This window comes from Frigoribacterium sp. CFBP 13712 (assembly GCF_014842255.1).
Taxonomy (GTDB): domain Bacteria; phylum Actinomycetota; class Actinomycetes; order Actinomycetales; family Microbacteriaceae; genus Frigoribacterium.
The window spans coordinates 1-57,671 of the sequence record NZ_JACYVH010000001.1 but is presented as its reverse complement, the minus strand read 5'-3'; the positions used below and the strand labels follow the sequence as shown (position 1 = coordinate 57,671).

At 70.8% G+C, this 57,671-nt stretch carries 52 protein-coding genes and 3 tRNA genes (1 of these 55 running past the window's edge); 42 read left to right on the top strand and 13 right to left on the bottom strand.

Annotation, left to right across the window (positions count from 1 at the left end):
• Positions 1-31, top strand: the end of a protein-coding gene (holA, locus tag IFT51_RS00280; protein WP_192057969.1) for a DNA polymerase III subunit delta. It extends 1,004 nt beyond the left edge of the window; 31 of the gene's 1,035 nt are visible here — the last part of the coding sequence; the start codon falls outside the window, past its left edge; it ends in the stop codon at positions 29-31.
• 131 nt (positions 32-162) lie between these two features.
• On the opposite strand, the gene rpsT is transcribed toward holA, so the two are convergent.
• Positions 163-423, bottom strand: coding sequence for a 30S ribosomal protein S20 (gene rpsT / locus IFT51_RS00275; RefSeq protein ID WP_192057967.1), 261 nt, complete (start codon positions 421-423; stop codon positions 163-165).
• A 244-nt stretch (positions 424-667) separates the two neighbouring features.
• On the opposite strand from rpsT, the gene IFT51_RS00270 reads away from it, so the two are divergent.
• The 4 genes from IFT51_RS00270 to hemW all read left to right on the top strand — a co-directional run bounded on the left by IFT51_RS00270 (position 668) and on the right by hemW (position 5,719).
• Entirely contained in the window at positions 668-1,813 is a 1,146-nt protein-coding gene (locus IFT51_RS00270) for a pyridoxal phosphate-dependent aminotransferase (protein ID WP_192057965.1), read from the top strand.
• 66 nt (positions 1,814-1,879) lie between these two features.
• Positions 1,880-3,730, top strand: a complete 1,851-nt coding sequence (gene lepA / locus IFT51_RS00265) for a translation elongation factor 4 (RefSeq protein ID WP_192057963.1) — start codon at positions 1,880-1,882, stop codon at positions 3,728-3,730.
• Between the two features lie 4 nt (positions 3,731-3,734).
• The gene (locus IFT51_RS00260; RefSeq protein WP_192057960.1) at positions 3,735-4,490 is read left to right on the top strand and encodes a DUF1990 family protein; all 756 of its coding nucleotides are present in this window, start codon (positions 3,735-3,737) and stop codon (positions 4,488-4,490) included.
• A 2-nt stretch (positions 4,491-4,492) separates the two neighbouring features.
• Complete coding sequence (gene hemW / locus IFT51_RS00255) at positions 4,493-5,719, top strand: radical SAM family heme chaperone HemW (RefSeq protein WP_192057958.1); 1,227 nt, start codon at positions 4,493-4,495, stop codon at positions 5,717-5,719.
• Positions 5,720-5,805: 86 nt separating this feature from the next.
• On the opposite strand, the gene IFT51_RS00250 is transcribed toward hemW, so the two are convergent.
• On the bottom strand, positions 5,806-6,279 hold the full coding sequence (locus tag IFT51_RS00250; protein ID WP_371740626.1) for a DUF4870 domain-containing protein: 474 nt from the start codon (positions 6,277-6,279) through the stop codon (positions 5,806-5,808).
• A 143-nt stretch (positions 6,280-6,422) separates the two neighbouring features.
• Here IFT51_RS00250 and hrcA point away from each other — a divergent pair, with 143 nt between their 5' ends.
• From hrcA to leuA, 11 genes are all read left to right on the top strand, one after another.
• Positions 6,423-7,445, top strand: coding sequence for a heat-inducible transcriptional repressor HrcA (gene hrcA / locus IFT51_RS00245; RefSeq protein WP_192057956.1), 1,023 nt, complete (start codon positions 6,423-6,425; stop codon positions 7,443-7,445).
• Between the two features lie 77 nt (positions 7,446-7,522).
• Positions 7,523-8,638, top strand: a complete 1,116-nt coding sequence (gene dnaJ, locus IFT51_RS00240; RefSeq protein WP_192057953.1) for a molecular chaperone DnaJ — start codon at positions 7,523-7,525, stop codon at positions 8,636-8,638.
• Between the two features lie 2 nt (positions 8,639-8,640).
• The gene (locus IFT51_RS00235) at positions 8,641-9,372 is read left to right on the top strand and encodes a 16S rRNA (uracil(1498)-N(3))-methyltransferase (protein ID WP_192057951.1); all 732 of its coding nucleotides are present in this window, start codon (positions 8,641-8,643) and stop codon (positions 9,370-9,372) included.
• A gap of 116 nt (positions 9,373-9,488) precedes the next feature.
• Complete coding sequence (locus tag IFT51_RS00230; protein WP_192057949.1) at positions 9,489-9,890, top strand: histidine triad nucleotide-binding protein; 402 nt, start codon at positions 9,489-9,491, stop codon at positions 9,888-9,890.
• A complete protein-coding gene (locus IFT51_RS00225; RefSeq protein WP_371740625.1) occupies positions 9,880-10,935 on the top strand; it encodes a PhoH family protein in 1,056 nt (351 codons plus the stop codon). Before IFT51_RS00230 ends, IFT51_RS00225 begins: the two co-directional genes overlap by 11 nt.
• Positions 10,932-11,393 carry an rRNA maturation RNase YbeY gene (ybeY, locus tag IFT51_RS00220; protein ID WP_192057945.1) on the top strand — a complete coding sequence of 154 codons (462 nt, stop codon included), beginning with the start codon at positions 10,932-10,934 and terminating at the stop codon, positions 11,391-11,393. Before IFT51_RS00225 ends, ybeY begins: the two co-directional genes overlap by 4 nt.
• A 7-nt stretch (positions 11,394-11,400) precedes the next feature.
• Positions 11,401-12,753, top strand: coding sequence for a hemolysin family protein (locus IFT51_RS00215; RefSeq protein WP_192059182.1), 1,353 nt, complete (start codon positions 11,401-11,403; stop codon positions 12,751-12,753).
• Positions 12,750-13,694, top strand: coding sequence for a GTPase Era (era, locus tag IFT51_RS00210; RefSeq protein ID WP_192057943.1), 945 nt, complete (start codon positions 12,750-12,752; stop codon positions 13,692-13,694). The genes IFT51_RS00215 and era overlap by 4 nt, the downstream gene beginning before the upstream one ends.
• A gap of 96 nt (positions 13,695-13,790) precedes the next feature.
• Positions 13,791-15,059 (top strand): histidine kinase, encoded by a 1,269-nt coding sequence (locus IFT51_RS00205; protein WP_192057940.1) that lies wholly within the window; start codon positions 13,791-13,793, stop codon positions 15,057-15,059.
• On the top strand, positions 15,056-15,724 hold the full coding sequence (locus tag IFT51_RS00200; protein ID WP_308196255.1) for a response regulator transcription factor: 669 nt from the start codon (positions 15,056-15,058) through the stop codon (positions 15,722-15,724). Before IFT51_RS00205 ends, IFT51_RS00200 begins: the two co-directional genes overlap by 4 nt.
• 211 nt (positions 15,725-15,935) lie before the next feature.
• Positions 15,936-17,693 (top strand): 2-isopropylmalate synthase, encoded by a 1,758-nt coding sequence (gene leuA / locus IFT51_RS00195; RefSeq protein WP_192057938.1) that lies wholly within the window; start codon positions 15,936-15,938, stop codon positions 17,691-17,693.
• A gap of 486 nt (positions 17,694-18,179) precedes the next feature.
• Here the strand turns inward: leuA and IFT51_RS00190 are convergent, their stop codons facing one another.
• Positions 18,180-18,842 carry a trimeric intracellular cation channel family protein gene (locus IFT51_RS00190; protein ID WP_192057937.1) on the bottom strand — a complete coding sequence of 221 codons (663 nt, stop codon included), beginning with the start codon at positions 18,840-18,842 and terminating at the stop codon, positions 18,180-18,182.
• Between the two features lie 34 nt (positions 18,843-18,876).
• Here IFT51_RS00190 and recO point away from each other — a divergent pair, with 34 nt between their 5' ends.
• Both recO and IFT51_RS00180 read left to right on the top strand, forming a co-directional pair.
• Entirely contained in the window at positions 18,877-19,668 is a 792-nt protein-coding gene (gene recO, locus IFT51_RS00185; protein ID WP_192057936.1) for a DNA repair protein RecO, read from the top strand.
• Positions 19,665-20,459, top strand: coding sequence for an isoprenyl transferase (locus tag IFT51_RS00180; protein ID WP_192057935.1), 795 nt, complete (start codon positions 19,665-19,667; stop codon positions 20,457-20,459). The genes recO and IFT51_RS00180 overlap by 4 nt, the downstream gene beginning before the upstream one ends.
• 65 nt (positions 20,460-20,524) lie before the next feature.
• Here IFT51_RS00180 and IFT51_RS00175 read toward each other — a convergent pair whose 3' ends face one another.
• Positions 20,525-21,178 carry a hypothetical protein gene (locus IFT51_RS00175; RefSeq protein ID WP_192057934.1) on the bottom strand — a complete coding sequence of 218 codons (654 nt, stop codon included), beginning with the start codon at positions 21,176-21,178 and terminating at the stop codon, positions 20,525-20,527.
• 33 nt (positions 21,179-21,211) lie between these two features.
• On the bottom strand, positions 21,212-22,162 hold the full coding sequence (locus tag IFT51_RS00170; RefSeq protein ID WP_192057933.1) for a LysR family transcriptional regulator: 951 nt from the start codon (positions 22,160-22,162) through the stop codon (positions 21,212-21,214).
• An 81-nt stretch (positions 22,163-22,243) separates the two neighbouring features.
• Between IFT51_RS00170 and IFT51_RS00165 the strand changes: the two genes are divergently transcribed.
• From IFT51_RS00165 to IFT51_RS00150, 4 genes are all read left to right on the top strand, one after another.
• Positions 22,244-23,314, top strand: coding sequence for an aminotransferase class V-fold PLP-dependent enzyme (locus IFT51_RS00165; protein ID WP_192057932.1), 1,071 nt, complete (start codon positions 22,244-22,246; stop codon positions 23,312-23,314).
• A gap of 79 nt (positions 23,315-23,393) precedes the next feature.
• Positions 23,394-24,779 (top strand): glycine--tRNA ligase, encoded by a 1,386-nt coding sequence (locus IFT51_RS00160; protein WP_243216380.1) that lies wholly within the window; start codon positions 23,394-23,396, stop codon positions 24,777-24,779.
• 614 nt (positions 24,780-25,393) lie between these two features.
• Complete coding sequence (locus IFT51_RS00155) at positions 25,394-26,533, top strand: glycyl-tRNA synthetase (protein WP_192057930.1); 1,140 nt, start codon at positions 25,394-25,396, stop codon at positions 26,531-26,533.
• Positions 26,530-27,189 (top strand): DsbA family protein, encoded by a 660-nt coding sequence (locus tag IFT51_RS00150; protein ID WP_192057929.1) that lies wholly within the window; start codon positions 26,530-26,532, stop codon positions 27,187-27,189. Before IFT51_RS00155 ends, IFT51_RS00150 begins: the two co-directional genes overlap by 4 nt.
• Before the next feature lie 215 nt (positions 27,190-27,404).
• On the opposite strand, the gene IFT51_RS00145 is transcribed toward IFT51_RS00150, so the two are convergent.
• A complete protein-coding gene (locus IFT51_RS00145) occupies positions 27,405-27,881 on the bottom strand; it encodes an aminoacyl-tRNA deacylase (RefSeq protein WP_192057928.1) in 477 nt (158 codons plus the stop codon).
• A 15-nt stretch (positions 27,882-27,896) separates the two neighbouring features.
• Between IFT51_RS00145 and dusB the strand changes: the two genes are divergently transcribed.
• From dusB to IFT51_RS00095, 10 genes are all read left to right on the top strand, one after another.
• On the top strand, positions 27,897-29,054 hold the full coding sequence (gene dusB / locus IFT51_RS00140) for a tRNA dihydrouridine synthase DusB (RefSeq protein ID WP_192057927.1): 1,158 nt from the start codon (positions 27,897-27,899) through the stop codon (positions 29,052-29,054).
• Between the two features lie 61 nt (positions 29,055-29,115).
• Positions 29,116-30,402, top strand: coding sequence for a deoxyguanosinetriphosphate triphosphohydrolase (locus tag IFT51_RS00135; RefSeq protein WP_192057926.1), 1,287 nt, complete (start codon positions 29,116-29,118; stop codon positions 30,400-30,402).
• Between the two features lie 75 nt (positions 30,403-30,477).
• Positions 30,478-32,385 carry a DNA primase gene (dnaG, locus tag IFT51_RS00130; protein ID WP_192057925.1) on the top strand — a complete coding sequence of 636 codons (1,908 nt, stop codon included), beginning with the start codon at positions 30,478-30,480 and terminating at the stop codon, positions 32,383-32,385.
• 250 nt (positions 32,386-32,635) lie between these two features.
• On the top strand, positions 32,636-34,258 hold the full coding sequence (locus IFT51_RS00125) for an ABC transporter substrate-binding protein (protein ID WP_192057924.1): 1,623 nt from the start codon (positions 32,636-32,638) through the stop codon (positions 34,256-34,258).
• Positions 34,259-34,378: 120 nt separating this feature from the next.
• A complete protein-coding gene (locus IFT51_RS00120) occupies positions 34,379-35,476 on the top strand; it encodes an ABC transporter permease subunit (protein ID WP_192057923.1) in 1,098 nt (365 codons plus the stop codon).
• A 2-nt stretch (positions 35,477-35,478) separates the two neighbouring features.
• A complete protein-coding gene (locus tag IFT51_RS00115; protein ID WP_192057922.1) occupies positions 35,479-36,519 on the top strand; it encodes an ABC transporter permease in 1,041 nt (346 codons plus the stop codon).
• 101 nt (positions 36,520-36,620) lie between these two features.
• A complete protein-coding gene (locus IFT51_RS00110; RefSeq protein ID WP_192059177.1) occupies positions 36,621-38,294 on the top strand; it encodes a dipeptide ABC transporter ATP-binding protein in 1,674 nt (557 codons plus the stop codon).
• Positions 38,294-39,145, top strand: coding sequence for an ATP-binding cassette domain-containing protein (locus IFT51_RS00105; protein ID WP_244636757.1), 852 nt, complete (start codon positions 38,294-38,296; stop codon positions 39,143-39,145). Before IFT51_RS00110 ends, IFT51_RS00105 begins: the two co-directional genes overlap by 1 nt.
• Positions 39,142-40,140: an NAD(P)-dependent oxidoreductase gene (locus IFT51_RS00100; RefSeq protein ID WP_192057921.1), complete on the top strand. Its 999-nt coding sequence runs from the start codon at positions 39,142-39,144 to the stop codon at positions 40,138-40,140. The genes IFT51_RS00105 and IFT51_RS00100 overlap by 4 nt, the downstream gene beginning before the upstream one ends.
• A 90-nt stretch (positions 40,141-40,230) precedes the next feature.
• A tRNA-Asn gene (locus tag IFT51_RS00095) sits at positions 40,231-40,303 on the top strand.
• A 148-nt stretch (positions 40,304-40,451) separates the two neighbouring features.
• Here the strand turns inward: IFT51_RS00095 and def are convergent.
• Complete coding sequence (def, locus tag IFT51_RS00090) at positions 40,452-41,018, bottom strand: peptide deformylase (protein WP_192057919.1); 567 nt, start codon at positions 41,016-41,018, stop codon at positions 40,452-40,454.
• Positions 41,019-41,059: 41 nt separating this feature from the next.
• Between def and IFT51_RS00085 the strand changes: the two genes are divergently transcribed.
• The 8 genes from IFT51_RS00085 to IFT51_RS00050 all read left to right on the top strand — a co-directional run bounded on the left by IFT51_RS00085 (position 41,060) and on the right by IFT51_RS00050 (position 48,786).
• Positions 41,060-41,974: a DMT family transporter gene (locus IFT51_RS00085; RefSeq protein WP_192057917.1), complete on the top strand. Its 915-nt coding sequence runs from the start codon at positions 41,060-41,062 to the stop codon at positions 41,972-41,974.
• A gap of 74 nt (positions 41,975-42,048) precedes the next feature.
• Entirely contained in the window at positions 42,049-43,299 is a 1,251-nt protein-coding gene (locus tag IFT51_RS00080) for a glycosyltransferase (RefSeq protein WP_320478520.1), read from the top strand.
• 33 nt (positions 43,300-43,332) lie between these two features.
• A tRNA-Ile gene (locus IFT51_RS00075) sits at positions 43,333-43,406 on the top strand.
• 55 nt (positions 43,407-43,461) lie between these two features.
• Positions 43,462-43,788 (top strand): hypothetical protein, encoded by a 327-nt coding sequence (locus IFT51_RS00070; RefSeq protein ID WP_192057915.1) that lies wholly within the window; start codon positions 43,462-43,464, stop codon positions 43,786-43,788.
• Positions 43,789-44,608: 820 nt separating this feature from the next.
• Positions 44,609-45,724: an LLM class flavin-dependent oxidoreductase gene (locus IFT51_RS00065; protein WP_192057913.1), complete on the top strand. Its 1,116-nt coding sequence runs from the start codon at positions 44,609-44,611 to the stop codon at positions 45,722-45,724.
• Between the two features lie 16 nt (positions 45,725-45,740).
• Positions 45,741-46,373 (top strand): FMN reductase, encoded by a 633-nt coding sequence (locus IFT51_RS00060; protein WP_192057911.1) that lies wholly within the window; start codon positions 45,741-45,743, stop codon positions 46,371-46,373.
• An 87-nt stretch (positions 46,374-46,460) separates the two neighbouring features.
• Positions 46,461-48,110 (top strand): bifunctional 3'-5' exonuclease/DNA polymerase, encoded by a 1,650-nt coding sequence (locus IFT51_RS00055; protein WP_192057909.1) that lies wholly within the window; start codon positions 46,461-46,463, stop codon positions 48,108-48,110.
• 184 nt (positions 48,111-48,294) lie between these two features.
• Positions 48,295-48,786: a DUF3145 domain-containing protein gene (locus IFT51_RS00050; RefSeq protein ID WP_192059171.1), complete on the top strand. Its 492-nt coding sequence runs from the start codon at positions 48,295-48,297 to the stop codon at positions 48,784-48,786.
• An 85-nt stretch (positions 48,787-48,871) separates the two neighbouring features.
• On the opposite strand, the gene IFT51_RS00045 is transcribed toward IFT51_RS00050, so the two are convergent.
• The 6 genes from IFT51_RS00045 to aceE all read right to left on the bottom strand — a co-directional run bounded on the left by IFT51_RS00045 (position 48,872) and on the right by aceE (position 56,579).
• Complete coding sequence (locus tag IFT51_RS00045; protein WP_192057907.1) at positions 48,872-50,110, bottom strand: beta-ketoacyl synthase; 1,239 nt, start codon at positions 50,108-50,110, stop codon at positions 48,872-48,874.
• A gap of 113 nt (positions 50,111-50,223) precedes the next feature.
• Positions 50,224-50,472, bottom strand: coding sequence for an acyl carrier protein (locus tag IFT51_RS00040; protein ID WP_055797067.1), 249 nt, complete (start codon positions 50,470-50,472; stop codon positions 50,224-50,226).
• Positions 50,473-50,550: 78 nt separating this feature from the next.
• On the bottom strand, positions 50,551-51,561 hold the full coding sequence (locus tag IFT51_RS00035) for a beta-ketoacyl-ACP synthase III (RefSeq protein ID WP_192057905.1): 1,011 nt from the start codon (positions 51,559-51,561) through the stop codon (positions 50,551-50,553).
• Positions 51,558-52,478, bottom strand: coding sequence for an acyltransferase domain-containing protein (locus IFT51_RS00030; protein WP_192057903.1), 921 nt, complete (start codon positions 52,476-52,478; stop codon positions 51,558-51,560). Before IFT51_RS00030 ends, IFT51_RS00035 begins: the two co-directional genes overlap by 4 nt.
• Before the next feature lie 112 nt (positions 52,479-52,590).
• The gene (locus IFT51_RS00025; protein WP_192057901.1) at positions 52,591-53,796 is read right to left on the bottom strand and encodes a CdaR family transcriptional regulator; all 1,206 of its coding nucleotides are present in this window, start codon (positions 53,794-53,796) and stop codon (positions 52,591-52,593) included.
• Between the two features lie 38 nt (positions 53,797-53,834).
• Positions 53,835-56,579, bottom strand: coding sequence for a pyruvate dehydrogenase (acetyl-transferring), homodimeric type (gene aceE, locus IFT51_RS00020; protein ID WP_192057899.1), 2,745 nt, complete (start codon positions 56,577-56,579; stop codon positions 53,835-53,837).
• Positions 56,580-56,850: 271 nt separating this feature from the next.
• Here aceE and IFT51_RS00015 point away from each other — a divergent pair, with 271 nt between their 5' ends.
• The gene (locus IFT51_RS00015; RefSeq protein ID WP_192057889.1) at positions 56,851-57,324 is read left to right on the top strand and encodes a peroxiredoxin; all 474 of its coding nucleotides are present in this window, start codon (positions 56,851-56,853) and stop codon (positions 57,322-57,324) included.
• A 79-nt stretch (positions 57,325-57,403) separates the two neighbouring features.
• Positions 57,404-57,479, top strand: a tRNA-Val gene (locus IFT51_RS00010).
• Positions 57,480-57,671 lie beyond the last annotated feature (192 nt).

The following is a 57,671-nucleotide window of genomic DNA, read 5'->3' as shown; positions in this document are numbered from 1 at the left end:
CATCTCGATGCGAGGCGACCGCCCCCGCTGACCCGCCCCCGCTGACCCGGCCCCGCTGACCCGGCCCCGCCCCTGTGGCCCCGCCTCGGCGGCGGTGCGGCCCCCGAGAACGACGAAGGCCCCGTCTCGATCGAGACGGGGCCTTCGTACGGGGGGAGCGACTCAGAGAGCGCCGACCTGCTTCGCGATCGACGACTTGCGGTTCGCGGCCTGGTTCTGGTGGATGACACCCTTGCTGGCGGCCTTGTCGAGCTTCTTCGACGCGACGAGGAGGGCCGAGGTGGCCTTGTCCTTGTCGCCGGCGGTGATCGCCTCGCGCGTCGCGCGGACGGCGGTCTTGAGCTCGCTCTTGACCGCGCGGTTGCGGTCCTGGGCCTTCTTGTTGGTGCCGATGCGCTTGATCTGCGACTTGATGTTTGCCACGTGAACTACTTTCTGGATTCTGTGTCTCGGACGGATGTGCGCCAGCCGAGCGACCGATCGACTCTCGTCGATCGACCCGGTGCTGCCGCCGGTGATGGCCACCGGAGCGGCTCTCGGCTGCGATCGCGTTCCGCCCGTGCAGACGTAACGCGTAAGCCAACAGGCAACGTTACCAGCAGGCGGCCCGAGTCTCAACGAACAGCCGTCGGGCGGCGCGCCGTGTCGTGCGTAGTACCGTGCCATCATGCCGCAGCTCGCCCCGCACATGACCTCCGTCCCCGCCTCCGGCATCCGTCGCGTCTTCGAGATCGCCGCGCAGCTCGACGACGTCGACATGCTCGTGATCGGCGAGCCCGACGTGCCGGTCGCCCGGCACATCGGCGACGCCGCCCGCCGGGCGTGGTCAGAAGACCGCACGAACTACACGCCGAACGGCGGCATCGCGCCGCTGCGCGAGGCGCTGGTCGCGAAGCTCGCCCGCGAGAACGACATCCACGTCGACGTCGAGCAGGTCTGGGTGACGATCGGCGGCACGCAGGCGCTGCACCAGACCATGGGGCTGCTGCTCGCCGCCGGCGACGAGGTGCTCGTGCCCGACCCGGGTTACACGACCTTCACGATGAACGCCCACATGCTCGACGCGGTCCCGGTGCCCTACACGCTCGCCCCCGCCGCCGACTTCGTGCCCGACAACGACGAGCTCGACCGGCTGGTCGGCGACCGGACGCGCGCGATCGTGGTCAACTCGCCCTCCAATCCGCTCGGCGTCGTGTACTCGGAAGAGACCCTGGTGCGCCTCCTCGACTTCGCCCGTCGGCACGACCTCTGGGTGATCAGCGACGAGGTCTACGAGTACTTCACCTACGGGTCGAAGCACGTCAGCCTCGCCTCGCTCGATCACGACGACCGCGTCTTCAGCGTCTTCTCGCTGAGCAAGACGTACGCCATGACCGGTGTCCGGGTCGGCTACCTCGTGACCCCGAAGGGGCTGGCCGACACGATGCGGACCGTGCAGGAGGCGCAGATCAGCTGCGTCGCCGAACCCGACCAGCACGCGGCCCTCGCCGCCGTCGTGGGCGATCATCAGCCGGTCGCCGACGCCCGCGACCACTACCGCCAGAACCTCGAGCTCGCGACCTCCCTGCTCGACGAGCGGGGCATCCGCTACCTCGAGCCGACCGGCGCCTTCTACCTGTGGATCGACATGTCGCACGCCTCCGGCGGGGACGTGGCCTCGTGGGCCGAGCGGCTGCTGCTGACCGAGCGCGTGGCCGTCGCACCGGGCAGCGCCTTCGGCCGGAGCGGCGAGGGCTGGATCCGCGTCTGCCTCGCGACGGAGCCCGAGGTGCTCACCCGCGGCCTGTCGAAGCTCCCGGCGCCGACCGCCTAGACCCGGTTTCCCGCCCCGGCGTGGGAGAATCGACGCGCCCCCCGCCCAACACCCCCTGAGGATCGTGTGAGCCCCCTAGCCTCCCGTGCACTGCAACCGGCGTCGACACCGCCCGCGTCGCTCCGCAACTTCTGCATCATCGCCCACATCGACCACGGCAAGTCGACGCTGGCCGACCGCATGCTGGGCATCACCGGCGTCGTCGAAGACCGCGCGATGCGCGCCCAGTACCTCGACCGCATGGACATCGAGCGCGAGCGCGGCATCACGATCAAGAGCCAGGCCGTCCGCATGCCGTGGGAGCGCAACGGCGAGACCTTCGCCCTGAACATGATCGACACCCCCGGGCACGTCGACTTCAGCTACGAGGTCAGCCGATCGCTCGCGGCCTGCGAGGGCGCGATCCTCCTCGTCGACGCGGCGCAGGGTATCGAGGCGCAGACGCTCGCGAACCTGTACCTCGCCCTCGAGAACGATCTCGAGATCATCCCCGTCCTGAACAAGATCGACCTCCCCGCCGCCGACCCCGAGAAGTACGCGGCCGAGCTGGCCGGTCTGATCGGCGGCGACCCCGACGACGTCCTGCGGGTCAGCGGCAAGACGGGCATGGGCGTCGAAGAGCTGCTCGACCGCGTCGTCGACCGCATCCCGTCGCCGACGGGCGACTTCGACGCCTCGCCGCGCGCCATGATCTTCGACTCGGTCTACGACAGCTACCGCGGGGTCGTGACCTACATCCGCATGATCGATGGCACGCTGAACCCGCGCGAGAAGGTCCAGATGATGTCGACGAAGTCGACGCACGAGATCCTCGAGATCGGGGTGTCGTCGCCCGAGCCCACGCCGAGCCAGGGGCTCTCGGTCGGCGAGGTCGGCTATCTCATCACCGGTGTCAAAGACGTGCGGCTCTCGAAGGTGGGCGACACCGTCACGACGGCGGCGAAGCCCGCGACGGAGGCGCTGGCCGGCTACGTCGAGCCCCTCCCGATGGTCTACTCGGGCCTCTACCCGATCGACGGCAGCGACTACCCAGACCTCCGCGAGGCGCTCGACAAGCTGAAGCTGTCTGACGCCGCGCTGGTCTACGAGCCCGAGACGTCCGTCGCGCTCGGCTTCGGCTTCCGCTGCGGGTTCCTGGGGCTGCTGCACCTCGAGATCATCACCGAGCGCCTCGAGCGCGAGTTCGGCCTCGACCTCATCACCACGGCCCCGAGCGTCGTCTACGAGGTCATGACCGACGACAAGAAGACCATCACCGTGACGAACCCGAGCGAGTTCCCCGGGGGCAAGATCGCGAGCGTCAGCGAGCCCATGGTGAAGGCCGCGATCCTGGCGCCGAAAGACTACGTCGGCGTCATCATGGAGCTCTGCCAGCAGCGCCGGGGCAATCTGCTCGGCATGGAGTACCTCGGCGAAGACCGGGTCGAGATCCGCTACTCGATCCCGCTCGGCGAGATCGTCTTCGACTTCTTCGACAGCCTCAAGTCGAAGACGGCCGGTTACGCGAGCCTCGACTACGAGCCCATCGGCGACCAGGAGGCGGACCTCGTCAAGGTCGACATCCTGCTGCAGGGCGAGACGGTCGACGCCTTCAGCGCGATCGTGCACCGCGACAAGGCGTACGCCTACGGGGTGCTCATGACCGGTCGCCTCCGCGAGCTGATCCCTCGTCAGCAGTTCGAGGTCCCCATCCAGGCCGCCATCGGAGCGCGCATCATCGCGCGCGAGAGCATCCGCGCCATGCGGAAGGACGTCCTCGCGAAGTGCTACGGCGGCGACATCTCTCGAAAGCGCAAGCTGCTCGAGAAGCAGAAGGAGGGCAAGAAGCGCATGAAGACCATCGGTCGCGTGGAGGTGCCGCAAGAGGCGTTCATCGCCGCCCTCTCGGGCGACACCGAGAAGAAAGACAAGAAGTAGTCGCATGAGACGCGCGACGTACACCGAGACCCGCACGACGTACGGCGAGGTCGGGGCCACGCAGGCTCCCGACCTGATGCAGTACCCGCCGACGGGCTTCACGCCCGCCGAGTACCGCACCCGCGTCGGTCACGGCGATGCCCGGTTCGAGGCGGCCTGGATCGCGACGATGACCTGGCAGATCCAGCGCCGCAGCGGCATCGAGGTCCGGGTCGACGCCGTCCCGCCCCTCGAGGAGGGCGGCTACACGCCCGTCACCTTCGACGAGAACGGCGCCCCGATCGACCCGGCGCACTGGTCGCGCTCGCCCGACGAGGCGCGCTTCGCCCCCGACGGCACGCCCCTGCTCACGGCCGGGACGACTGCGACGCTCACCATCGAGGCCTACGGGCGCAAGGTGGAGGCACCGGTCCGGGTGGTCTACGTGATCGACGAGCCCAAGCGCAAGGGCTTCGCCTACGGCACCCTCGACGGGCACCCCGAGAGCGGGGAGGAGTCGTGGATCGTCGATCAGACCGACGACGGCTCGGTCTGGCTCTCGATCCGCTCGTTCTCGCGCCCGTCGTCGCTGCGCTGGAAGCTCGTCGAGCCGTTCATGAAGCGCACCCAGGCCCTGTACACGCGTCGCTATCTCCGGGCGCTGTCGATCAGCGAGCCCGGCCCCGAGCCCGAGACGGACCTCGACGCCGCGGCGATCACGGCGGCCGAGTCGCCCGAGACCGCTCCCGAAGACCCGACCCTCCGTCGGCTGGACGACTGAGGGTGCCGAGCACCCTCCCGCTCGGCGACCCCGCGCCCGTCGACGGCGGTCTCCCGTCGTCGGTCGTCGCAGGGGCCGACCAGCGCAACTTCGGCGTCTACCTGCACGTCCCGTTCTGCCGTGTCCGCTGCGGCTACTGCGACTTCAACACGTACACCGGCGACGAGCTGCGGGGCGCCAAGCGCGACGACTACGCCGGGCAGGCCGTCGCCGAGGTCGCGCTCGGCGGTCGCGTCCTCGCCGAGGCGGGTCTGCCGGCGCGACCCGCGTCGACCGTCTTCTTCGGCGGCGGGACGCCGACGATGCTGCCGCAGTCCGATCTGGCCGAGATGCTGCACGCGGTCGTCGACACCTGGGGTCTCGTCGACGGCGCCGAGGTGACCACCGAGGCGAATCCGGACAGCGTCGACGCCGACTACCTGCGGGCGCTCAAGGCGTCCGGCTTCACCCGGGTCAGCTTCGGCATGCAGTCGGCCGTGCCGAGCGTGCTGGCGACCCTAGAGCGCACCCACGACCCCGAACGCATCCCGCTGGTCGTCGAGTGGGCGCGTGATGCGGGCCTCGACGTCAGCCTCGACCTGATCTACGGCACCCCCGGCGAGACGCTCGACGACTGGAAGCGCTCGCTCGACGTCGCGATCGCGCAGCAGCCCGACCACCTCTCGGCGTACGCGCTCATCGTCGAGGACGGCACGAAGCTGGCCCGCCAGATCCGCCGCGGCGAGGTCGCGACGCCCGACGACGACCTAGCGGCCGACATGTACGAGGTGGCCGACGACCGCCTGGCGGCCGACGGCTACGACTGGTACGAGGTGAGCAACTGGTCGCGCGGGGTCGACCACCGCTCGCGGCACAATCTCGCCTATTGGCAAGGCCACGACTGGTGGGGCGTCGGCCCGGGCGCGCACAGTCACGTCGGGGGAGTCCGCTGGTGGAACGTCAAGCACCCGGCCGCCTACCAGCAGCGCATGGCGGCCGAGCAGTCGCCGGGCGCCGGTCGCGAGACCCTCGACGACGAGACGCGTCGGGTCGAGCGGGTCCTCCTCGGCGTCCGCATCCGCGAGGGTCTGCCGGTGTCCGAGCTCGACCACGACGGTCGCCAGGCCGTCGCCGGGCTCATCGCCGACGGCTGGGTCGAGGGGCGCCCCGCCCTGCAGGGTCGGGTCGTCCTCACCCGTGAGGGCCGCCTCATGGCCGACGCGGTCGTCCGCCGACTCCTGCCGTCGTAGAGCGGGCCCCGTGACCGTCGCGAGCTCGACGGACGACGAAGGGCGCGCCTCCTTCAGGAGGTGCGCCCTTCGTTCGGTGCCGTGCGTCAGTTCTTGATGAACTCGAACGTCAGCGGGTACTTGTAGTACTGGCCGCGGTTGGCGGCGACGGCGGCGATGATCGAGAAGATCACGATGACGACGCCGGCGGCGAAGCCGGTGATGGCGCCGATCACGATGACGCTGAGCAGACCCGACGCGACCAGCACGATGGCCATGGTGATCTGGAAGTTCAGGGCGGCACGGGTGTGCTCGCGGATGAACGGGCCGCGGTCCTTCAGGACGAGGTAACCCACCAGTGCGGGGACGATCCAGAACAGGATGCCGCCGAGGTGGATCAGCGTGGCCCAGAGCTTCTCGTCCTCCGGACGCATCGGCGGGACGGACGGCTGCCCCTGGTGACCGTAGGGCGGCTGGCCGTTCGGCTGCTGGCTGTAGGGCGGCTGGCCGTTCGGCTGCTGGCCGAAGGGCTGCTGGCCCGCGCGGGGGTCGTTCGGTTGCGAAGGAGGCATGTCGGTCATGGCCTCACCCTAGGGCAGACCACCCCGCGGGCAGTAGGGAGCTCCGGATGCCGAGTACGCCGGGTGTAGGTCGCGTGGCGCACGTGACGTAGGATTGGCAGTCTGGTACGGCGAGTGCCAGACAGTCGGAAGAGAGGTGCGTCGTGGTCTCGGAACGCGGACTCGAAGTCCTCCGTGTCATCGTGCACGACTACGTCGCCTCCCGTGAGCCCGTCGGCTCGAAGTCGATCGTCGAGCGGCACCAGTTCGGCGTGTCGGCCGCGACGATCCGCAACGACATGGCCCTCCTCGAAGAGGAGGAGCTGATCACGGCGCCTCACACGTCGTCGGGCCGGGTCCCGACCGACAAGGGCTACCGCCTCTTCGTCAACGAGCTGGCCGATCTGCGTCCGCTCACCTCGGCGCAGCGTCAGGCCATCGAGACCTTCCTCGGCGACTCGACCGATCTCGACGAGGTCCTCGGGCGCACGGTCCGACTCCTCTCGCAGCTGACCAACCAGGTCGCGCTCGTGCAGTACCCCTCGTTCTCGCGGGCACGCGTGCGGCACATCGAGCTGGTCAGCCTCGGCGAGACGCGGGTGATGACCGTCCTCATCACCGACAGCGGCCAGGTCGAGCAGCGCCTGATCGATCTGCCCACGCCCGTCGACGAGGTGTTCCTCTCCGAGCTGCGGGCGTCGGTCAACGCCGTCGTCGGGGGCGCCGCGCTCAGCGACGCCGCCCGATCGCTCAGCGACCTGCCGGAGCGCTTCCGGCCCGACCTCGCGGCCATCGTGCGTCGCGTCGTCGCGAGCCTCGTCGAACAGCTGGCCGCGGGCCGCCAAGACCGTCTCGTCATGTCGGGCGCGGCGAATCTCGTCCGTACCGGCGACGACTTCAGCGGCAACCTCTATCCTGTGCTCGAGGCCATCGAAGAACAGGTCGCGCTGCTCCGGCTCTTCGGCGAGATGCAACTCGACGCCGTCGACGTGGTGGCCAGCATCGGTCGCGAGAACGCCTCGTTCGGGCTCGCGCAGACCTCGGTCCTGGCGAGCGGCTACACCTCGTCGGGCAGCGAGATCGCCCGCATCGGCGTGCTCGGCCCCCTGCGGATGGACTACTCGTCGAACATGGCGGCCGTCCGCGCGGTGGCCCGCTACCTGTCGTCGACGCTAGCCGAGCGCTGAGACCCGACCCGCGCCTCCTCGGCCTCCCCTTCTTCCCCCCAACTTCCAGCTACGACACCAAGAGGTAGACGAAACAAGTGGCAGATCATTACGACGTGCTCGGAGTCGACCGGTCGGCGACGCCCGAAGAGATCAAGAAGGCGTACCGCAGACTCGCCCGCGAGCTGCACCCCGACGTGAACCCGAGCGCCGACGCGTCCGAGCGCTTCAAAGACGTCACGCACGCCTACGACGTCCTGAGCGACCCGCAGCAGCGTGAGCGCTACGACCTCGGCCCGCAGGCCGGGTTCGGCGGCGGGGGCGGCGGCGGGGCCGCGGGCTTCGGCGACATCTTCGACGCGTTCTTCGGCGGCGGGGGCGGCGGTCAGCGGCAGGGTCCGCGATCGCGGCGCGAGCGCGGTCAGGACGCGCTGCTGCGCCTCGAGGTCGAGCTCGACGACATCGTCTTCGGCACGCAGCGCGACATCGAGGTCGACACGGCCGTGCTCTGCGAGACCTGCAACGGCTCATGCTGTGCGCCCGGCACCTCGCCGCAGACCTGCGACATCTGCAACGGATCGGGTCAGATCCAGCGCACCGTCCGCTCGCTGCTCGGCAACGTCATGACGTCGAGCCCCTGCGGTACCTGCCGCGGCTACGGCACGGTCATCCCCAACCCCTGCGCCACCTGCCAGGGGCAGGGTCGCGTCCGTGCCCGCCGCACCATCCCGATCGACATCCCCGCGGGCGTCGACACGGGGCTCCGACTGCAGCTGCCCGGCCAGGGCGAGGTCGGTCAGGCCGGCGGTCCGAACGGAGACCTCTACCTCGAGGTCAAGGTGAAGCACCACGACACCTACAGCCGCGACGGCGACGACCTGCTGGCGACGCTCGAGGTGCAGATGGCCGACGCGATCCTCGGCACGTCGACGACGCTGACCGGCATCGACGGCGAGGTCGAGCTCGAGATCAAGCCCGGCACCCAGAGCGCCGACATCATCACCATCCGCGACCGCGGCATCACCAAGCTGCGCGGCACCGGCCGGGGCGACCTGAAGATCGGCGTCCAGGTGGTGACCCCGACCAAGCTCAGCCACAAAGAGCGCGAGCTCATCGAGAAGTTCGCGTCGGGTCGCCGCGGTCAGGGGCCCGAGCTGTCGCAGTTCCAGCAGGGGCTCTTCGGCAAGCTGCGCGACCGGTTCCTGAACTTCTGATCGTGGCGCACTCGTACCTCGTCGAGTCGCTCGACGACGCGTCGGTCGGCGGCGACGTCGTCCTGACCGGCGCGGAGGCGCGGCACGCGGTGACCGTCAGCCGCCTGCGGGTCGGCGACCCGCTGCGGGTCGGCAACGGTCGAGGGCTCGTCGCCGAGGGGATCGTGCAGGAGGCGCGGGCCGACCTCGTCGTCATGCTCACCGAGTCCGTCACGCACCACCCGCGCCCCGTGGTGACGCTCGGTCTCGTGCAGGCCCTCGCCAAGGGGGACCGCGACGAGCTCGCCGTCCAGGCGGCGACGGAGCTCGGGGTCGACGAGGTCGTGCCCTGGGCGGCGGCGCGCAGCGTCTCGCGCTGGGAGGGCCCCAAGATCGAGAAGGGGCTGACCCGGTGGCGCGCCATCACCCGCGAGGCCACCAAGCAGGCCGTCCGCGCCTGGGGCCCCGAGGTCGGCGGCCTCGCCACGACGAAGGCGATCGCGGCCCGGGCCGGCGGCGCGCGGGTGCTCGTGCTCGAGCCGAGCGCCGAGGTCGCGCTCTCCGCGGTCGACCTGACCGGCGCCTCCTCGGTGCTGGTGGTCGTCGGGCCCGAGGGCGGGATCTCGCCCGGCGAGCTCGAGACGCTCGCGGCCGCGGGGGCGACCCCGGTGCGGCTGGGCGACTCCGTGCTGCGCACGTCGACGGCCGGGCCGGCGGCGATCGCCGTGCTCAGCGTTCGGCTCGGGCGCTGGTAGGCCTGCGGCCGCCCGTGGCCGTGCCTGCGGCTGCGGCCAGGACCGTGGCCGTGCCTGCGGCTGCGGCCGTCCCCTCGACCGGCGAAGTGTCGGGGGTCGCCGGTACGATGGCGTCCATGTCCGATCAGCAGAACCCCGACGCCGAGCCGAGCGTCTTCAGCCGCATCGTCTCGCGTGAGATCCCCGCAGACATCGTCTTCGAGAACGACCGGCTCATCGCCTTCCGAGACATCCAGCCCCAGGCGCCGGTGCACCTCCTGGTCGTCCCCAAGACGTCGTCGTACCGAGACGTCGTCGAGCTCGCTGCGGGCGATCCCGCCCTTCTCGCCGAGCTCGTCTCGACCGCGTCCGCCCTCGCCGCCGACCCGGCGGTGTTCCATGACGCCGAGGGTCGGCGGTTCGACGGCTCGTCGTTCCGACTGATCTTCAACACCGGCGAGTCCGCCGGCCAGACCGTTTTCCATGTCCACGCCCACGTCCTGGGCGGCCCCCTCCAGGAAGGCACCCTTGCCCACTAGCGACACTCGCCCCTCCGAGCCCCGCGGCGACGACGCCGCCGACATCGTCCGCGTCGACATGCAGGTCGACGGCGTGGCCATGGTGCAGCTGCTCGGTCCGCAAGACCGCCTGCTCAAGACCGTCGAGAAGCAGTACCCCGACGTGCGCGTGCTCGTCCGAGGCAACGAGGTCGTGCTCGAGGGCCCCGCGGACCCGGTCCGCCGTGCGCGCGGTCTGGTCGACGAGCTCGTGGCCATGGTGCGCGGCGGGCACGATCTCGCTCCCGCCGAGGTCGAGACCTCCGCGCGGGTGCTCGATGCCGGTCAGAGCACGCCCTCCGCCATGTTCGGCGACCCCATCGTGTCGGGCAAGGGCAAGCCGATCCGCGCCAAGACCCCCGGTCAGCGCGAGTACGTCGACGCGATCGACGAGCACACGATCACGTTCGGCATCGGTCCGGCCGGCACCGGCAAGACCTACCTGGCGATGGCGAAGGCGGTGCAGGCCCTGCAGCGCCGCGAGGTGCAGCGCATCATCCTCACCCGGCCGGCCGTCGAGGCGGGCGAGCGGCTCGGGTTCCTCCCCGGCACGCTCACCGACAAGATCGACCCGTACCTCCGGCCGCTCTACGACGCCCTGAACGAGATGATGGACCCTGAGATCGTGCCCAAGCTGCTCGCAGCGGGCACCGTCGAGGTGGCTCCGCTGGCGTACATGCGCGGGCGCACGCTCAACGACGCCTTCGTCGTGCTCGACGAGGCCCAGAACACCACGCCCGAGCAGATGAAGATGTTCCTGACCCGACTCGGCTTCGGCTCCAAGATGGTCATCACCGGCGATGTCACGCAGATCGACCTGCCCACCGGGGCGAGCGGCCTGCAGCTGGTCACGCGGGTGCTCGATCGGATCGACGACATCCACTTCTCCCGGCTGACCAGCGACGACGTCGTGCGGCACACCCTCGTGGGTCGCATCGTCGACGCGTACACGACGTTCGACGCCGAACGGCAGGCGCAGCAGTTCGCCCGCTCCGAGAACCGTCCGTCCGAGAGAGGAACCCGATGAGCATCGAGGTCAACAACGAGTCGGGTGTCGAGGTCGACGAGGCCGCCATCCAGCGTCTGGCGACGTTCGCACTCGATCAGATGCACGTCCACCCCGAGGCCGAGCTCGCGATCGTCTTCGTCGACGAGGCGGCGATGGAGCAGCTGCACGTCCAGTGGATGGACGAGCCCGGCCCCACCGACGTCCTCAGCTTCCCGATGGACGAACTGCGGCCCGGCACCGAAGAGGACCCGACCCCGGCCGGTCTGCTCGGCGACATCGTGGTCTGCCCGCAGGTCGCCGTCGCCCAGGCGGCGACCGCGGGTCACAGCCCGCTCGACGAGATGCAGCTGCTGACCTGCCACGGCATCCTCCACCTGCTCGGCTTCGATCACGCCGAACCGGACGACGAGCGCGAGATGTTCGGCCTGCAACGCGAGATCCTCGCCGCCTTCGCCGGCGCAGACGAGCGGCGGTGACCCGGTGATGGTCACCGTGTTCGTCATCGTGGCCGTCGTCCTGGTGGTCGCCGGCGGTCTCCTCGCCGCCATCGACTCGGCCCTCGGCGTCCTCAGCCGGGCCGATCTCACCGACGAGGCCGAGCAGTCGCCCCGCAGTCGCACGGCGCTGCTGGCGATCGCGGTCGACACCGGTGCGCACGTCAACGCCGTCAACTTCGTCCGGGTCGTCGCCGAGACGTCCGCTGCGGTCCTGGTGTCGCTGGCCTTCGCCTTCAGCGTCGATCGCTGGTGGGTGGCGTTGCTGCTCTCCGCTCTCATCATGACCGTGGTGTCGTTCGTGCTCGTCGGCTCCAGCCCGCGCAGCGTCGGGAGGGCCCACGCACGCGGTCTGGTCGTCGCGACGGCGGGGTTCGTGCGCCTCGTGCGAGTGGTGCTCGGCCCCGTCGCCGACGCGCTCGTCGCCGTCGGCAACCGTGTCACCCCGGGTCGTCCGGCCAGCTCGTCGTTCTCGTCCGAAGAGCAGCTGCTCAGCATGGTCGACGAGGCGACCGAGCTCGACGTGCTCGAAGAGGACGACCGCGAGCTCATCCACTCGATCTTCGAGTTCAGCGACACCGTCGTCCGCGAGGTCATGGTGCCCCGCACCGACATGGTCACCATCGAGGCGACGGCCACCGTCGGCTCCGCGATGAGTCTGTTCCTCGGTCGCGGCGTCTCCCGGGTGCCCGTCGTCGGTCGCGACAACGACGACGTCGTGGGCGTCGTCTACCTGCGCGATCTCGCCCGTCGGCTGCACGAGCACGTGGGCGACGACGACGCCCTCGTCGGCTCCCTCGCCCGGCCCGCTGCGTTCGTCCCCGAGTCGAAGAAGGCCGACGACACCCTGCGGCAGATGCAGCTCGACAAGAACCACCTCGCGATGGTCGTCGACGAGTACGGCGGAATCGCCGGCCTGGTCACCCTCGAAGATCTCATCGAGGAGCTCGTGGGCGACATCAGCGACGAGTACGACCGCGAGGTCGCACCGCACCGCGAGGTGGCCGACGGCGTCTTCCGCGTCAGCGCCCGCATGCCCGTCGACGAGCTCGGCGACCTCTTCGGCCTCGACCTCGACGACGACGACGTCGACTCGGTCGGCGGGCTGCTCACCAAGACGCTCGGGCGACTGCCCGAGAAGGGGTCCGTCGTGACCGTCTCCGGGCTGACACTGACGGCCGACCGCACCGAGGGGCGCCGACACGACCTCCAGACGGTCCTCGTCGAACGGAACCCGGTCGTCGCCTCCGACGGCACGGATCCTACCTCCGGTCTCGTCGAGCACGACCCCGACCTCACCCCGCACCGCATCTCGAACCGCTCCGCGAAGGAAACCGCATGACGACCCCCGACGACCCGACACAGGCCATCGACCCCACCAGGCCCGAGCCCGGCTCGAACTACCGGGCGGGCTTCGTCTCCTTCGTCGGTCGCCCCAACGTCGGGAAGTCCACGCTGACGAACGCGCTGGTCGGTCAGAAGGTCGCGATCACCTCGTCCAAGCCGCAGACGACCCGTCGAGCGATCCGAGGCATCGTCCACCACGCCGACGGTCAACTGGTGCTCGTCGACACCCCGGGCATGCACCGACCCCGCACCCTGCTCGGCGAGCGTCTCAACGACGTGGTGCAGACCACCCTCGGCGACGTCGACGTCATCGGCTTCTGCGTGCCCGCCGACGAGAAGATCGGACCCGGCGACAAGTACATCAACGAGCAGCTCGACGCGTTCCCGCGGGCCAAGAAGGTGGCCATCGTCACCAAGGTGGACACGACCTCCCGGCCGGCGGTGGCAGAGCAGCTCCTCGCCGTCAGCCGTCTCCGCGACTGGGAGGCCATCATCCCGCTGTCGGCCGTCACCGACGTGCAGCTCGACGTCCTCGCGACGGAGCTGATCAAGCTGATGCCCCGATCGCAGCCGCTCTACCCCTCCGACGCGGTCACCGAAGAGGGACTGGAGGATCGCGTCGCGGAGTACGTCCGTGAGGCGGCGCTCGAGGGCGTCCAAGACGAGCTGCCGCACTCGCTGGCCGTCACGATCGACGACATGGTCGAGCGCGACGACAAAGACCTGCTCGAGATCTACGCGAACCTCTTCGTCGAGCGCGACAGCCAGAAGGCCATCGTCATCGGCAAGGGCGGTCAGCGTCTCCGCGAGGTGGGCGAACGGGCTCGAGCCCAGATCGAGCCGCTCGTCGGCAAGCAGGTGTTCCTGTCCATCCGGGTCAAGGTGGCCAAAGACTGGCAGCGCGACCCGAAGCTGCTCGGGCGCCTCGGCTTCTGATCGGAGGTCCCTCCACAGGATGACCCGCCTCCGTCGCCCGTCGCGAGGTCCGTGCGCCCGCTCGTGAAGCGACCCGACGGGCCGTACGGTAGTCCCGTGCTCTTCCGTCGCCTCGCCCCCTACCAGCTGGTGGTGGACGCCGCGTCGGGGGTCGTGCTCTTCGGTGCGGCGCTGCTCATCTCCAACGACTCGTTCACCGGCGTCGTGGCACTCGGGCTCGCGGTGGCCCTCGCCGTGCGCCGGTTGTCGCCGAGTCTCGCTCTCTCGATCGCCTGGGTGGTCGCCATCGGCGAGATGCTCGCGCGGACGACCCCCGACGTCAGCAACATCGCCATCTGCGTGATCCTCTACACGGTCGCCGCGTACGGCACCGACCGGCTCAAGTGGCTGGGTCTGGTGTCGCTCGTGGTGGGCGCGGCCGTCGGCACGTTCTACCTGACCTTCGTGCAGACGACGATCTTCGGAGTCTCCTACGACGTGAGCGGCATCACGGACGTCGTCCGCATCATGCTGCAGGTCGGCATCACGTTCCTCGGGCTGCTCGCGCTGCTGGGGCTTCCGTGGGCCGGCGGTCTGCTCGCCCGCTCGCGCTCCGCCGAGCGCACGAGCCGCGAGGCCCGCCTGGTCGCCGAGCGCGAGACCATCCGCGCCGAGGGGGACGCCGCTCGAGCTGAGCGGGAGGCGGCCCGAGCCGAGCGCGACATCGCCGTCGAACAGGAGCGCAACCGGATCGCGCGTGACATGCACGACGTCGTGGCGCACTCCCTCGCGGTCGTCATCGCTCAGGCGGACGGCGCTCGGTACGCCGCCAAGGTCGACCCCACGAGCGTCGACGACGCGCTGACGACGATCGCCTCGACGGCGCGCGAGGCCCTCGGCGACGTCCGCGTCCTCCTCGGGCAGCTGCGCCACAGCCAGGACGAGGCGCCGCAGCCCGCTCTCGGCGACCTCGACAGGCTGCTCGAGCAGATGCGCGCCTCCGGACTCCGCATCGACCACCGGGTCGTGGGGGAGCCGCAGCAGCTCGGGACGAACCGGCAGCTGGCCGTCTTCCGCATCGTGCAGGAGTCTCTGACCAACGTGCTGCGGCACGGGGCGGTCGACGAGGTCGTCGAGCTGGTCTTCGACTGGCGGTACGAGTCCCTCCACCTGCTCATCAGCAACGTGGTGCGGCCCCTGACCCGTCCGGTGCCCACGACGCCACCCGGCGAAGAGCGCCGCGGCGGCCACGGACTCGACGGCATGCGCGAGCGCGCGACGCTCGCCGGCGGCTCGCTGACCACCCAGAACGCCGACGGCCGCTTCGTCGTCCACGCCATCGTGCCGACCTCGGCACTCACACAAGAAGTAGGTCTCGCCCGGTGACTCCCACTCCCATCCGCGTCGCGCTCGTCGACGACCAGGCCCTGTTCCGTGCCGGCATCAAGATGCTCGTGGGGTCGCAGCCCGACCTGGTCTTCGTCGGCGAGGCGAGCAACGGCGAAGAGGGCGTGGCCATGGTCGCCGAGACCACGCCCGACGTCGTCCTCATGGACATCCGCATGCCCGTCATGGACGGCATCGCCGCGACGTCGGCCGTGCTGGCCCAGGCCGAGCAGGCCGTCCGCAAGCCCCCGCGCATCATCGTCCTGACGACCTTCGACCTCGACGAGGCCGCGACCAGGGCGATCCGAGGAGGCGCGAGCGGCTTCGTCCTGAAAGACGCCGATCCCGAGTTCCTCCTCGCCGCCATCCGCACCGTCCACTCGGGCAACGCCGTCATCGCCGCCTCGGCCACGCGGGAGCTCTTCGAGCACTTCGACGGCCGTGGCTCCCGGGCCGTGCCCGAGGCGTTCCGCTCGTTGACGACGCGCGAGCGGGACATCTTCGACCTCGCATCCCGCGGCCTCAGCAACTCCGAGATCGCCACGCGCGAGTTCCTCAGCGAGGCCACCGTCAAGACGCACATCAGCCGGGTCCTGTCGAAGCTGTCGCTGCGCGACCGCGTGCAGCTCGTCGTCTACGCCTACGAGCACGGCCTGACGAAGTGACGGCCTCGAGACCGGGGCGGCGGGCGGACCATCGCGCGCCTCCTCGGTCTCTCCGATCCGGGCGGCGGTGCTAGCCTCGACCTGTGCTGTTCGGTCTGCTCCTCCTTAGCTGCCGCGACGAGTCCTAGCCCAGGCCTCCCTCGTCGCGGAGTTCGTCGTCGGCTGACCAACGAAGCGCTGACACTGTCGGCAAGCCCAGGAGCTCGAGACCATGAAGAACACCCAGACCGCGTCGGCCATGCCGATCCACAAGTACCGCCCGTTCCACGAGCAGTTCGCCGTCGACCTGCCCGACCGCACGTGGCCGTCCGCCCGAATCACCGAGGCGCCTCGCTGGTGCGCCGTAGATCTGCGCGACGGCAATCAGGCGCTGATCGACCCGATGAGCCCCGAGCGCAAGCGCATCATGTTCGACCTGCTGGTCGGCATGGGCTACAAGGAGATCGAGGTCGGGTTCCCCAGCGCCTCGCAGACCGACTTCGACTTCGTGCGCAGCCTGATCGACGAGGGCGCGATCCCCGACGACGTCACGATCCAGGTGCTGACCCAGGCACGAGAGCACCTCATCGCACGCACCTACGAGTCCATCGCCGGGGCGAAGCAGGCGATCGTGCACCTGTACAACTCGACCAGCGCCCTGCAGCGCGACGTCGTGTTCCGCACCGACCGGCAGGGTGTGATCGACATCGCGCTGGAGGGCGTCCGGCTGTGTCTCGAAGCCGAGAAGAGCATCCCGCAGACCGCGGTCTTCTACGAGTACTCGCCCGAGAGCTACACGGGCACCGAGCTCGACTTCGCCCTCGACATCTGCAACCAGGTCATCGAGGCCTTCGACGCGACGCCCGCTCGGCCCGTGATCATCAATCTGCCGGCCACCGTCGAGATGGCGACCCCGAACGTGTACGCCGACTCGATCGAGTGGATGCACCGCCGTCTCGCCCGTCGCGACAGCGTCATCCTGTCTCTGCACCCGCACAACGACCGCGGCACTGGGATCGCCGCCGCCGAGCTGGGCTACCTCGCCGGCGCGGACCGCATCGAGGGGTGCCTCTTCGGCAACGGCGAGCGGACCGGCAACGTGGACCTCGTCGCGCTGGGCATCAACCTGTTCACGCAGGGGATCGACCCGCAGATCGACTTCAGTGATCTCGACATGGTCAAGCGCACCGCCGAGCACTGCAACCAGCTGCCCGTCCACGAGCGGAGCCCGTGGGCCGGCGACCTGGTCTACACGGCGTTCTCCGGTTCGCATCAGGACGCCATCAAGAAGGGCTTCGAGGCGATGGCCGCCGAGGCCGAGACCGCCGGAGTATCGGTCGACGAGCTGCCCTGGGCCGTGCCCTATCTGCCGGTCGACCCGAAAGACCTCGGTCGCAGCTACGAGGCGGTCATCCGCGTCAACTCGCAGTCCGGCAAGGGCGGCGTCGCCTATCTGCTGAAGGCCGACCACGCCATCGATCTGCCCCGCAAGCTGCAGATCGAGTTCAGCGGCGTCGTCCAGGCGCGCACGGACGAAGAAGGCGGTGAGATGACCAGCGCGAACATCTGGTCGATCTTCCGCGACGAGTACCTGCCGGCCGACTCGACCGACGACAAGTGGGGCCGCTTCGAGCTCACCCGCACCCGCACGTCGAGCGACCTGACCGGCGAGACCGCGCTCGACGTCGACCTGCGCATCGGCGACGACGTCGAGTCGACCACGGGACGAGGCACGGGGCCGATCGCCGCGTTCATCTCCGTCCTCGAGGCGCATGGAGTCGGCGTCAAGCTGTACGACTACGTCGAGCACACGCTCAGCGCGAGCGGCGACGCGCAGGCCGCGGCCTACGTCGAGCTGGACGTCGACGGGACGCGCCTCTGGGGTGTGGGCATCGACGCCGACATCTCGACGGCGTCGCTCAAGGCGATCGTCTCGGCGGTGAATCGCGCGCTCCGTGGCGTCGAGGCACGCCAGCTCGCCTCCGCCTGAGTCGCCCCCTTCTCCGCCGCCGCACCGCTCGTCGTCGGTCCACCCTGCCGTCGCACGCTCCCGTGTCGGCAACTCCTGCCTCCTGCGGATGCACCGCCCCGTACGGTGCCTCTGCGGCTGGATCGCTGCACGGAGCAGGAGTTGTCGGCGCGTGGGCCCGCCCGGCGGCGGATGCGTCGCTCGGGGCTGCGGCACGCCGCGCGGCGTCCCTCGGTGTTCGGCCACGGTCGGCAACTCCTGCCGGCTGCGGTCGAGACGCCGACACGCCGAGGTGCTGACGTCGACCGACGCGAGGAGCAGGAGTTGCCGACGCCGCGGGGTAGCTGTCCCGCGAGGCTATGAGAGGAGGCGCGGGTCGGCGCGGGGCACCGGGGCCGCGGGGTAGCGGGGCGACGCAGCGGGGTAGCGGCGCGGGTCGGCGGCGGGGCCGCGGTGCCGCAGGGCAGCAGGGCGGCGGGGCGGCGGGGGACCGGCGGGCCCTGGGCCTCAGCGGGGGCGGCGCCAGCGGGGCAGCCTGCTGAGGGCGCGCTGCTCGGGCAGGGTCCAGCCGAATCGCACCGCGAGCATGCGGATGACCAGCGTCACCGAGGTGCCCACGACGGCGGCGACGGCGACGGGGGCGCCGAAGCTCACGGCGACGACGAGCACTCCGGTGCCCGCGGCCGCCGCGACCGCGTAGAGCGACCCCACGTGCATCATCGCGATCGTGAGGTTCATCAGGAGGTCGCGCAGCACCGACCCGCCCACGGCTGCGATCACCCCCACGAACACGGCGGGGATCTCCGGAATCCCCATGGCGAGCGCCTTGGTCGACCCGATGGCCCCCAGCAGCCCGATCGTGAGGGCGTCCAGCACCGTGATGACGCCCGCCAGCCGGTCGAACACGCGTTGCAGCGCCATGCCGAGGATCGCCGCCAGCACGGCCACCAGCAGGTACCAGTTGCTCGACATGGCACGGGGCACGACGCCGAGCAGCACGTCGCGCAGCACGCCGCCGCCGAGCCCGGTCGCGATGCCGATGATGGCGACGCCGAGCAGATCGAGACGTCGGTCTTTGAACTCGGAGGCGAACATGGCGCCCTGCAGGCTCCCGATGCCCACCGCGAGAAGATCCACCCACAGAGGTACGGCGAAGGCTGTGGCGTGCATCCGACGTTTGTACCACGCGGGGGATACTGGAGGGGTGCCCGTCTACCGCGATGAATGCGTCATCCTGCGCACCCACAAGCTGGGCGAGGCCGACCGCATCCTCACGATGCTCAGCCGCAACCACGGCAAGATCCGGGCCGTCGCGAAGGGCGTCCGCCGCACGGCCTCGAAGTTCGGCGCCCGTCTCGAGCCGATGATGGTAGCCGACCTGCAGCTCTACGAGGGCCGTTCGCTCGACATCGTGCAGCAGGCCGAGTCGCTGGGCTCGTACGGGGCGGTGATCGCGGGTGACTACGCGAGCTACACGGCGGGCAGCGTCATGGTCGAGACCGCCGACAAGCTGACGGAGGCCGAGGCGGGTCTGCAGCAGTACCTCCTGCTGGTCGGCGCGCTCCGGTCGTTGTCGCGCGCCGAGCACGCGCCGCAGCTGACGCTCGACTCGTACCTCCTCCGGGCACTGAGCGTGGCGGGGTGGTCGCCCAGCTTCGGCGACTGCGCTGTCACGGGCGCGCCGGGGCCGCATTCGGCGTTCGTCGTGCAGCTGGGCGGGGTGGTGGCGGACGACCACGCGCCTCCCGGGTCGCCCAGATTGACCCAGGAGGCGCTGGCCCTGTTGTCGGCGCTGCTCACGGGAGACTGGGCGGTCGCCGACGCCGCGCCCGAGGGCACGCGCAACCAGGCCAGCGGCGTCGTGGCGGCCTACACCCAGTGGCATCTCGAACGGGGACTCCGTTCGCTCCAGCACGTCGATCGCGAGCCGGCGAGAGCCGCCGTGACCGCCTCGGCCCCGACGGGCCGCACCCCGCTCCCAGGAGGGCATCCGTGAAGAAGACGCACCGCGACGCGGCCGACTACCGACCCCTCGACTGGACGGGCGTCCACCCTCCCGAGCTGCCGAAGGGAGCGGTGCCCGGGCACGTGGCCATCGTCATGGACGGCAACGGCCGGTGGGCGAACGGCAGGGGCCTCACCCGGGTGGAGGGCCACAAGGCGGGCGAGATGTCGCTGCTCGACGTCGTCGCCGGGGCGATCCAGATGGGCGTCAAGCACCTCAGCGTCTACGCGTTCTCGACCGAGAACTGGAAGCGCTCGCCCGACGAGGTGCGGTTCCTGATGGGGTTCAACCGCGACGTCCTGCACAGGAGGCGCGACCAGCTGAACGCCTGGGGCGTCCGTGTCCGCTGGGCCGGCCGCAGACCCCGGCTCTGGGGCTCGGTCATCAAAGAGCTGCAGTACGCCGAGGAGCTCACCCGCGGCAACGACGTGCTGACGCTCACGATGTGCGTCAACTACGGCGGTCGTACGGAGATCGCCGACGCCGTCCGGGCCATCGCCGAAGACGTGGCCGCCGGTCGCATCAAGCCCTCCGGCGTGAGCGAGAAGCTCATCCAGAAGCACCTCTACACGGCCGATCTGCCCGACGTCGACCTCTTCGTCCGCAGCTCGGGCGAGCAGCGGACGAGCAACTTCCTGCTCTGGCAGTCGGCCTACGCCGAGATGGTGTTCCTCGACCGGTTGTGGCCCGATTTCACGCGCACCGACCTGTGGGAGGCCGTCACGACCTACGCCGCCCGGTCGCGGCGCTTCGGCGGGGCGATCGACGCGCCGACCGCCTGACGCGCCGACGCGCCGACGACCTGAAGCCCGGCGCCCCGACCGCCCGGCACCCCGACCACCCGAGCTCAGAACTGGATGTTCGCGCCCAGGAAGATCCGCTCGGCCGGCCAGAGGAACTGCAGCGTCAACGGCCCGTCGGCGTCGCGGTGGAACCACGCGTTGGCGAACACGACTGACTCGCCCGGCAGCAGGTACCAGGTCGCCGCATCGGCGGGGAACTGCGCGTCGAGCTCGGTCTCGTACCCGAGGCCGGTGAGCAGGTCGCGGCCCGCGAAGACGTCCTGGGTGGCGAGGTCGTTGCCGTACGACGAGTAGTCGGCGCTGAGATCGGTGAGGTCGAGACGCTGCTGCGAGTTGTTCGTCAGCACGTAGGCGGTCGCGACGACCTCCGTGCCGGTCGGGTAGGGGTCGGTGCCGTCGGGGCGCGCGTAGATCGACGGCGCCTCCGTCGTCAGGCGGCCGACGTCGTAGATGTAGATCGTCAGGTCGCTGTAGTTGACCTGGTTGAGCAGCGTGCCGCCGGGCGCGAGGTCGTCGGGTGCGGTGCCGCCGCCGGTGCCGGGCGCCCCGGTGACCTGGGGCTGCGGGGGAGCCGTCGCCGCGCCTCCGGAGGGTCCGCCGCCGACGGGCTCGAGCGAGTCGAGGTCGGCGAAGCAGCCGGTCAGGGCCACGAGCGTGGTGACGACCACGGCCGCCGAGGCGAGCACTCTTCTCCGCACGTGCAGACACCTTCCCGAAGTCGTCCGGTCAGCCTAACCCGCGTCCGATCGGGGGCCGCTCAGGGCGGTGAGGCCGTGGAGGCGCGGGTCGAGAGCCGCGATCGCCCCGGTGAGCGCACGGACGCTGGGCACCCGCCGGGCACCGGACCGGTGCACGACGGCGATGCGACGCCCCATCTGGTCGGGCAGGTCGACCACGCGGACGGCGCTCGGCAGCGCCGCCGCCTGCAGCGAGAGCCTCGGCAGCAGGGCGACGCCCATGCGCGCGGCGACGAGCCCGAGCACGGCCAGCGCGTTGTCGGTCTCCAGCACGATCTCGGGCGTGAAGCCCTCGGCCGCGCAGGTCGCGAGGAGGTGCCCGCGGCACCGGGGGCAGCCGCCGATCCACCGCTCGTCGGCGAGGTCGGCGAAGGGCGACCCGTCGGCGAACGGGTGGTCGGCGGGCAGCACCAGCACGGTGCGGTCGAGGTACACGTCGCGTTCGCTGAGCCCGTCGAGATCGCGGCCGGCGGTGGTCGACCCGGGGTGGCTGAAGACCAGGGCGACGTCGGCCCTGCCGTCGCGGAGCGCCGCGAGGGCCTCGGGCGGCTCGGCCTCGACGTAGGTCACCTGCAGACCCGGGTGCTCGTGCCGGAGTCGCGCGAGCACGTCGGGCACGATCGTCGAGGAGGCGCTGGGGAACCCGGTCAGTCGCACGCGTCCCGAGGCGGCCCCGCCGAGCCGGTCGAGCTCCTGCCGGGCGGCGTCGAGGGCGGCCTGCACGTGCACGGCGTGCTCGGCGAGACGGGCGCCGGCCTCGGTGAGGGTGACGCCGCGTCCCGTGCGGAGCACCAGCGGGTGCCCGACACGGGCCTCGGCGCGGCGCAGATGCTGACTCACGGCGGGCTGGCTGTAGCCCAGCCGGGCGGCCGCGGCGGTGATCGTGCCCGTGTCGGCGAGGGCCCGCACCACGCGGAGCGTCTGCAGATCGAGGTCGTCGCTCATGTCCGAACCATAACCCGGGGTTATGAGATCGGAACGACGTCGGTGGTTGTCTTGGGGGTGCGGGGCGAGGAGTCTGGGGGCATGACCGACTCGACCCGCTCCTCCTGGTCGCCCGCTCTCGTCGAGGCGACGCGGTCGTTCGCGCCCCGCACCGGCTACCTCGCGGCGTGCACGATGGGTCTGCCGATGCTCGCGACGCTCGAGGCCCAGCGCCTCGACCTCGAGTCGTGGCGGACGGGCGGCACCTCGCCGATCGAGTACGGAGCGGTCGTCGAGGAGGCGCGGGTCGCCTACGCCGCGCTCGTCGCCGTCCCCGCCGCTCGCGTCGCCATCGGCTCCCAGACGTCGGCGATGGTCGCCGTCGTCGCGGCCGCCGTGCCCGACGGCGCCGAGGTGCTCTGCGTCGACGGCGACTTCAGCTCGATGGTCTTCCCCTTCCTGCAGCAGCGGCATCGCGGCGTGCGGGTGCGGAGCGTGCCGCTCGCCGAGCTCGCGTCGTCGGTCTCGGCGGCGACCTGGCTGGTGGCCTGGTCGGCGATCCAGTCGGCGACGGGCGCCGTGGCCGACGACCGGGCGATCGTCGCCGCGGCGGGGCGGCACGGTGCGCTCACGCTCTGCGACACGACCCAGGCCGCAGGGGTGCTGCCGATCGACGCCGGGCGGTACGACCTGACGGTGTGCCACGGGTACAAGTGGCTGTGCAGTCCGCGAGGGGCGGCGTTCCTGACGGTGTCCGAGAGCGCCGCGCCGCGCCTCCGGCCGGTCCAGGCGGGGTGGTACGCGGGGGAGTCGGTCTGGGGGTCCTGCTACGGGCCGACCATGGAGCTCGCGTCGGACGCCCGCGCATTCGACGTGTCGCCGGCCTGGCCCGCGTGGGTCGGGGCTCTGCCGGCGCTGCGGGCCCTCGCGTCGCTCGACACGGCCGAGGTCTGGCGCCGCGCCTCCGGCCTGGGCGATCTGCTCTGCGACCGACTCGACCTCCCGCGGCAGGGCCAGGCGATCGTCACCTGGGTGGACCCGGGGGCCGACCTCGTGTCGCTCGCCGCGGCGGGGCTGACGGCGTCGGGGCGCGCCGGTCGGGTGCGGATCGCGTTCCACCTCTGGAACGATGAGGAGGACGTCGAGGCGGTCGTGCGGGCGCTCCGCGCCTGAGGGGCGGCGGCTAGAGTTGCCGGGTACCTCGGCCGACCGGGCATCCAGCTCGGGCCTCAACACAATCGGAGCATCACACGTGGCAGCACCCAACCGTCTCGATTCCGTCATCGCCCTGGCCAAACGCCGCGGGTTCGTCTTCCAGTCGGGAGAGATCTACGGCGGGTCCCGGTCGGCGTGGGACTACGGGCCCCTCGGCGTGGCACTGAAGGAGAACATCAAGCGCCAGTGGTGGCAGACGATGGTGCAGGGGCGCGACGACGTGGTCGGTCTCGACTCGGCCGTCATCCTGCCGCGCCAGGTGTGGGAGGCCTCGGGGCACGTCGAGGTCTTCAGCGACCCGCTCGTCGAATCGCTGCACACCCACAAGCGCTACCGGGCCGACCACCTGCTCGAGGCCTACGAGGCCAAGCACGGACACCCGCCCGAGAACGGCCTCGCCGACGTCCGCGACCCCGAGACCGGCCAGCCCGGCTCGTGGACGGAGCCGCAGAACTTCTCGGGTCTGCTCAAGACGTTCCTCGGCCCGGTCGACAACGAGCAGGGGATGGCGTACCTTCGCCCCGAGACTGCTCAGGGCATCTTCACGAACTTCGACAACATCCTGCAGTCGTCGCGCATCAAGCCCCCGTTCGGCATCGGCCAGATCGGCAAGAGCTTCCGCAACGAGATCACCCCCGGCAACTTCATCTTCCGCACCCGCGAGTTCGAGCAGATGGAGATGGAGTTCTTCGTCGAGCCCGGCACGGATGAAGAGTGGCACCAGTACTGGATCGACCAGCGCTTCCAGTGGTACGTCGACCTCGGCATCGACCCCGAGAACCTCCGCCTGTACGAGCACGCCGCCGAGAAGCTGTCGCACTACTCCAAGCGCACCGTCGACATCGAGTACCGCTTCCGCTTCGCGGGCGGCGAGTTCGGCGAGCTCGAGGGCGTCGCGAACCGCACCGACTACGACCTCAAGACCCACGCCGCCGCCTCGGGCAAAGACCTCTCGTACTTCGACCAGGCCAAGAACGAGCGCTGGACCCCGTTCGTCATCGAGCCGGCGGCCGGTCTGACCCGCTCGCTCATGGCGTTCCTGGTCGACGCGTACACCGAAGACGAGGCGCCCAACGCCAAGGGCGGCGTCGACAAGCGCACCGTGCTGAAGCTCGACCGCCGGCTGGCGCCGATCAAGGTCGCCGTGCTGCCGCTGAGCCGCAACGAACGGCTCTCGCCGCTGGCACGCGAGCTCGCCGCCGACCTGCGCAAGTACTGGAACATCGACTTCGACGACGCCGGCGCCATCGGTCGCCGCTATCGCCGTCAAGACGAGATCGGCACGCCGTTCTGCGTCACCGTCGACTTCGACTCGCTGGACGACGACGCGGTCACGGTGCGCGAGCGCGACACCATGGAGCAGCAGCGGATGCCGCTGGCGCAGCTGCGCGGGTACCTGGCCGAGCAGCTGCTCGGCAGCTAGCGGTCGCGCGGGGGCGGGCCCGGCCCGCCCCCGCCGCCCTGCCGCCCCCGCGGCCGGCGCCCCCGCGGCCCTGCCGCCCCCGCGGCCCTGTCGCCCCTGCGGCCCGTGCCCCGCCGCCCTCCGGCCGGCGCAGCGCTGCCCGCTGCCGGCGCCACCCCCGCCCGGCGCCGCCCCGTGTGTCGGCAACTCCTGCTTGCTGCGCCGCGGCGCCTCTCGAGCCACCGAGGACGGCGCTTCGGGCGCGACACGCAGGAGTTGCCGACGGCGGAGGCTGTCGGAGCGGCGGCAACCCTTTCCAACCGAATCCCGACCGCGCAGTGGGCGCACGAACCTGCAACTCGAACGACAGCCCCGGGCGAGCGTCCGGCCCCGTCCGCCGAGACGGCATCTCGCGTCGGCAACTCCTCCTGTGTGCAGCTCACGCCGCAGCCGAACGGCGTGTCGCCCCGGCGAGCGGCAGCGAGCAGGAGTTGCCGACCGGCGGGTCGGGATCGGGGTCGCGTCGCTGAGCGGCTTTGGCGGAGATTCCTCCACAGTCGCCCATCCCGGCACTCCGTCCACAGCTGTGGGCTGAGTCGGGGCACTGAGGCCCGCCACGGCAGCAGCATCGCGTCATGACCACGATCGCCGAACTCGTCTCCGCTCACGGCGGGCTACTCCACAAAGACGCCCTCGTCGCCGAAGGGGCCACCGACCGGCACCTGACCGCCGCTGTCCGCTTCGGCGGAGTCCGCAGACCGAGGCGCGGCTGGTACTCGACCTGGAAGCCGGACGACCCGCGGTACATCGCGGTCGCCGTAGGCGGTCGACTCACCGGCGCCTCGGCGCTCCATCAACTGGGTGCGTGGATGTGGCATCGGCCGAAGATCACCGTCTCGGTCCCAGAGTCCGCCTCTCGACTCCGTCGCAGAAGGGGCGTGAGGGTGGCCTGGGATCCCGTCGAGCTCTCGACGCGCGGGACGACCTGGTCGGTGGACCCCCGAGACGCGCTCGCGCGGGCCGTGGTCGAGGCCGACAGCCTGGAGGACGCCGTCATCCTCGTCGACTGGGCACGTCAGCGAGGCGTTCTCGTCGACGACGACGACGCCCGAGAGGTGCTCTCGCGCAGGAGAGCCGACGCAGCCGGTCTGGCCGAATGGAGCGATGGCCGGGCGGAGAGCATCCTGGAGAGCGCCGCGGGGACGCGACTGCGGCTCGCCGGGCGAGAGATCCGGAGGCAGGTGCCGGTGGGCCCCCGTGGGGAGCGCATCGACATCGTCGTCGACGGGGTGGTGGCGCTCGAGACGGACGGTCGCGAGACCCACGCATCCCGTTTCGACAAGGACCGCCTGAAAGACGCGACCATGATCCTCGCGGGATTCCTCCCGATGCGTGCCAGCACCTCGATGGTTCGAGACCGGTGGCCGCTGGTCGCCGCTGTCGTCGACGCGTTGACGTCGCAGCCCCTCCGGGCACCCGATGGCTTCGAGGTCGGTGAGGCCTCTCTGCCGCGGGTGCTGCCGGGGAGAGGCCGGAGGAAGTGGCGCCTCGGCAGGAGCCCGAGGCGCCGCAGACGGCAACCGTCGCCCCACGGGAGACAGGTGCGGCCGGTGGCGGCGCGACTCTCGGCGCCAAGGGCGGCGACACCGGGCGCGCAGCCGGAGCAGGGCGCGCAGCCGGAGCAGGGCGCGCAGCCGACACCGGGCGCGCAGCCGCAGCAGGGCGCGCCCCGGCGCGGGAATGCAGGGCGCGGCCCGATGGTTCGGCCCGTGTGACTGATACGCAGAACCGGGCCGTGAAGGTCGACATCTGGTCCGACATCGCCTGCCCCTGGTGCTTCATCGGCAAGCGCAAGTTCGAAGACGCGGTGGCGCGCTACGGCGGCCCCGTCGAGGTCGTGTACCACTCGTTCGAGCTCTCGCCCGACACCCCCGTCGACTTCGAGGGCGACGAGGTGCAGTTCCTCGCCGACCACAAGGGCATGCCCGCCGATCAGGTGCAGGGGATGCTCGACAACGTCACCCGGATCGCCGCCGAGGTGGGTCTCCGGTATGACTTCGGCAAGCTGCGTCATACGAACACCGTCAAGGCGCACGAGCTCCTGCACTTCGCGAAGGCGAACGGCCTGCAGCGCGAGATGAAGGAGCGCCTGCTCGCCGCCTACTTCGAGGAGGGCCGCCACCTCGGGCGCATCGACGAGCTGGTCGACCTCGCCACGGAGGTCGGTCTCGACGCCGACGCCGCCCGTGCCGCCCTCGACGACGGGCGCTTCGAACCCGACGTCCGAGCCGACCAGGCCCAGGCGCAGGCGTTCGGCATCACGGGGGTCCCGTTCTTCGTGCTCGAGGGCAAGTACGGCATCTCGGGGGCCCAGGCGCCCGAGATGTTCCTCCAGGCCCTCCAGCAGGTGGGCGCGGAGGTCTCAGCGTGACCGACCGCGCCACTGCAGCCCCGCAGTCGCAGTCGAGCGGGGAGCCGTCTGCTGCGGCGGCCACCCCAGCGGCGGCCACCCCAGCGGCGGCCGCCCCCGCGCCGATGTTCACGATGCTGGGCGCCCCCGACGCGGTGGCCTGCGAGGGTGATGCCTGCCTGCTGCCCGTCCGCTGACCGGCACGAGACCAGGTCGCCAGCCGAGGAGGCGCGGCGTCAGTCGCTGATGTCCGCCACGGTCGCGTCGTACCCGGCTATCAGGGCGTCGGCGTCGACGAACGCGCTGTAGCCGTGCTCGCCCGCGCCCAGGGCGACGCGGAGTCCGACGATGCGCTCGTCGGCGTAGACGGGCCAGGCCGTCGTGCTGCCGAGCGGGGTGATGGTTCCGCGTTCGTAACCGGTGGCCTCGAGGGCGATCTCGGGGCGGGGGAGCGACAGCTTGTTGACGCCGACGACGGCGCGCAGCTTCGACCACGAGATCTGACGGTCGCCGGGCACCAGGGCGAAGAGGAACGAGCCGTCGTGTCGTTTCACGACGAGGCTCTTGACGATGTCCGACGGGGTCAGCCCGAGTAGATCCGCCGCCGCCTCGAGACTGTCGGCCTCCGGTCGCGACACGACCTCCACAGCCACGCCGTGCGCCGCGGCATCCACCTCGACCCGCTGTCGTCCTGTCGGTCCGCCGTCGCTCATGGGAGAATCGTACCGATGTCCATTTCCACTCTGCCCTCCCGTGGCCTGTCGATCGGTCCGATCGAGGTCGCCTCGCCCGTCGTGCTCGCTCCGATGGCGGGCATCACGAACACGGCCTATCGCCGTCTGTGCCGCGAGTACGGTGCCGGTCTCTACGTCAGCGAGATGATCACCAGTCGTGCGCTCGTCGAGCGGACGCCCGAGTCGATGCGTCTCATCCAGCACCACGAGTCCGAGACGCCGCGCAGCATCCAGCTCTACGGTGTCGAGCCGAACACCGTCGCCGAGGCTGTCACGATGCTCGTGGCCGAAGACCGCGCCGATCACATCGATCTGAACTTCGGCTGCCCCGTCCCGAAGGTCACACGCAAGGGCGGCGGTTCCGCTCTCCCCTGGAAGACGGGTCTGTTCCGCGAGATCGTCGAGCGGGCGGTGTCGGCGGCGGGCGACATCCCGCTGACCATCAAGATGCGCAAGGGCATCGACTCCGACCACCTCACGTACCTGGAGGCCGCGAAGGCCGCTCAGGGCGCCGGCGTGGCGAGCATCGCCCTGCACGCTCGCACGGCGGCCGACTTCTACTCGGGCACGGCCGACTGGTCGGCCATCGCCACGTTGAAGGAGACCGTCACCGACGTCCCGATCCTCGGCAACGGCGACATCTGGTCGGCCGCCGACGCCCTCCGCATGGTCGACGAGACCGGGTGCGACGGGGTCGTCGTGGGGCGCGGCTGCCTCGGGCGTCCGTGGCTGTTCGGCGACTTGGCCGCGGCGTTCCGGGGCGAAGATCTGAAGGCCGAGCCCACGCTCGGCGAGGTCGGCCGGGCCTTCCGGCGTCATGCCGAGCTCATGGTCGAGTTCTGGTCGGGCGACGAGGGCCGCGCCTGCCGCGACATGCGGAAGCACGTCGCGTGGTACTTCAAGGGCTATCCCGTCGGCGGCGAGGTGCGCTCCGCGCTCGCTCTCGCCGACTCGCTGGCCGAGATCGACGACCTTCTGGCCACCATGGACGCCGCCGAGCTCTACCCGGGCGCAGCGGCGGAGGGCCCTCGGGGTCGAGCCGGCAGCCCCAAGCGTCCGGCGCTGCCTGACCGCTGGCTCGAGAGCCGCGACCTCGACGAGGCGTTCAAGGCCGAGCTGGCGGCAGCCGAGCTGCACCACAGCGGGGGGTGACCCGCGCAGGGTCCCGACCCGCGCCTCCTTCGCCTCCGCCCCTCCCGATCGAAAGGCCCCGGTGTCCACCGAAGCCGCGTCCACCGAGTCCGCCCCGAGCACGTCCGCGGGGTACGAGCCCGCCGACTCCGAGCGGTGGCTGCCCGAGCAGCACTCGAACCGGCGCAGCGACTTCGCGCGTGATCGGGCGCGGCTGCTGCATTCGAGTGCGCTCCGGCGTCTGGCGGCGAAGACGCAGGTGCTCAGCCCGACCGCGGGTCTCGACTTCGCGCGCAACCGGCTGACCCACTCGCTCGAGGTCGCGCAGGTCGGTCGCGAGCTGGCGACCAGTCTCGGTCTCGACCCCGACGTGGTCGACACGGCCTGCCTCGCGCACGACCTCGGGCACCCGCCGTTCGGGCACAACGGCGAGAAGGCGCTGAACGACTGGTCCGTCGGCATCGGCGGCTTCGAGGGCAACGCCCAGACCCTGCGACTGCTGACGCGCATCGAGCCGAAGGTCATCGACGGGTCCGGCCGCAGCTACGGGTTGAACCTGACGCGGGCGAGCCTCGACGCGAGCTGCAAGTACCCGTGGCCCGCCGCGCAGGGCGTGCCCGACCCCGGCGGGCGGATGAAGTTCGGCTTCTACGACGACGACACCGAGGCGTTCGGCTGGCTGCGGGCCGGTGCGCCGCGCCGCCGCCGCTGCATCGAGGCCCAGGTGATGGATCTCAGCGACGACATCGCCTACTCGGTGCACGACCTGGAGGACGCCGTGGTGAACGGCTACGTCGACGTCGCGACGCTCGGTTCGAGCGACGGGCACGACGATCTCGTGACGGCCATGCACGAGTGGGTCGGCGGCGAACTCAGTCGCGACGAGCTCGTCGAGGCGTTCGACCGCCTCCGCGCGCAGCCGTTCTGGGTCGACTCCTACGACGGCGGGCGCCTCGACCAGGCGCGGCTGAAGAACCTGACCAGCCAGCTGATCGGTCGTTTCGCCGGTGCGGCGACCCAGTCGACTCGCGAGTCGTACTCCGAGAAGAGTCTGACCCGGTTCAGCGCGAGCATGGTGGTGCCGCCCGAGGTGATCGGCGAGATCGCCGTCCTCAAGGGGATCGTCGCGGCCTTCGTCATGACGCACGGCACGCGGCAGCCGATCTACCAGAACCAGCGCGAGCTGCTGACGGGTCTCGCCGACGCGCTCTGGGCGGCCGGGCCATCCGAGCTCGACCCCGGGTTCGCGGCCGACTGGGCTGCAGCCGCCGACGACTCCGCCCGTCGTCGCGTCGTCGTCGACCAGGTGGCCTCGCTGACCGACCAGAGCGCCACCGCCTGGCATGCGCGACTCGTCCTCCCCAGCTGACCCCCGAGCCGAGGAGGCACGGGTCGGCACCCGTGAGCGACCGCCGGTGTCAGCCGCGCGACCTACAATCGACACGTGCCCGGCCTGATCAAACGAAACGACATCGACGAGGTCCGCTCGCGCACGAACATCGTCGACGTGGTCTCCGATCACGTCACCCTGAAGGGTGCCGGTGTCGGGTCGATGAAGGGCCTCTGCCCGTTCCACGACGAGCGCAGCCCCAGCTTCCACGTGCGTCCGCAGGTGGGTCGATATCACTGCTTCGGCTGCGGTGAGGACGGCGACGTCTTCAGCTTCGTCCAGAAGATGGACCACACGACCTTCCAGGAGGCCGTCGAGCGTCTGGCGTCGAAGATCGGCTTCGAGCTGCACTACGAAGACGGTGGTCAGGCCAGCGACCACGGCAACCGGGCGCGCCTCATCGCCGCGAACGAGGGCGCGCGCGAGTTCTTCGTCGAGCACCTGACGGCGTCCGACGCCGACCCCGCGAGGCGGTTCCTCGGCGAGAGGGGCTTCGACCCCGCCGCGGCGGAGCGCTTCGGGGTCGGTTTCGCGCCGAAGTCGTTCGACGCCCTGCGCGGCCACCTCAAGGGCCGCGGCTTCAGCGACGACGAGCTCGTGGCGGCCGGTCTGCTGAGCAGCGGCGACCGCAGTCCGTACGACCGGTTCAGGGGTCGTCTGCTCTGGCCGATCCGCGATGTCACGGGCTCGACGATCGGCTTCGGGGCGAGGCGTCTGCTCGACGACGACAAGGGCCCCAAGTACCTCAACACACCCGAGACGCCGATCTACCACAAGTCGCAGGTGCTCTACGGTCTCGATCTTGCCCGCCGGGACATCTCGAAGGGCAAGCAGGTCGTCATCGTCGAGGGCTACACCGACGTGATGGCCTGCCATCTGGCGGGGGTGACGACGGCCGTCGCGACCTGCGGCACGTCGTTCGGCGTCGACCACATCAAGCTGTTGCGGCCGATGCTGGGCGACGTCGGCGGGGCCCACACCTCGGCGAGCGGCGAGGTCATCTTCACGTTCGACCCCGACGAGGCGGGGCAGCGCGCCGCCTCGCGGGCCTACGCCGAAGAGCAGCGCTTCTCGGCCCAGACGTTCGTCGCGGTCGCCCCCGACGGCCTCGACCCGTGCGACCTGCGACTCAACCGTGGCGACGACGCCGTCCGCCGTCTGGTCGAGACGAAGCGCCCGCTGTTCGAGTTCATGATCCGTCGGGTGATCGACGAGTTCGACCTCGAGACCGTCGAAGGTCGTGCCGGTGCGGTCCGGGCCGGTGCCCCGGTGCTGGCGACGATGCGCGAGCAGTCGCTGCAGCGCGGCTACGCGCGGATGCTGGCGAAGTGGGTGGGCGTCGACACCGACGAGGTCGTGGCGGCGTATCAGGAGGTCGCGAAGGCGACGGCGAGCCAGAACTCCCTCGAGCGCGCCAAGCCGCACGACGCCTCCGACGGACCGCAGTCGATCACGAGTCTTCCGCCGCTGCCTGATGAGCCCGCGGGCCCGACCCTGCTGACTCTGCCGTCCGACCTGACGACCCGCACCGAACGCGACGCCCTGATGGCGATGCTGCAGCAGCCGGCCGCCGTCGGTCTGACGCTGATGCAGCGTGCGGCCCGGGCCCGGCTCGAGAACAGCGCGCTCTCGGTGGTCCGCGACGCCATCGGCGTCAGTCTCGACCGGCTCGAGGCGAGCGACTGGCTGGACGCCGTGCTCGACCAGACGCCGGCGCCGTTCGACGTCCTCGCGAAGGAGCTGGCCGTCGCGCCGATCCCCGAGCGGGAGGGTCGCGAGATCACCACGTACTGCCGCGGCATCGTCTCGTCGCTGGTCGAGCGCGACATCCTCCGAGAGAAGGCCGAGGCGATGGGCCAGCTGCTGCGCACCGACGCGAAGGCCGACCCCGCGCGTCACCGCGAGATCCAGCTGCGCATCGTCCAGCTCGAGGACGAGCGCCGGGTCGTCCGGCAGGAGTAGCCCGACGGCAGCGGCAGCGGCAGCAGCATGGATGCGCATACATCCGCCCGCCCGTCGAACCACGCTCTGAACAGGCCGAAAAGCACGACGCGGACCACGTGGCAAAGGTTCATTGCGGGCCTGTAAACACTTCCGCGAGGAGTAGGGCCGCGAGTCCGGTGTGTGTTACCAATGGATCCACCCCGAATCGGGCGCGAACACAGCCGTGCCCGCGGGGTCTCCTTGCACACAGAGAAAGAGGTAACCGGATATGACATCCGACTCCAAGCTCGGACGACGCGCACTCGCCGTCGTCGGTGGCGCCGCTGCCACCACCCTCATCCTCGCCGGCTGCGCCTCGGGCGGTGACGCCGACTCTGCTCTCGACGGCATCAGCGTCGGCACGACCGACGTCATCACCTCCCTCGACCCGGCCGGCTCGTACGACAACGGCTCGTTCGCCGTGCAGAACCAGGTCTTCGGGTTCCTCATGAACTCGCCCTACGGCAGCCCCGACGTCGAGCCCGACCTCGCCGAGTCGGCCGAGTTCACCGACCCGGTCACGTACACGGTCACGATGAAGCCCGACCTGACCTTCGCGAACGGCAACGAGCTGTCCGCGAGCGACGTCAAGTTCACGTTCGACCGCCAGCTGGCGATCGCCGACCCCAACGGGCCGTCGTCGCTGCTCGGCAACCTGGCGAGCGTCGAGACCCCCGACGACAGCACCGTCGTCTTCACGCTGAACGGCGCCGATCAGACCTGGCCCCAGATCCTGTCGAGCCCGGCCTCGCCGATCGTCGACGAAGAGGTCTTCTCGGCCACCGAGCTGACGCCCGCCGACGACATCGTCGCGGCCGACGCGTTCTCGGGTCAGTACTCGATCACCGACTACTCCGAGAACGAGACGATCGCCTACGAGGCGAACGACGCGTACGACGGCGTGCTCGGCGCGGCGAAGACCGATTCGATCCTCGCGACCTACTACACCGAAGAGACCGATCTGAAGCTCGCTGTGCAGGAGGGCGACGTCGACGTCGCCAACCGCAGCCTCAGCCCGACCGACCTCGCCGACCTGGCGAAGGACGACGCTCTGACGGTGCACAACGGCCCCGGCGGCGAGATCCGCTACCTGGTGTTCAACCTGAACACGATGCCCTTCGGTGCCACGCAGACCGACGCCGACGCCGAGAAGGCCCTGGCCGTCCGTCAGGCCATCGCCGACACGGTCGACCGCGACGCTCTCGCGAGCGAGGTCTACAACGACACGTACACGCCGCTCTACTCGGTCGTCCCCGACGGCCTGACCGGCGCGACGAAGCCGCTCGAGTCGCTCTACGGCGACGGCGAGGGCGGGCCCGACGTCGACGCCGCGACCGAGAAGCTCTCGGCGGCCGGCATCGAGACCCCGGTCTCGATCGACCTTCAGTACAGCCCCGACCACTACGGCGCCTCGAGCGACGAGGAGTACGCGTTGATCCAGACGCAGCTGCAGGCCAGCGGCCTGTTCGAGGTCAACCTGCAGTCGACCCTGTGGGACACCTACAGCACCGAGCGCCGCGAAGACGCCTACCCCGTGTACCAGCTCGGCTGGTTCCCGGACTTCTCGGACGCCGACAACTACCTGTCGCCGTTCTTCGTGAAGGACAACTTCGTGGGCAACCACTACGACTCCGCCCAGGTGCAGGGTCTGCTCGCCGCCGAGATCGCGGAGTCCGACGAGGCCGCCCGCACCGAGATCATCGGTCAGATCCAGGACGTCGTCGCGAACGACCTGCCCACGCTGCCGCTGCTGCAGGGCACGCAGGTCGTCGTCTCGCAGAGCGACGTGCAGGGTGTCGACGACACGCTCGACCCGTCGTTCAAGTTCCGCTACGCAGCGCTCAGCCGCTGACCGGTTGATCGCGCGAGCGAACATGTTCCACGACGCCTGACACGCGAGGGGCGTCCCGCCATGGTGCGGGACGCCCTTTCGCGCGTCGTGCGTCGCCCTCACCCCTGAAAGGCACCCCCCGTGACGTCGCTCATCGAGGCCCCCCTCGCGAGCGGGCCGCCCACCCCCGACCCCACCGTGCGACGACGTCGTCCCGGCGGAGGATTCGGTCGCTACCTCGTGGTCCGCGCGCTCCTCATCATCCCTACCGTCTTCATCCTGGTCACCCTGGTCTTCTTCCTGATGCGGGTCGTCGGGAACCCGATCACCGCCTCCGTCGGGGGCCGCCTCACCGAGGCCCAGCTGCAGGAGCGCCTCGCCGCCGCAGGCTACGACCGCCCGATCATCGTCCAGTACCTCGAGTACCTCGGGCAGATCGTCCGGCTCGACTTCGGCACCACCGCGACCGACAACCGCCAGATCAGCGAGGTCATCGTGACCTACGGCTCGGCGACCGTCGAGCTCGTCTTCTACGCGCTGATCATCGCGCTGGTGATCGGCATCCCGCTCGGCATGCTGGCCGCGTACGTGCGCGACCGCTGGCCCGACGCGATCCTCCGCATCCTCGCGATCCTCGCCTACGCCACCCCGGTGTTCTTCGCGGGTCTGCTGCTGAAGCTCACGTTCTCGGTCTGGCTGGGCTGGTTCCCGCTGGGCGGTCGCGCCTCGACGCGCGTCGGCATCGCCCTCGGACGGATCGAGAGCCCGACGGGCATCTACCTGATCGACGCCCTACGCACCGGCAACAGCACGATCATCGTCGACGTGCTCTCGCACGCGGTGCTCCCGGCCCTCACCCTCGGACTGCTCACCGCCGGCATCTTCCTGCGTCTGGTGCGCACGAACGTGATCGGCACCCTGGGCTCCGACTACATCGACGCCGCCCGTTCGCGGGGCGTCAGCGAGCTCCGCCTGGTGCGGAAGCACGCCCTGAAGCCCGCGCTGATCCCGATCATCACGGTGATGGGTCTGCAGATCGCGATGCTGCTCGGCGGCTCGGTGCTGACCGAGACGACGTTCGGCTGGCGCGGGCTCGGCTTCCAGCTGCAGCAGTACCTCTCGGCCCGCGACTTCATCGCGGTGCAGGGCATCGTCGCCGTCCTGGCGGTGATCGTCGCCGTCACGAACTTCCTGGTCGACGTCATCGCGGCCCTGATCGACCCCCGTGTGAGGTACTGACCATGACCGACTCCGGCAGCACCTCCAGCACCACCAGCACCACCGGAACCGGCGTCCTCGCCGACCGTCGCGCCCCGCTCTGGAAGCGCCTCCCGATCGTCGCGCAGCTGCGCCGGTCGGTCGGCCTGCAGCGCGGCATGCTCGTCGCGGGCGTGGTCATCTGCGCCGTCTTCCTGCTCACGGCCGTGTTCGCCCCGCTCATCGCCCCGTACGGCTTCGGCCAGCTCGGCGACGACGCGGGCACCTTCACCCGTCAGGCCCCGCCGTCGGCCATGCACCTCTGGGGCACGACCGTCGGCGGCTACGACGTCTTCAGCCGGGTGGTCTGGGGCACGCGCACCGCGATCGCCGTCGTGGTCGTCGCCGTCGTGCTCTCGATCACGATCGGCGTGGCCCTCGGTCTCGTCTCGGGCTACCTCGGCGGCTGGCTCGACCGGGTGCTCGTCGTCATCGCCGACGCCGTCTACGCCTTCCCGTCGCTGCTGCTCGCCATCGTCGTCTCGATCGTGATCAGCGGCGGTCAGTCGAGCCTCTGGGGCGGGATCGTCTCGGCCGGCATCTCGATCACGGTCGTCTACGTGCCGCAGTACTTCCGTGTCGTGCGGGCGGAGGCCGTCCGGCTGAAGAGCGAGGCCTTCGTCGAGTCGGCGAAGGTCGTCGGCAGCAGCACGCCGCGCATCATGTTCAAGCACGTGCTGCGCAACTCCACGCGCAGCCTGCCGCTGATCCTCACGCTGAACGCGTCCGAGGCGATCCTCACGCTCGCCGCGCTGGGGTTCCTCGGGTTCGGCATCGGGCCGACCTCGGCGGCCGAGTGGGGCTACGACCTCAACCGCGCGCTCAGCGACACCGCGAGCGGCATCTGGTGGACGGGCGTCTTCCCGGGCGCCGCGATCGTGCTCATGGTGCTCGGCATCACCCTCGTGGGCGAGAGCCTGAACGACCTGGCCGACCCGCGCCTCCGGACCCGCCGTCGGGCCCGCCGCAAGACGAAGAACGACACGGCGACCCCTGCGGTCGCCGCCGAGGAGGTCCCCGCGTGAGCGACACGACTGACACGACGGGCCGCTCCGACGGTCCGGGCCGAGGAGGCGCGGCTCCGGTCCGCCACGCCGGTCACGGCCTGCCCCGCGAGGCCCGCGACATCGCGGTCGGCATCAGCGGCCTCGAGGTCACCTTCGCGACCGACGGCGGCGACGTCGCGGCCGTGCAGGGCGTCACGCTCGACGTCCGCGCCGGTGAGGTGCTCGCCATCGTCGGCGAGTCCGGCAGCGGCAAGACGGTGACCGCGAAGACGATCCTGGGTCTGCTGCCCGAGACCGCCGTCGCGACCGGCGCGGTGCTGCTCTCGGGGCGGAACGTCCTCGAGGTGACGCCGTCGACGATGCGCGCGATGCGCGGTCGCGACGTCGCCATGGTCTTCCAGGAGCCCTCGACGGCCCTCAACCCCGTCTACACGGTGGGCTGGCAGATCATCGAGGGGCTGCGCGCCCACGGGGCGATCAAGAAGAAGGAGGCGCGGCGTCGGGCCATCGACATCCTCCGTCGCGTCGGCATCCCCGAGCCCGAGAAGCGGGTCGACTACTACCCGCACCAGTTCTCGGGCGGTCAGAAGCAGCGCGTCGTCATCGCGATGGCGCTCGTGCTGAACCCCTCGGTCATCGTGGCCGACGAGCCGACCACCGCGCTCGACGTCACGGTGCAGGCCGAGATCCTCGATCTGCTCCGCGACCTGCGCGACGAGTTCGGCACCGCGATCGTGCTGATCACCCACAACATGGGGGTCGTGGCCGAACTCGCCGACCGGGTCGCGGTCATGTACCTCGGCAAGGTCGTCGAGCAGGCGTCGTCGGCCGAGCTGTTCGCGTCGCCGAAGGACGACTACACGCGCCGACTGCTCGGGTCGGTGCCCCGACTCGAGTCGCGCGGAGCGCAGACCCAGGCCGCCGAGGCCGACCGTGACGTGGTCGTCCGGGCGACGGGCCTCGAGATCGAGTACCCCGGCCGTCTCGGGCGCGGCGGCTTCCGGGCCGTCAAGGGCGTCGACTTCTCGATCGCCCGTGGCGAGGTGCTGGGCCTGGTCGGAGAGAGCGGCTCGGGCAAGACCACCATCGGCCGGGCCATCGCGGGTCTCACCCCGGTGACGGGCGGCTCGCTCGACGTGCTCGGCATCGAGATGAACGGCGTGCACGAGCGCGACTTCAAGCCCAAGCGCGCCGAGATCGGCTTCGTCTTCCAGGACCCTGCGTCGAGCTTCAACCCGTTGCTGACCATCGCCGAGTGCGTCGCCGAGCCGCTGATCGTGCACGGCCGGGCGGGCGACGCCCGAGCGGCGAGGCGGAGGGTCGACGAGCTGCTCGAGGCCGTCCAGCTGCCCAAGGCGTTCGGCGACCGCTACCCGCACGAGCTCAGCGGCGGGCAGCGCCAGCGGGCGAGCCTCGCCCGGTCGCTGGCCCTCGAGCCGGCGCTGCTGATCGCGGACGAGCCGACGAGCGCGCTCGACGTCTCGGTGCAGGCGCGCGTGCTCGAGCTCTTCCGAGAGCTGCAGACCGACCTCGGCTTCGCCGCGCTGTTCATCAGCCACGACCTCGCCGTCGTCAACATGCTCGCCGACCGGATCGGCGTGCTGTACCACGGCGACCTCATCGAGAGCGGGCCGAACGACCAGGTGCTCGGCGCACCCGAGCACCCGTACACGCAGCGCCTGCTGGCGTCGCTGCCGGTGCCCGATCCGATCGAGCAGGCCGCGCGTCGCGAGCGGCTCGCCGAGCTCGACCGCGCCGCGGCCCGCGGCGACGTCGCGGGAGGGGCCGCCTGATGGCCGTCGACCTCGACATGGGCGCGCCGGTCGCCACCGACGACCTCTCTCTGGAGTACCCGGCGCGCAGCGGGCATCCGGCGGTCCGGGCCGTCGACGGCGTCACGCTGTCCATCGCGCCGGGCGAGATCCTGGCCGTGCTCGGCGAGAGCGGCTCGGGCAAGTCGACGCTCGCCATGGCGCTGGCCGGGCTCGTCGGCACCGAGCGACCGGCGGAGGGTCGACCGCGCATCGTCGGGGGAGCCGCGCGCGTGTTCGGGCTCGACCTGCTGCGATCGTCGCCCCGTCGGCGCGACCGTCTCTCGGGTGCCGTCGGCTATCTCGCCCAGGACGACGGCGAGCGGCTCAGCCCCGACCTCACCGTCGGCGAGACGATCGCCCAGCCCATCTACCAGCGCGACAAGCGGTTCGACCGCACCGAGGCCGGCCGACTCGTCGCCGACCTCATCGACGCCGTGCACCTCCCGCTCGGCACGATGCTCAAGCAGACCTGGGAGCTGAGCTCCGGGCAGCGGCAGCGGGTGGCCCTGGCGCGGTCCCTGGTGCTCGAGCCGCGCCTCCTCGTGGCCGACGAACCCGCGCGCGGGGTCGACGTGCTCGTGCGGCAGGCGGTGCTGGACGTCATCAAGAACCTGCACGGCGACCGGCGGTTCTCGGCGCTGGTCGTCACGTCGTCCGTCTCGGAGGCGCGGGCCATCACCGACCGCGTCGCCGTGATGCGCTCGGGGCGGGTCGTCGGGCTCGGGGCCATCGACGAGGTGCTGCGCGACGGGGTCGACCCGTACGTGAAGGTCCTCTCGACGACAACGCCGATCGACATCATCCGCCCCGACGAGCGGGATCAGTCGTGACGGCGCCGACCCGGGGTCACCGGGCGACGACGACCACCGTGAGCCTCTCGGCCGACCGGCGACCGTCGCCCGGGCCCGTCAGCCTGGCGCCGCGCGAGAATCCGCGCTTCGTCGACGCCGTGCGCGCCGGGGGCGCCGCCGTCGTCCCCCTGGGCGATGAGACGCGGGGGCTGATCTGGCTCTCGTACACCGACCCCGAGGGTCTCGCCGCGGCCCTCGAGCGGCACCCGGGCATCGAGTGGGTGCAGCTGCCCTACGCGGGTGTCGACGCGTTCTCCGAGCTGCTCGCCCGCTACGCCGACTCGCCGCGACCGCTCTGGACGAGCGCGAAGGGCGCCTTCTCGGAGCCCGTCGCCGAGCACGCGCTCATGCTCGTGCTCTCGCTGCTGCGGGTCGTGCCGTCGCGCGTGCAGGCGACGAGCTGGCAGACCGAGCAGCGCGGGCTGTCGCTCTACGGCAAGAACGTCGTGATCGTGGGCGCCGGAGGCATCGCGCTCGAACTCGTCCGTCTGCTGGGGCCCTTCGAGACCCGCGTGACGATCGTCCGTCGCGGCGAGACGCCTGTCGAGGGCGTCGAACGCACCGTCACGGTCGACCGCATCGACGAGGTGCTGCCCGAGGCCGACGTCGTCGTGCTGGCGGCGGCGGCGACGTCGGGCACGTCGCGGCTGCTCGACGGCCGGCGTCTCGCGTCGCTCAAGCCGACCGCGGTGGTCGTCAACATCGCGCGGGGCGACCTGGTCGACACGGAGGGGCTGGTCGAGGCCGTCCGCGCCGAGCGGATCTGGGGTGCGGGCGTCGACGTGACCGCGCCCGAGCCGCTGCCCGACGGTCACCCGCTCTGGGGCGACCCCCGGGTCATCGTGACGCCGCACCAGGCGGACACGCCCGAGATGACGGCACCGCTGCTCGCCGAGCGCATCACGCACAACGTGCGGGCACTGCTCGGCGACGGCGATTTCGCCGGGGTCGTCGACCCGGCCGACGGCTACTGAGACCCGGGGGCGCGTCGTGTTCGATGCGCCCCCGAATCTTTGCTACAGTTGGGTCCGCTGTCGAAGGCTCCGGTCTGAGGCAGTTGCCATTCCTCGATAGCTCAATTGGCAGAGCAGCCGGCTGTTAACCGGCAGGTTCTTGGTTCGAGTCCAAGTCGGGGAGCGAAGGCCCAGAGGCTCCACCCTCTGGGCCTTTTTTCATGCCCTTGAGTCGACGACGGGGTTCTCGAGCCGGCGACGCCGAGGAGGCGCGGTCCGGCTGGTGCCGTCGCGCGCCTCCTCGGGGCTCTCGCCCGGTGGTTCTCGGCCGATCAGTCTTCGGGGTGATCGACGCCGGGCAGCCAGGTCCGGCCGGGGGAGCCCCAGCCGGCCTTCTTGACGGCCTTCGCGGCCGCCTTGTGGAACGGGTGCTCGAGCCGGTCGGTGTACAGCACACCGTCGAGGTGGTCGAACTCGTGCTGGAAGATGCGGGCGAGCCAGCCGTGCGCCTCGATCTCGTACTCGTCGCCCTCGAGGTCGGTCGCGCGGAGGATCACGCCCTCGGCTCGACGCAGCGGGAACCGCTCGCCGGGAACCGACAGGCAGCCCTCCGACTCGTCGTCGTCGTCGAGCGGCTCGATCGAGAGGGGGGTCTGCCAGAGGGTGGGGTTGATCGCGACGCCGCGCCAGTCGTCGCCGTCGTCGTCCGTCCACGAGAAGACGAAGAGCCGGAGGCCGACACCGACCTGCGGACCGGCGAGTCCGACGCCGGGGGCGGCGTCCATGGTCTCGAACATGTCGGCGACGAGGGTGCGGATCGCGTCGTCGATCTCGGCGATGTCGGAGGCGGGGGAGTGCAGCACGGGGTCACCCGTGATGGTGATGGGGCGAACGGCCATTCGTCCAGCCTACTGAGCGGCGGCCCGCTACCGTGGACGCCGTGAGCCCGAACCTCAGCGATCTGACCGAGCAGGTCTCGTTGACCCCGTTCCAGGCGCTGGGGATCCCCATCGCCCTGATCGGCGCCGTGTTCCTCTCGATCGGCGCGCAGCTGCAGCATCGCGGCGTCGCCAAGGTCGAGACGCGACTCGGGGCGTCGCGCGGCGGGATGAGCGTCCGCCAGGTGCTCGCACTCATCGGTCGACCGTCGTGGGTGATGGGCACGCTGATGCTGGGGCTGGCCGTGGTGTTCCAGCTGACGAGTCTGCGGGTCGCCCCGCTGCTCGTGGTGCAGCCGCTCGGGGCCGTCGCGCTCGTGATCACCGCGGTGCTCAACGCCCGGTCGACCGGGCGGCGGCTGTCGGGCCGCATCAAGCGGTCGATCGCGATCTGCGTCGGCGGCATCGGCCTCTTCGCCACGGTGGCCGCGTTCACCGCCATCGAGACGGAGATCACGACCGATCAGCTGATCACCGTGCTCGTCATCCTGCTCGTCGTGGGCGCCGTCCTCGCCGTCGCCTTCGTCGCTCTGCGGCACCGACGCAGCGCGCTGTTCTACATCATCGGCGCCGGGGTGCTCTACGGCTTCGTCGCCACCCTCGCGAAGGTCGTGCTGAACCGGGTGTTCGCCGGCAACTTCGACGGTCTGAGCATCGTCTGCATCGTCATGCTCCTCGCGGCGGCGGCCCTCGGCGGGTACTTCGTGCAGAACGCCTACTCGTCGGGGTCGCCCGACCTCGTGATCGCCGGGCTGACGGTGGTCGACCCCATCGTCGCCGTCACCATCGGGATCGTGGTGCTCGGCGAGGCGGCGAACGCACCCGGCTACGCCGTCGCGCTCTTCCTCGTCGCGGGCGCGATCGCCGTCTACGGCGTGTTCCAGCTCGCCAAATACCAGCCCGCCAAGCGAAGCTGAGCTACCGTGGTCCCGCGCCGCAGACGCCATCGGCGGGGCACCAGCGAACCACGAGCACAAGGACGCCACGACACGTGACACCCGCCCCAGACCACGCCCCCGAACCCCGCGACGAGAACGCGAGCGGTCCGGGCGGCGGCGACACCGCGCCGCGCCTCACCGTGCTGATCGCGGCGGACACGTTCCCGCCCGACGTCAACGGCGCCGCCAACTTCGCCGAGCGACTCGCCGTCGGCCTGGCGGGCCGCGGGCACGACGTGCACGTCATCTGCCCGGCGGCCGACCGCCACCACGGGACGTTCCTGGAGCAGCACGACGGCGTGACCCTGACCGTCCACCGGCTGTACTCGACGCGCTGGCCCCTCCACGACTGGCTGCGCTTCGCGACGCCGTGGCGCGCCGAGCCCAACGCCGAGCGCATCATCGAGCAGATCCGACCCGACGTCGTGCACATCCAGTCGCACATCGTGATCGGTCGCGCCGTCGTCCGGGTCGCTAACCGCCGCGGCATCCGGGTCATCGCCACCAACCACTTCATGCCCGAGAACCTCCTCGAGCACACCGGGCTGCCGCACTTCCTCCGCGCGACGGCCGTCAAGCTCGCCTGGCGGGACGCGGCGAAGACCTACACGCACGTCGCGGCGATCACGACGCCGACCAGGCGGGCCGCGGCGTTCCTCGAGCGGTCGGTCGCCGTCACCGGCGTGCTGGCCGTGTCGTGCGGCATCGAGGCCGCCGACTACACGGCACGCGACGACCGACCCGCCGCGAACCGGGTGGTCTTCGTCGGTCGGGTCACGGCCGAGAAGCAGATCGACGTGCTGCTGAAGGCAATGACCCTGCTCGACCCCGCACTCGACGCGCGACTCACCATCGTGGGCGGCGGCGACCTGCTCAAGCAGCTGCAGCTGATGACCGTCGAGCTGGGCCTCGCCGAGCGCGTCACCTTCGCTGGCTACCTGTCGGACGCCGAGCTGCGGCGGACCCTCACGGATGCGACCGTCTTCGCCATGCCGTCGGTGGCCGAGCTGCAGAGCATCGCGAGCCTCGAGGCCATGGCGTCCGGTCTCCCGCTCGTCGTCGCCGACGCCATGGCGCTGCCGCACCTCGTCGACGAGGGGGTCAATGGCTACCTCTTCAGGCCGGGCGACAGCCGCGACCTGGCCGACAAGCTGACCCGCGTGCTCACGGCGGGTGACGACGAGTACCTCGCGATGCGCCGGGCGAGCCTGCAGGTCATCGAGGGACACGACATCCAGCGGACGGTGAGCGTCTTCGAGTCGCTGTATCGTGGGGAACCGGTGGCCTCGGCCGCCGACGCCTGATCGACCCGCGCCTCCTGGGCGGTCGGTCGGCACGGGGCGGTAGCTCAGCCGGTTAGAGCAGTCGACTCATAATCGATCGGTCACGGGTTCAAGTCCCGTCCGCCCTACGACACGACCCCCGACGGTCGGTCGGCACCCGGTCGGGCATGCCACCATGTGTGCATGTTCACCCGACGGACACGCGACACCCCTGCCGGCGACGACTCCTTCTCTCCGGGGGGATTGCCGTCCGCTCCTCGCATCGGTGTGGGCGCCCAGGTGTACGTGCTCGACTCCGACGAAGACGCGGGCACGCCGTTCCCCTACGGGCCCACCGGCATCATCGTCCGCGCGGGGGGCTCGGCCTGGCAGGGCGTCTCGGCGATCGGCGGCTCGGCGCGCACCTGGCTCGTGGAGTTCGACTCGCCACAGCTGGACCGCGACGGTGAGGGGCCCGTCGGCTCGGCCTCCGTCGCCGAGAAGTTCCTCCGCCTGGCGCCCCTCGCCTGAGCGCGCCCGCGGCCCGCGCGCGCCGGCCCGCCGGTCCGCTCGCTGGCCGTCTGCCGGCCCGCGCCCGCGCCCGCGCTGGACAGGCCCGCCGGCCCGCGCCTGCGCCCGCGCCGGCCCGCGCCTGCGCCCGCGCCGGCCCGCGCCTGCGCCCGCGCCAGCCCGCGCCCGCGCCTGCGCCCGCGCTGGCCCGGCCCGCCGGCCCGCGCCTGCGCCCGCGCCGGCCCGCCCTCCCGCGGTCGGGCCCGTCCAAGCTGTGTCCCGTCCCGCTCCCGCTTGCTTGCAGCCTTGCCGGGGTCGGTAACTCCTCCTCTTTGCCGCGTGGCGCCGCATCCGCTCGGGTCCCGACCCCTGCCTCGGTACGGGGCAGGAGTTCCCGACGGCGCGGCCCCGCGACCGGGCGCATCGGCGACTCCTCCTCTCTTTCCCGCCTGGCGCAGTCCGTCGGCCCGCCCCGGTCGGCAACTCCTCCTCCGTGCCGCGCACCACGCCAGCACAGGCCGCCCAGCCCCGCCCGCGCGCACAGGTGAGGAGTTCCCGACCCGGCGCGTGAGTGCTCCTCCTCCCGAGCGCCGCAGCCCCGTGGCCCCGCGCGTCGGCGGCTCATCCTTCCGCGCGGCGCAGCCCGGTGGCCCGCCCCGGTCGGCAACTCCTCCTCCGTGCCGCGCACCACGCCAGCACAGGCCGCCCAGCCCCGCCCGCGCGCACAGGTGAGGAGTTGCCGACCCGGAGCGCAGCCGACGCACCCGCGGGAATGTTCCACCGCGCCCCGCCGTTCCCCCAAGTGCATACAAACGCATGAACAACAGGTAAGGTGGTCCGCATGCAGTTCGGAATCTTCTCCGTCGGAGACATCACGCCAGATCCCACCACGGGCCGCACGCCCACCGAGCACGAGCGCCTGCTCGCGATGGTCGCGATCGCCAAGAAGGCCGAGGAGGTCGGCCTCGACGTCTACGCCGCGGGCGAGCACCACAACCCGCCCTTCGTCAACTCGAGCCCCACGACGCTGCTCGCCTACATCGCGGCGCAGACCGAGCGGATCATCCTCAGCACCGCGACGACGCTGATCACGACGAACGACCCGGTCAAGATCGCCGAGGACTTCGCGCTGCTCCAGCACCTCGCCGGCGGCCGCGTCGACCTGACGCTGGGTCGCGGCAACACGGGCCCCGTCTACCCCTGGTTCGGCAAGGACATCCGCCAGGGCATCAACCTCGCCATCGAGAACTACGCGCTGCTTCACCGCCTGTGGCGCGAGGACGTCGTCGACTGGAAGGGCCATTTCCGCACACCGCTGCAGAGCTTCACATCGACGCCGCGCCCGCTCGACGGCGTGCCGCCCTTCGTCTGGCACGGGTCGATCCGCAGCCCCGAGATCGCCGAGCAGGCCGCGTACTACGGCGACGGGTTCTTCGCCAACCACATCTTCTGGCCGGCCTCGCACACGAAGCAGATGGTCGAGCTCTACCGCTCCCGCTACGAGCACCACGGTCACGGTCGTGCCGACCAGGCGATCGTCGGCCTGGGCGGCCAGGTCTTCCTGGCGAAGAACTCCCAGGACGCCGTCCGCGCCTTCCGTCCGTACTTCGACGAGGCGCCGGTCTACGGCCACGGTCCGAGCCTCGAGGACTTCACGAGTCAGACCCCCCTCACGGTCGGCAGCCCGCAGGAGGTCATCGACAAGACACTCGGCTTCCGCGACTACGTGGGCGACTACCAGCGCCAGCTGTTCCTGATCGACCACGCGGGGCTGCCCCTGCAGACGGTGCTCGATCAGCTGGACATCCTCGGCGAGGAGGTCGTCCCGGTGCTGCGGCGCGAGTTCGCGACGAACCGCCCTGAGCACGTGCCCGACGCGCCGACCCACGCCGCCCGGCTGGCACGTGCCGACGGGTCGGTCGACGTCGCGGCGGCTCCGGCCGTCGCCACCCGCTGAGCCGAGGAGGCGCACCATGGCATCCAAGAGCATCGTCGTCGTCTCCGCGGGGCTGGGTCAGCCCTCCTCCACGCGCCTCCTGGCCGACCGTCTGGCCGAGGCCACGGCGCGCAGCCTGCTCGGGTCGGGCGTCCCGGCCGAGTTCGAGGTCGTCGAGCTCCGCGACCTCGCCCATGAGATCACCGACGCCCTGCTGACGGGGTTCGCTCCGGAGGCGCTGGCCGGCGTTATCGACCGGGTCACCCGCGCAGACGGCCTGATCGCCGTCACACCCGTGTTCACCGCCTCGTACAGCGGTCTCTTCAAGTCGTTCTTCGACGTGATGGACAAGGAGGCGCTGGCCGGCACCCCGGTCCTCCTCGGCGCCACCGCGGGGACTGCCCGGCACTCCCTGGTGCTCGACCACGCCCTGCGCCCCCTGTTCTCGTACCTGCGATCGGTCGTCAGCCCGACCGCGGTCTTCGCGGCGTCGGAGGACTGGGGCGCTGGCGACGAGACGACGACGGGTCTGCCCGAGCGCGTGACCCGTGCCGCCGACGAGTTCGCCGACCTCGTCTCACGCCACTCGACGACCCGTGACGATCCGTTCGCCGACCTCGTGCCCTTCGACCAGCAGCTGCGTCGGCTGGCCGGCGACGATCCGGCCTGATCGGGCTGCGGCCGGCGGCGGCGGCGGCTGCGGCCGGTGGCGGCGGCCGCGCCCGTCACCGTCGGTGGCCGGTGGCATGATCGACGGGTGTTCATCGTCCTCCACCGTCTGCCCGACGGCCGTGTCGAGCTGACGCCCGTCGACCGCCCGGCGCCCGGGGCCGCGCCGGTCGCGGGGGAGTCCGTCGTGGTGGCCGAGGGCGAGCTGGCGATGGCCGTCGCCACGCGCGAGGTGGAGGCGTCGCCCCGCTGGGTGTGGGACGACACCCGACGATGGTACCCGCGCCTCCTCGGCCTCGGAGTCCGTGTCGCCCGCTGCGTCGACCTGCGCCTCTGCCACGCGATCCTGCGGCGATCGGCGGCCACGGTCGACAGCGAGCTGCACGGGGCGGCCCGCGGGCCGTACGACACCGCACAGGCCGAACTGGGGCAGTCCGACGGGCTCTTCGACGTGGTGCCCGAGTCGCTGCCCGATCCGGTGGCCGAGTTCGTACGGCAGCGCCGGGCCGTCGAGTCGAGCGCCGCTCGCGACGGGCTCGAGCTGCTGACGACGGCCGAGTCGACCGGGGCCCTCGTGGCCTGCGAGATGCAGCACCGGGGCATCCCGTGGTCGGCGGTCGTCCACGACCGGCTGCTGACCGAGGCGCTCGGGCCGAGGCCTCCTCGTGGCGGTGACCGCCCCACGCTGATGAGCGCCGACGTGGTCGAGATCCGAGCGGCCCTCGACGCGCCCGACCTGAACCCCGACTCGCCGGCCGATCTGCTCAAGGCGCTGCAGCGGGCCGGGCTGTCGGTGGCGTCGACGAGCAAGTGGGAGGTCTCGCGGTTCGAGCACTCCGTCGTCGAGCCGCTGCTGCGGTACAAACGCCGCCAGCGCCTCCTCGTCGCGAACGGCTGGTCATGGGTCGACTCCTGGGTGCGGCAGGGCAGGTTCCGGCCCGACTACGTGCCCGGCGGCGTCGTGACCGGGCGGTGGGCGACGAGCGGCGGAGGCGCGCTGCAGCTGCCCAAGGCGGTCCGCGCCGCCGTCGTGGCCGACCCGGGCTGGAAGCTCGTCGTGGCCGACGCCTCGCAGCTCGAGCCGCGCATCCTCACGGGGCTCTCGCGCGACGCGGCCATGGCCGCGGCCGGCGACGGCGATCTGTACGAGGGCATCGTCTCGAGCGGGGCGGTGGCGTCGCGCGCCGAGGCCAAGGTGGCGATGCTGGGCGCCATGTACGGGGCGACGCAGGGCGAGAGCGGTCGTCTGGTCCCGCGTCTGGCGAAGAGGTTCCCCCGAGCGATGGAGTACGTCGAGGCCGCCGCCCGCACGGGCGAGTCGGGGGGCGTCGTCAGCACCCTGCTCGGGCGCAGCTCGCCGCGGCCGGGCGACGATGTCGCCGCAGACCTCCCTCCGGAGATGGACCGGGGCCCGGTGGGTCGTGACGCCCGGGCCTGGGGTCGCTTCACGCGCAACTTCGTGGTGCAGGGCACCGCGGCCGAGTGGGCGCTCTGCTGGATGGGCGCCACGCGCGCCGAGCTGCACTCGCGGTTCGCGGGGCTCGGCGACGGGGCGCCGCACCTGGTGTTCTTCCTCCACGACGAGATCGTCGTCCATTCGCCGGCCGAGGTCGCCGACGAGGTCGTGGCGATCGTCGAGCGGAGCGCCGCCGCCGCCGGTCGGCTGCTCTTCGGGCAGGCGCCCGTGCGGTTCCCGGTGACGATCGCGGTCGTCGACGACTACTCGCAGGCCAAGTAGGGGCGCCAGGGCGAACTGGCAGGAGTTACACAGTTGTGATCCCGTGCATCCGTCTGCGATGATTCAGCGAGCGGACCAGTCCGCCCACACAATCTCATACAGCACGAGAAGCCACCGTTTCACTCGTTCACCAGGTCGATGGGGAAGTCGCACCTAACCGAATGGAGTAATCGTGGCTGCTGCAATGACTCGGGGAGTGCTCTACGTGCACTCGTCCCCTCGTGCACTGTGCCCACACGTCGAGTGGGCGGTCGGTCGTGCCCTCGGGCACGCCGTCAACTTCGCGTGGGTCGACCAGCCCGTGCTCGGCGGTTCGCAGCGCACGGAGTTCTCGTGGCAGGGCGACGACGGTGCCGGTGCCCGCATCGCCTCGGCCCTCCGCGGCTGGGAGCATCTCCGCTACGAGGTGACCGAAGACCCCGATTCGCAGCACGACGGCGGTCGGTGGATGCACACGCCCGATCTCGGCATCTTCTTCGCCCAGACCGACACCGCAGGCAACACCGTCATCCCGGAAGACCGCGTCCGCTACGCGATGGAGGTCGCCGGATCGAACGCCCTCGAGCTGCACCGCGAGCTCCGTCTCGCCCTCGGTCAGGCGTGGGACGACGAACTCGAGCCGTTCCGCTACAGCGGCGAGGGCAACCCCGTCGTCTGGCTGCACAAGGTCGGCTGACCCGAGCGCGCGGCGGTCGGTGCGGTCGCGGCGCACGAAGGAGGCGCGGGTCGTGATCGTCACGACCCGCGCCTCCTTCGATGGTTCAGACCGAACGGAACCCGATGACGGCGTTGTGGCCGCCGAAGCCGAACGAGTTGCTCAGCGCGACGATCTCGCCGTCGGGCAGCGCACGGGGCTCGCCGACCACGACGTCCATGTCGATCTCGTCGTCCATCTGGGTGACGTTGATCGTCGGGGGAGCGAGGCGCTCGTGCAGGGCCTTCACGGTGAAGAGGGCCTCGATGCCGCCGGCGCCGCCGAGCAGGTGCCCGGTGGCCGCCTTCGTCGCCGAGACGATCAGCTTCGGGGTGTGCTCGCCGAAGACGCGCTTGATGGCGTGGTACTCGGCGATGTCGCCCACCGGGGTGCTCGTCGCGTGGGCGTTGACATGCACGACCTGGTCACGGTCGACGCCGGCGTTCTCGAGGGTGGTGATGACGGCGCGGGCGGCACCGTTGCCCTCGGGGTCGGGCGCGGTGATGTGGTACGAGTCGCTGGTGACGGCGCCGCCGATCAGCTCGGCGTAGATGCGGGCGCCGCGGGCGAGCGCGTGCTCCTCCGTCTCGAGGACGAGCGCCGCGCCTCCTTCGGCGAGGACGAAGCCGTCACGGGTCACGTCGTAGGGACGGGAGGCGGTGGCCGGGTCGTCGTTGCGCTTCGAGAGCGCCTGCATGGCGGCGAATGAGGCGAGCGGCATCGGGTGGATGGCCGCCTCGGAGCCGCCGGCGATGGCGATGTCGGCCAGACCGGACTGGAGGTGCTCGTAGGCCATCGCGATGGACTCGGTGCTGGAGGCGCAGGCCGAGACGACCGTGCGGGCGCCGGCACGGGCTCCGAGCGTCATCGAGATCGCGGCGGCGGGGCCGTTCGGCATGAGCATGGGGACGGTCATCGGGAGGACGCGGCGGGGCCCCTTCTCGCGGAGGGTGTCCCAGCCGTCGAGGAGGGTCCAGACGCCGCCGATGCCGGTGGCCCAGTCGACGATGAACCGCTCGGGGACGACCTCGGGCGAACCGGCGTCGGCCCAGGCCTCGCGCGCCGCGGTGAGGGCGAACTGGCTGGAGGGATCGAGGCGCTTGGTCTCGCGACGGTCGAGCACGTCGGCGGACGGCACGCGGGCCTGCCCGGCGAAGGTGACGGGCAGCTCGTACTTGGCGACCCACTCCTGCTCGAGGGTGGTGATGCCCGACTGGCCGGCCAGCAGGTTCTGCCAGCTCTCGGTGGCGGTGCCGCCGAGGGGGGTGGTGGCACCGAGGCCGGTGACGACGATCTTCTTGGTCATGACTGTTCTCCTGAAGGGACTGCCCGGGACGGGCGTGCGGCCTGCCTGACGGGCGGTCCCGTCGACGTGGGCGCCCGGTCGGTCCCGGGAGGGAACGACCGGGCCGCTGACGTCTAGTCCTGTGCCTTGGTGATGAAGGTGACGGCGTCGCCGACGGTCTTGAGGTTCTTGACCTCTTCGTCGGGGATCTTGACGTCGAACTTCTCTTCAGCGTTGACGACGATGGTCATCATCGAGATCGAGTCGATGTCGAGGTCGTCGGTGAACGACTTGCCCATCTCGACCGTGTCGGTCGCGATGCCGGTCTCGTCGTTGATGAGCTCGGCCAGGCCGGCGAGGACTTCTTCGGTGGACAGTGCCATGGTGTTGTTCTCCTTGTGGGGTGTCGGTTGACCGGGGTAAAGCCTATACAGGCGGAAAGCTGGGGGAGGCGCGGCGCGCTACGGGAGCACGACGACCTGGGCGCCGAAGACGAGGCCCGCGCCGAAGCCGATCTGCAGGGCGAGACCGCCGCTGAGCTCGGGGTGCTCGTCGAGGAGGCGGTGGGTCGCCAGCGGGATGCTCGCGGCCGACGTGTTGCCCATCGTCGCGATGTCTCGGCCGATGACGACCGACTCGGGCAGACCGAGCTGCTTCGCGAACTCGTCGATGATGCGCATGTTGGCCTGGTGGGGCACGAACGCGGCCAGCTGGTCGGAGGTCACGCCGGCACGCTCGAGGGCGAGCTTCGCGACCTTGACCATCTCCCAGACGGCCCAGCGGAACACGGTCTGGCCCTCTTGGCGCAGGGTGGGCCACGGCACGTCCCCGTTGCCCTCGCGGTACTCGACCATCGTGTTCGTCATGCCGATGGCGTCCCACTTGGAGCCGTCGGAGCCCCAGACGGTCGGCCCGATCCCGGCCGATTCGGCGGGGCCGACGATCGCCGCGCCCGCGCCGTCGGCGAGGAGGAACGAGATCGTGCGGTCGGTCGGGTCGATGACGTCGCTGAGCTTCTCGGCGCCGACCACGAGCACGTACTCGGCGAGACCCGACTTCACGAACGAGTCGGCCTGCGCGATGCCGTAGGTGTAGCCGGCGCATGCGGCGGAGATGTCGTAGGCCGCCGCGGGGTTGGCCCCGACGCGCTCGGCGAGCAGCGACGCCACCGACGGGGTGGCCACGCCGCCGCCGATGGTGGAGACGAGGACGGCGCCGATCTGGTCGGGGCGGATGCCCGACTTCTCGATCGCCTCCTTCGCGGCGGTCTCGGCGAGGTCGACGACCTTGACGTCCTTGCCGGCCCGACGGCGGGTGACGACGCCGGTGCGCTGCTGGATCCACTCGTCGGACGAGTTGATCGGCTCGACGATGTCGGCGTTCGGCACGACGTTCTCACCGCGGGCGGCGCCGATGGCGTAGATGCGGGTGAACTGCGCGCCGGTGTTCTGGCTGAGCTGGGGGGTGGTCATGCTGCTCCCTCGATGAGGTCGACGGCGGCCTGGAGGTCGTCGGGTGTCGTGATGGCGACGGAGGGGACGCCCCTCAGCGCGCGCTTGGCGAGTCCGGTCAGGGCGCCGGCGGGTGCCAGCTCGATCAGGCCCGTGATGCCGGCGGCGGAGAACGACTCCATCGTGGCGTCCCAGCGGACGGGCGACGACACCTGACCGACCATGAGGTCCACGAATCGGGCGCCCTCGGTGACGACGCTGCCGTCGTTGTTCGTCCAGAGCGTCAGATCGGGGTCGGCCGTGGTCACGGCGGAGGCCGCGGTGCGGAGTCGCTCGACCGCGGGCTGCATGTGACGGGTGTGGAAGGCGCCGGCGACCTGCAGGGGGATGACGCGCGCCTTGGCGGGCGGCTGCTCGGCTAGGGCAGCGAGGGCGGTGAGCTCGCCGGCGACGACGATCTGACCGCCGCCGTTGTAGTTGGCCGGCTCGAGTCCGAGCTCGTCGAGGCGGGCGAGCAGTTCGGCCTGGTCTCCGCCGAGGACGGCGCTCATGCCGGTCTCGGCCTGCGTGGCGGCTTCGGCCATGGCCCGGCCCCGTTCGGCGACGAGGGCGACGGCGTCGGTGTCGGTGAGGACCCCCGAGACCGCGGCGGCGGTGAACTCGCCGACGGAGTGCCCGGCGACACCGGCCACGCGTGCGCGGTCGACGCGGTCGAAGAGGGCGCGGGCCGTGAGGATGCCCGCGGCGACGATGAGGGGCTGCGCCACCGCGGTGTCGCGGATGGTGTCGGCGTCGGAGGTCGCGCCGTGGGCGACGAGGTCGACGTCGGCGGCGGCCGACAGGCTGCCGAGCAGCTCGGCGAGCTGCGGGTCGGCGAGCCACGGTTCGAGGAATCCGGGTTTCTGGGAGCCCTGGCCGGGCGCAACGACAACGATCACTGATCCATCATGCCGCCCCGAGGGGCCTCGCAGGTGTAGCAACTCGACCAAAGATCGGGGCGGGGCTTGTCGCTTCTCGCCAGGACGACTGCCGCGGAGGCGCGGGTCGGCCTCAGCGACGCCGCCCCGCCTGCCCGTCGTGGTCGGCTATCGACCCCAGGATGAGCGCCGATTGCAGGATGAGCGCCTCCCGTGCGCCGGTGGCGTCCCAGCCGATGACGTCGGAGACCCGCTTGAGTCGGTAGCGGACGGTGTTCGGGTGCACGAAGAGCTCGCGAGCGGTCGCCTCGAGGGATCGCCCGTTGTCGAGATAGCACCAGAGCGTGGTCAGGAGCTCGGTCGAATGGTTCTTCAGCGGCTTGTACACGCGGTTGACGAGTGTCGAGCGGGCGACGGGGTCGCCGGCGAGGGCGCGTTCGGGCAGGAGGTCGTCGGCGAGTGCGGGGCGGGGGGCGTTCCGCCACGACCGGGCCACCGAGAAGCCGGCCAACGCGGTCTTGGCGCTCTTCGAGGCGTCGACGAGGCTGGGCACCTCGTGTCCGAGCACGAGGTGACCGTCGCCGAAGCCGGGCTCGAGGGCCTTCGCGATGTCGGTGAACGAGGGTCGGCTGGTGGAGGTCGGGGTGCCGTTCTCGTCGAGGGTCTCTTCGGCTCGGCCGATCACCAGCACGAGTCGTCGACCCTGGACGCCGATGAGCACGTCGGCGGCCAGGTGGCGCGCCGTGCGGCGGAGCATGTCGACGTCGAGCATCCGCGGCGTCGTCCCGACGAGGACGGACACCTCGCCGTGCCCGTGCCACCCGAGCGCGGCGATGCGGCTGGGCAGCTCGTCGTCGTACTCGCCGCTGAGGATGGAGTCGACGACCAGCGCCTCGAGACGGGCGTCCCAGAGACCGCGCGCCTCGGCGGCACGCGCGTAGACGTCGGCCGAGGCGAAGGCGATCTCGCGCGAGTAGAGCAGGATGGCCTCGCGCAGCGAGTCGTCGCCGTCCTTGACCCGTTCTTCGACGACCTCGACGGTGACGCGGATGAGCTGCAGCGTCTGCTGGAGGCTGATCGAGCGAAGCAGCTCGCGGGGCGCGGCCCCGAAGACGTCCGCCGCGATCCACGGGGTGGATCGAGGGTCGTCGAACCAGCTGATGAACGACGTGATGCCCGCCTGGGCGACGAGACCCACGGCCGAGCGCCGCCCCGGGGGCATGTCGCCGTACCAGGGCAGCGTCTCTTCCAGTCGCTTGATGGTCTTGGTCGAGAGTTCGCCCGAGACCGTCCGCAGCCACGCGAGCGTGCGCTCTTTCGTGGCTGCGGACGGCTCCATGGGCGAGCTCGGAACCCGCTCGGCGCTCACGGGGCCGGTCAGCTCTCCCCGCCGGCGTTGCCGCTGGTGCCGGCGGTCACGTCGTTCAGCCGGTACTTGTCGATGGCCTGCTGGACGACGCCCGGCTCGACGTCGCCGCGGCGGGCCAGGGCCTGCAGCGTGCGGACGACGACCGAGGGTCCGTCGATCTTGAAGAATCGACGAGCGGCGGCCCGGGTGTCGGAGAAGCCGAAGCCGTCGGCGCCCAGCGTGAGGTAGTCGCCGGGGACGTACTCGCGGATCTGGTCGGGCACGGCGGCCATGAAGTCGCTGGTCGCGATGAACGGACCCTCGGCTCCCTGCAGCTTCTCGGTGACGTACGGCGTGCGCTGCTCGGCCTCCGGGTTGAGGAAGTTGTGCTCTTCGGCGGCGAGGCCGTCGCGTCGCAGTTCGTTCCAGGAGGTGACGCTCCACACGTCAGCGGCGACGTTCCAGTCGTCGGCGAGCAGACGCTGGGCTTCGAGCACCCACGGCACACCGACGCCCGAGGCGAGCAGCTGGGCGCGGGGGCCCAGGTTCTCGGCGCCCTTGAGCTTGTAGATGCCGCGGACGATGCCGTCCACGTCGACGTCGTCGGGCTCGACCGGTTGCTGCATCGGCTCGTTGTAGACGGTCACGTAGTACATGACGTTCGGGTCGGCGTGCGTCGGGGCGCCGTTCTCGTCGGTGCCGTACATGCGGTCCATGCCCGACTTGACGATGTGACCGAGCTCGTAGCCGAAGGCGGGGTCGTACGAGACGACCGCCGGGTTCGTCGAGGCGAGCAGCAGCGAGTGGCCGTCGGCGTGCTGCAGGCCCTCGCCGGTGAGCGTCGTGCGACCGGCCGTTGCGCCGATGATGAACCCGCGGGCCATCTGGTCGCCGGCCGCCCACATGGCGTCTCCGGTCCGCTGGAAGCCGAACATCGAGTAGAAGACGTAGACCGGGATGAGCGGCTCGCCCTGCGTCGAGTACGACGTGCCGACCGCGGTGAACGCCGCGAACGCGCCGGCCTCGTTGATGCCGACGTGCAGGAGCTGACCCTGGGGGCTCTCCTTGTACGCCAGCAGCAGCTCGCGGTCGACCGAGGTGTAGTGCTGCCCGTTGGGGTTGTAGATCTTGGACGTCGGGAAGTAGGCGTCCATGCCGAACGTGCGGGCCTCGTCCGGGATGATCGGCACGATGCGGTGGCCGAAGTCCTTCGAGCGCAGCAGGTCTTTCAGCAGTCGCGCGAAGGCCATCGTGGTGGCGACCTCCTGCTTGCCGGAGCCCTTCTTGACGACGTCGTACGACGTCGACTCGGGGACGGAGATCTGCGTGTACTTCGAGCGACGCTCGGGCACGTAGCCGCCGAGGGCGCGCCGACGCTCGTGGAGGTACTGGATCGCCTCGTCGTCGTTGCCGGGGTGGTAGTACGGCGGCAGATACGGGTTCTCGTCGAGCTGCGAGTCGGAGATCGGGATGCGCATCTCGTCACGGAACTGCTTGAGGTTGTCGAGCGTCAGCTTCTTCATCTGGTGGGTCGCGTTGCGGCCCTCGAACGACGGCCCGAGACCGTAGCCCTTGACGGTCTTCGCCAGGATGACGGTCGGCTGGCCCTTGTGCTCGGCGGCGGCCTTGAACGCGGCGTAGACCTTGCGGTAGTCGTGCCCGCCGCGCTTGAGGTTCCAGACCTGGTCGTCGGTGAAGTCCTTGATGAGCTCGAGGGCGCGGGGGTCGCGACCGAAGAAGTTCTCGCGGACGTAGGCGCCGCTCTCGGCCTTGTAGGTCTGGAAGTCGCCGTCGGGCGTCGTGTTCATCAGGTTGAGCAGCGCGCCCTCGGTGTCGCGGGCGAGCAGGTCGTCCCATTCGCGACCCCAGACGACCTTGATGACGTTCCAGCCAGCACCGCGGAAGAAGCTCTCGAGCTCCTGGATGATCTTGCCGTTGCCGCGCACCGGGCCGTCGAGTCGCTGCAGGTTGCAGTTGATGACGAAGTTCAGGTTGTCGAGACCCTCGTTGGCTGCGACCTGCAGCTGACCGCGGCTCTCGACCTCGTCCATCTCGCCGTCGCCGAGGAACGCCCAGACCTGCTGGTCGGAGGCGTCTTTTATGCCGCGGTTGGTGAGGTACTTCGCGACCTGCGCCTGGTAGATCGCGTTGATCGGGCCGAGACCCATCGACACGGTCGGGAACTGCCAGAACGACGGCATGAGCCGCGGGTGCGGGTACGAGCTGAGCCCGCCCGAGGCATGCGACTTCTCTTGACGGAACCCGTCGAGCTGGTCGGTGCCGAGGCGGCCCTCGAGGTACGCGCGGGCGTACATGCCGGGGGAGGCGTGGCCCTGGAAGAAGATCTGGTCTCCGCCGCCGGCGTGGTCCTGGCCGCGGAAGAAGTGGTTGTAGCCGACCTCGTAGAGGGCGGCGGACGAGGCGTAGGTCGAGATGTGACCGCCGACCGAGACACCGGGGCGCTGGGCGCGGTGCACGGTGATCGCGGCGTTCCAGCGGATCCACCGGCGGTAACGGCGCTCGAGCTCTTCGTCGCCGGGGAACTCGGGCTCGTCTTCGGTGGCGATGGTGTTGACGTAGTCCGTCTTGGGGACCATCGGCACGCCGAGGTGGAGTTCGCTCGACCGGCTCAGCAGGCTCTTCATGATCTCGCGAGCCCGTTCGTGCCCCTGGGCCGCCACGAGGGAGTCGAGCGACTCCCGCCATTCGGCGGTCTCTTCGGGATCGCGATCGGTCGTGTCGACCGTGTACGGGTCCTGGTCGTTTACCGTCACCCTTGACCTCAATCAATCTCGTGGTGTTGATAGCACCGTGTGTGGGTCGCACCGTATGCGGTGGACAGACGAGTGTCAGGTCGTCCGCGCCCGGGTTCCGAACACGTTGCCACCTGACTCGCCAGAGTCTAGTGACCCCGACTGACACCGACCCTGCCCCACGGAGTCTCCGCACGCGCTGAGAGCGGTCCTTGCGTTCGCCCCCGTGCGGCGTAGGATCACTGCTCGTGTTTGTCGCCGGCCGCCCGGGCCGACGCGGAAGGATCGCACCATGGCACTGGAGAACGACATCCAGGCTCCCGACTTCGATTTGCCGAACCAGTTCGGCGAGCACGTCAGGCTGTCGGACTACCGGGGTGTGAAGCCCGTCGCGCTCGTGTTCTTCCCCCTCGCGTTCTCGAGCACCTGCACGAAAGAGCTGTGCACGCTCCGCGACAATCTGGCGATGTTCCAGGACCACCGCGTCGAGCTGCTCGTCGTCTCCGTCGACTCGAAGGCGACCCTCCGGGCCTTCGCCGACGAGAAGGGCTACGACTTCACGCTGCTCGCGGACTTCTGGCCGCACGGCGAGGTCTCGAAGGAGTACGGCGTGTTCCTCGAGCACAAGGGCTTCGCGACGCGGGCCACGTTCCTGATCGACGTCGACGGCATCATCCGCGAGCACTTCGTCACCGAGCCCGGCCAGGAGCGCTCGATCGACGACTACCGCGCCTCCCTCGACACCCTGGTGCCGGCCACCGTCTGACGCGACACCGCCCAGGAGGCGCGACTCGCGCCTCCTCAGCCGCTAACCTGATACGACCCGCCCGGCCAGACCGGCGCAGGGGCCTTTAGCTCAGTTGGTAGAGCGCCACGTTTACACCGTGGATGTCATCGGTTCGAGCCCGGTAGGGCCCACCAGAGAAGTCCCGTTCACGAGACGTTCGGCACAGCCTGGCGCTCGACGGCCGATCATGACGTTCCGATGGTGAGGCCGAGGAGCCCGGCGGCGACGGCGAGCAGCAGCATGCCCGCGCCGCTGGCGATTCCAGCGCCCCATCTCCTCTCGGCTACGAGGCGCACGGTCTCGACGCTGGCGGTGCTGAACGTGGT

Bases quoted from the DNA above. Each gene is read 5' to 3' on its own strand.
- IFT51_RS00270 (WP_192057965.1), top strand. From the start codon at position 668: ATGCCGCAGCTCGCCCCGCACATGACCTCCGTCCCCGCCTCCGGCATC.
- IFT51_RS00260 (WP_192057960.1), top strand. From the start codon at position 3,735: ATGAGACGCGCGACGTACACCGAGACCCGCACGACGTACGGCGAGGTC.
- IFT51_RS00250 (WP_371740626.1), bottom strand. From the start codon at position 6,279: ATGACCGACATGCCTCCTTCGCAACCGAACGACCCCCGCGCGGGCCAG.
- IFT51_RS00230 (WP_192057949.1), top strand. From the start codon at position 9,489: ATGTCCGATCAGCAGAACCCCGACGCCGAGCCGAGCGTCTTCAGCCGC.
- ybeY (WP_192057945.1), top strand. From the start codon at position 10,932: ATGAGCATCGAGGTCAACAACGAGTCGGGTGTCGAGGTCGACGAGGCC.
- IFT51_RS00215 (WP_192059182.1), top strand. From the start codon at position 11,401: ATGGTCACCGTGTTCGTCATCGTGGCCGTCGTCCTGGTGGTCGCCGGC.
- era (WP_192057943.1), top strand. From the start codon at position 12,750: ATGACGACCCCCGACGACCCGACACAGGCCATCGACCCCACCAGGCCC.
- leuA (WP_192057938.1), top strand. From the start codon at position 15,936: ATGAAGAACACCCAGACCGCGTCGGCCATGCCGATCCACAAGTACCGC.
- IFT51_RS00190 (WP_192057937.1), bottom strand. From the start codon at position 18,842: ATGCACGCCACAGCCTTCGCCGTACCTCTGTGGGTGGATCTTCTCGCG.
- IFT51_RS00170 (WP_192057933.1), bottom strand. From the start codon at position 22,162: ATGAGCGACGACCTCGATCTGCAGACGCTCCGCGTGGTGCGGGCCCTC.
- IFT51_RS00165 (WP_192057932.1), top strand. From the start codon at position 22,244: ATGACCGACTCGACCCGCTCCTCCTGGTCGCCCGCTCTCGTCGAGGCG.
- IFT51_RS00155 (WP_192057930.1), top strand. From the start codon at position 25,394: ATGACCACGATCGCCGAACTCGTCTCCGCTCACGGCGGGCTACTCCAC.
- IFT51_RS00145 (WP_192057928.1), bottom strand. From the start codon at position 27,881: ATGAGCGACGGCGGACCGACAGGACGACAGCGGGTCGAGGTGGATGCC.
- dusB (WP_192057927.1), top strand. From the start codon at position 27,897: ATGTCCATTTCCACTCTGCCCTCCCGTGGCCTGTCGATCGGTCCGATC.
- IFT51_RS00125 (WP_192057924.1), top strand. From the start codon at position 32,636: ATGACATCCGACTCCAAGCTCGGACGACGCGCACTCGCCGTCGTCGGT.
- IFT51_RS00115 (WP_192057922.1), top strand. From the start codon at position 35,479: ATGACCGACTCCGGCAGCACCTCCAGCACCACCAGCACCACCGGAACC.
- IFT51_RS00105 (WP_244636757.1), top strand. From the start codon at position 38,294: ATGGCCGTCGACCTCGACATGGGCGCGCCGGTCGCCACCGACGACCTC.
- def (WP_192057919.1), bottom strand. From the start codon at position 41,018: ATGGCCGTTCGCCCCATCACCATCACGGGTGACCCCGTGCTGCACTCC.
- IFT51_RS00070 (WP_192057915.1), top strand. From the start codon at position 43,462: ATGTTCACCCGACGGACACGCGACACCCCTGCCGGCGACGACTCCTTC.
- IFT51_RS00065 (WP_192057913.1), top strand. From the start codon at position 44,609: ATGCAGTTCGGAATCTTCTCCGTCGGAGACATCACGCCAGATCCCACC.
- IFT51_RS00060 (WP_192057911.1), top strand. From the start codon at position 45,741: ATGGCATCCAAGAGCATCGTCGTCGTCTCCGCGGGGCTGGGTCAGCCC.
- IFT51_RS00050 (WP_192059171.1), top strand. From the start codon at position 48,295: ATGACTCGGGGAGTGCTCTACGTGCACTCGTCCCCTCGTGCACTGTGC.
- IFT51_RS00045 (WP_192057907.1), bottom strand. From the start codon at position 50,110: ATGACCAAGAAGATCGTCGTCACCGGCCTCGGTGCCACCACCCCCCTC.
- IFT51_RS00040 (WP_055797067.1), bottom strand. From the start codon at position 50,472: ATGGCACTGTCCACCGAAGAAGTCCTCGCCGGCCTGGCCGAGCTCATC.
- IFT51_RS00035 (WP_192057905.1), bottom strand. From the start codon at position 51,561: ATGACCACCCCCCAGCTCAGCCAGAACACCGGCGCGCAGTTCACCCGC.
- IFT51_RS00025 (WP_192057901.1), bottom strand. From the start codon at position 53,796: ATGGAGCCGTCCGCAGCCACGAAAGAGCGCACGCTCGCGTGGCTGCGG.
- IFT51_RS00015 (WP_192057889.1), top strand. From the start codon at position 56,851: ATGGCACTGGAGAACGACATCCAGGCTCCCGACTTCGATTTGCCGAAC.